At 56.8% G+C, this 57671-nt stretch carries 52 protein-coding genes (2 of these 52 running past the window's edge); 25 read left to right on the forward strand and 27 right to left on the reverse strand.

The window, feature by feature from the left end; translation table 11 throughout:
* On the forward strand, positions 1-546 hold the 3' portion of the coding sequence (locus G438_RS0101325) for a carbohydrate ABC transporter permease (protein WP_026459826.1). It extends 372 nt beyond the left edge of the window; the window shows 546 of its 918 coding nt (coding positions 373-918); its start codon lies off the left edge, out of view; it ends in the stop codon at positions 544-546.
* Complete coding sequence (locus G438_RS0101330) at positions 546-1439, forward strand: carbohydrate ABC transporter permease (protein ID WP_084402919.1); 894 nt, start codon at positions 546-548, stop codon at positions 1437-1439. Before G438_RS0101325 ends, G438_RS0101330 begins: the two co-directional genes overlap by 1 nt.
* Before the next feature lie 55 nt (positions 1440-1494).
* Here the strand turns inward: G438_RS0101330 and G438_RS0101335 are convergent, their stop codons facing one another.
* Positions 1495-2565 carry a LacI family DNA-binding transcriptional regulator gene (locus G438_RS0101335; protein ID WP_026459828.1) on the reverse strand — a complete coding sequence of 357 codons (1071 nt, stop codon included), beginning with the start codon at positions 2563-2565 and terminating at the stop codon, positions 1495-1497.
* 187 nt (positions 2566-2752) lie between these two features.
* Here G438_RS0101335 and G438_RS0101340 point away from each other — a divergent pair, with 187 nt between their 5' ends.
* From G438_RS0101340 to G438_RS11820, 9 genes are all read left to right on the forward strand, one after another.
* On the forward strand, positions 2753-4036 hold the full coding sequence (locus G438_RS0101340; protein WP_205618394.1) for an ABC transporter substrate-binding protein: 1284 nt from the start codon (positions 2753-2755) through the stop codon (positions 4034-4036).
* A 6-nt stretch (positions 4037-4042) separates the two neighbouring features.
* Positions 4043-5053, forward strand: coding sequence for a carbohydrate ABC transporter permease (locus G438_RS0101345; RefSeq protein ID WP_026459830.1), 1011 nt, complete (start codon positions 4043-4045; stop codon positions 5051-5053).
* On the forward strand, positions 5050-5898 hold the full coding sequence (locus G438_RS0101350; protein WP_026459831.1) for a carbohydrate ABC transporter permease: 849 nt from the start codon (positions 5050-5052) through the stop codon (positions 5896-5898). Before G438_RS0101345 ends, G438_RS0101350 begins: the two co-directional genes overlap by 4 nt.
* Positions 5895-7373: a glycoside hydrolase family 43 protein gene (locus tag G438_RS11815; protein ID WP_051259180.1), complete on the forward strand. Its 1479-nt coding sequence runs from the start codon at positions 5895-5897 to the stop codon at positions 7371-7373. The genes G438_RS0101350 and G438_RS11815 overlap by 4 nt, the downstream gene beginning before the upstream one ends.
* Before the next feature lie 15 nt (positions 7374-7388).
* Positions 7389-9806 (forward strand): glycoside hydrolase family 3 N-terminal domain-containing protein, encoded by a 2418-nt coding sequence (locus tag G438_RS0101360; RefSeq protein ID WP_026459832.1) that lies wholly within the window; start codon positions 7389-7391, stop codon positions 9804-9806.
* 75 nt (positions 9807-9881) lie between these two features.
* The gene (locus G438_RS0101365; protein ID WP_026459833.1) at positions 9882-10874 is read left to right on the forward strand and encodes an acetylxylan esterase; all 993 of its coding nucleotides are present in this window, start codon (positions 9882-9884) and stop codon (positions 10872-10874) included.
* A 158-nt stretch (positions 10875-11032) separates the two neighbouring features.
* On the forward strand, positions 11033-11767 hold the full coding sequence (locus tag G438_RS0101370; RefSeq protein WP_026459834.1) for an L-ribulose-5-phosphate 4-epimerase: 735 nt from the start codon (positions 11033-11035) through the stop codon (positions 11765-11767).
* Positions 11767-13275: an L-arabinose isomerase gene (araA, locus tag G438_RS0101375; RefSeq protein ID WP_026459835.1), complete on the forward strand. Its 1509-nt coding sequence runs from the start codon at positions 11767-11769 to the stop codon at positions 13273-13275. Before G438_RS0101370 ends, araA begins: the two co-directional genes overlap by 1 nt.
* Before the next feature lie 172 nt (positions 13276-13447).
* The gene (locus G438_RS11820; RefSeq protein ID WP_051259181.1) at positions 13448-13897 is read left to right on the forward strand and encodes a TM2 domain-containing protein; all 450 of its coding nucleotides are present in this window, start codon (positions 13448-13450) and stop codon (positions 13895-13897) included.
* Positions 13898-13960: 63 nt separating this feature from the next.
* Here the strand turns inward: G438_RS11820 and G438_RS0101385 are convergent, their stop codons facing one another.
* From G438_RS0101385 to G438_RS0101400, 4 genes are all read right to left on the reverse strand, one after another.
* Positions 13961-15406 (reverse strand): ABC transporter substrate-binding protein, encoded by a 1446-nt coding sequence (locus G438_RS0101385; RefSeq protein ID WP_240470947.1) that lies wholly within the window; start codon positions 15404-15406, stop codon positions 13961-13963.
* Positions 15407-15413: 7 nt separating this feature from the next.
* On the reverse strand, positions 15414-16364 hold the full coding sequence (locus tag G438_RS0101390) for a carbohydrate ABC transporter permease (protein ID WP_026459837.1): 951 nt from the start codon (positions 16362-16364) through the stop codon (positions 15414-15416).
* A 10-nt stretch (positions 16365-16374) separates the two neighbouring features.
* Positions 16375-17289 (reverse strand): carbohydrate ABC transporter permease, encoded by a 915-nt coding sequence (locus G438_RS0101395; RefSeq protein WP_026459838.1) that lies wholly within the window; start codon positions 17287-17289, stop codon positions 16375-16377.
* Between the two features lie 89 nt (positions 17290-17378).
* Positions 17379-19535, reverse strand: a complete 2157-nt coding sequence (locus tag G438_RS0101400) for an alpha-galactosidase (protein WP_026459839.1) — start codon at positions 19533-19535, stop codon at positions 17379-17381.
* 190 nt (positions 19536-19725) lie between these two features.
* Here G438_RS0101400 and G438_RS0101405 point away from each other — a divergent pair, with 190 nt between their 5' ends.
* The gene (locus G438_RS0101405; protein ID WP_084402925.1) at positions 19726-20886 is read left to right on the forward strand and encodes an ROK family protein; all 1161 of its coding nucleotides are present in this window, start codon (positions 19726-19728) and stop codon (positions 20884-20886) included.
* Positions 20887-20929: 43 nt separating this feature from the next.
* On the opposite strand, the gene G438_RS10215 is transcribed toward G438_RS0101405, so the two are convergent.
* The 4 genes from G438_RS10215 to G438_RS10220 form a co-directional block, all read right to left on the reverse strand.
* Positions 20930-21583 (reverse strand): AAA family ATPase, encoded by a 654-nt coding sequence (locus tag G438_RS10215; protein WP_051259182.1) that lies wholly within the window; start codon positions 21581-21583, stop codon positions 20930-20932.
* 3 nt (positions 21584-21586) lie between these two features.
* Complete coding sequence (locus G438_RS0101415) at positions 21587-22717, reverse strand: 6-phosphofructokinase (RefSeq protein WP_026459841.1); 1131 nt, start codon at positions 22715-22717, stop codon at positions 21587-21589.
* A 125-nt stretch (positions 22718-22842) separates the two neighbouring features.
* A complete protein-coding gene (locus G438_RS0101420) occupies positions 22843-23274 on the reverse strand; it encodes an organic hydroperoxide resistance protein (RefSeq protein ID WP_026459842.1) in 432 nt (143 codons plus the stop codon).
* Between the two features lie 143 nt (positions 23275-23417).
* The gene (locus G438_RS10220; protein ID WP_051259183.1) at positions 23418-24734 is read right to left on the reverse strand and encodes a M18 family aminopeptidase; all 1317 of its coding nucleotides are present in this window, start codon (positions 24732-24734) and stop codon (positions 23418-23420) included.
* 62 nt (positions 24735-24796) lie between these two features.
* Here G438_RS10220 and G438_RS0101430 point away from each other — a divergent pair, with 62 nt between their 5' ends.
* On the forward strand, positions 24797-25642 hold the full coding sequence (locus G438_RS0101430; protein ID WP_026459843.1) for an aldo/keto reductase: 846 nt from the start codon (positions 24797-24799) through the stop codon (positions 25640-25642).
* Positions 25643-25645: 3 nt separating this feature from the next.
* On the opposite strand, the gene G438_RS0101435 is transcribed toward G438_RS0101430, so the two are convergent.
* The 6 genes from G438_RS0101435 to G438_RS0101460 form a co-directional block, all read right to left on the reverse strand.
* Complete coding sequence (locus G438_RS0101435; protein WP_026459844.1) at positions 25646-26098, reverse strand: GNAT family N-acetyltransferase; 453 nt, start codon at positions 26096-26098, stop codon at positions 25646-25648.
* A 143-nt stretch (positions 26099-26241) separates the two neighbouring features.
* Entirely contained in the window at positions 26242-27480 is a 1239-nt protein-coding gene (locus tag G438_RS10225; RefSeq protein ID WP_051259184.1) for a glycosyltransferase, read from the reverse strand.
* A gap of 2 nt (positions 27481-27482) precedes the next feature.
* Positions 27483-28538 carry a phosphodiester glycosidase family protein gene (locus tag G438_RS0101445; protein WP_084402926.1) on the reverse strand — a complete coding sequence of 352 codons (1056 nt, stop codon included), beginning with the start codon at positions 28536-28538 and terminating at the stop codon, positions 27483-27485.
* 127 nt (positions 28539-28665) lie between these two features.
* Positions 28666-29463 (reverse strand): ABC transporter ATP-binding protein, encoded by a 798-nt coding sequence (locus G438_RS0101450; RefSeq protein WP_026459846.1) that lies wholly within the window; start codon positions 29461-29463, stop codon positions 28666-28668.
* Positions 29463-30410, reverse strand: coding sequence for an ABC transporter permease (locus tag G438_RS0101455; RefSeq protein ID WP_026459847.1), 948 nt, complete (start codon positions 30408-30410; stop codon positions 29463-29465). The genes G438_RS0101450 and G438_RS0101455 overlap by 1 nt, the downstream gene beginning before the upstream one ends.
* 84 nt (positions 30411-30494) lie before the next feature.
* The gene (locus G438_RS0101460; protein ID WP_026459848.1) at positions 30495-31478 is read right to left on the reverse strand and encodes an ABC transporter substrate-binding protein; all 984 of its coding nucleotides are present in this window, start codon (positions 31476-31478) and stop codon (positions 30495-30497) included.
* A 178-nt stretch (positions 31479-31656) separates the two neighbouring features.
* Between G438_RS0101460 and G438_RS0101465 the strand changes: the two genes are divergently transcribed.
* From G438_RS0101465 to G438_RS10230, 3 genes are read left to right on the forward strand one after another with little or no spacing between them, the layout of a single operon-like run.
* Positions 31657-32208, forward strand: coding sequence for an NADPH-dependent FMN reductase (locus tag G438_RS0101465; protein WP_026459849.1), 552 nt, complete (start codon positions 31657-31659; stop codon positions 32206-32208).
* 39 nt (positions 32209-32247) lie between these two features.
* Entirely contained in the window at positions 32248-32829 is a 582-nt protein-coding gene (dcd, locus tag G438_RS0101470) for a dCTP deaminase (RefSeq protein WP_026459850.1), read from the forward strand.
* An 8-nt stretch (positions 32830-32837) separates the two neighbouring features.
* Positions 32838-34310, forward strand: a complete 1473-nt coding sequence (locus G438_RS10230) for a hypothetical protein (protein ID WP_051259185.1) — start codon at positions 32838-32840, stop codon at positions 34308-34310.
* A 94-nt stretch (positions 34311-34404) separates the two neighbouring features.
* On the opposite strand, the gene G438_RS0101480 is transcribed toward G438_RS10230, so the two are convergent.
* The gene (locus G438_RS0101480; protein ID WP_026459851.1) at positions 34405-35277 is read right to left on the reverse strand and encodes a class I SAM-dependent methyltransferase; all 873 of its coding nucleotides are present in this window, start codon (positions 35275-35277) and stop codon (positions 34405-34407) included.
* Position 35278: 1 nt separating this feature from the next.
* On the reverse strand, positions 35279-37882 hold the full coding sequence (locus G438_RS10235) for a lysylphosphatidylglycerol synthase transmembrane domain-containing protein (RefSeq protein ID WP_084402927.1): 2604 nt from the start codon (positions 37880-37882) through the stop codon (positions 35279-35281).
* A gap of 194 nt (positions 37883-38076) precedes the next feature.
* Here G438_RS10235 and G438_RS10240 point away from each other — a divergent pair, with 194 nt between their 5' ends.
* From G438_RS10240 to G438_RS0101510, 5 genes are read left to right on the forward strand one after another with little or no spacing between them, the layout of a single operon-like run.
* Positions 38077-38670 (forward strand): DedA family protein, encoded by a 594-nt coding sequence (locus tag G438_RS10240; RefSeq protein ID WP_084402978.1) that lies wholly within the window; start codon positions 38077-38079, stop codon positions 38668-38670.
* Between the two features lie 15 nt (positions 38671-38685).
* The gene (gene pheA / locus G438_RS0101495; protein ID WP_034284597.1) at positions 38686-39702 is read left to right on the forward strand and encodes a prephenate dehydratase; all 1017 of its coding nucleotides are present in this window, start codon (positions 38686-38688) and stop codon (positions 39700-39702) included.
* Positions 39703-39711: 9 nt separating this feature from the next.
* Positions 39712-40992, forward strand: coding sequence for a diacylglycerol/lipid kinase family protein (locus G438_RS0101500; RefSeq protein WP_084402928.1), 1281 nt, complete (start codon positions 39712-39714; stop codon positions 40990-40992).
* 34 nt (positions 40993-41026) lie between these two features.
* A complete protein-coding gene (gene serS / locus G438_RS0101505) occupies positions 41027-42304 on the forward strand; it encodes a serine--tRNA ligase (RefSeq protein ID WP_026459854.1) in 1278 nt (425 codons plus the stop codon).
* Positions 42273-43247 carry an HAD family hydrolase gene (locus G438_RS0101510; RefSeq protein ID WP_165569215.1) on the forward strand — a complete coding sequence of 325 codons (975 nt, stop codon included), beginning with the start codon at positions 42273-42275 and terminating at the stop codon, positions 43245-43247. The genes serS and G438_RS0101510 overlap by 32 nt, the downstream gene beginning before the upstream one ends.
* A gap of 106 nt (positions 43248-43353) precedes the next feature.
* Here G438_RS0101510 and G438_RS0101515 read toward each other — a convergent pair whose 3' ends face one another.
* The 6 genes from G438_RS0101515 to G438_RS0101540 all read right to left on the reverse strand — a co-directional run bounded on the left by G438_RS0101515 (position 43354) and on the right by G438_RS0101540 (position 48173).
* A complete protein-coding gene (locus tag G438_RS0101515) occupies positions 43354-44148 on the reverse strand; it encodes a fructosamine kinase family protein (RefSeq protein ID WP_026459856.1) in 795 nt (264 codons plus the stop codon).
* An 18-nt stretch (positions 44149-44166) separates the two neighbouring features.
* A complete protein-coding gene (locus G438_RS0101520) occupies positions 44167-44421 on the reverse strand; it encodes a DUF3073 domain-containing protein (RefSeq protein ID WP_026459857.1) in 255 nt (84 codons plus the stop codon).
* A 143-nt stretch (positions 44422-44564) separates the two neighbouring features.
* Positions 44565-44897: a DUF3618 domain-containing protein gene (locus tag G438_RS0101525; protein WP_026459858.1), complete on the reverse strand. Its 333-nt coding sequence runs from the start codon at positions 44895-44897 to the stop codon at positions 44565-44567.
* On the reverse strand, positions 44884-45366 hold the full coding sequence (locus G438_RS10245) for a phage holin family protein (protein WP_051259189.1): 483 nt from the start codon (positions 45364-45366) through the stop codon (positions 44884-44886). Before G438_RS10245 ends, G438_RS0101525 begins: the two co-directional genes overlap by 14 nt.
* Before the next feature lie 81 nt (positions 45367-45447).
* Positions 45448-46668: a hypothetical protein gene (locus G438_RS0101535; protein WP_131245705.1), complete on the reverse strand. Its 1221-nt coding sequence runs from the start codon at positions 46666-46668 to the stop codon at positions 45448-45450.
* 74 nt (positions 46669-46742) lie between these two features.
* Positions 46743-48173: an SPFH domain-containing protein gene (locus tag G438_RS0101540; protein WP_026459860.1), complete on the reverse strand. Its 1431-nt coding sequence runs from the start codon at positions 48171-48173 to the stop codon at positions 46743-46745.
* A 174-nt stretch (positions 48174-48347) separates the two neighbouring features.
* Between G438_RS0101540 and G438_RS0101545 the strand changes: the two genes are divergently transcribed.
* Both G438_RS0101545 and G438_RS0101550 read left to right on the forward strand, forming a co-directional pair.
* The gene (locus G438_RS0101545; protein WP_026459861.1) at positions 48348-49580 is read left to right on the forward strand and encodes a TFIIB-type zinc ribbon-containing protein; all 1233 of its coding nucleotides are present in this window, start codon (positions 48348-48350) and stop codon (positions 49578-49580) included.
* Between the two features lie 15 nt (positions 49581-49595).
* A complete protein-coding gene (locus G438_RS0101550; protein ID WP_026459862.1) occupies positions 49596-50429 on the forward strand; it encodes a TPM domain-containing protein in 834 nt (277 codons plus the stop codon).
* A 133-nt stretch (positions 50430-50562) separates the two neighbouring features.
* Here the strand turns inward: G438_RS0101550 and G438_RS0101555 are convergent, their stop codons facing one another.
* The 4 genes from G438_RS0101555 to tdh all read right to left on the reverse strand — a co-directional run bounded on the left by G438_RS0101555 (position 50563) and on the right by tdh (position 54674).
* Positions 50563-51183, reverse strand: a complete 621-nt coding sequence (locus tag G438_RS0101555) for a superoxide dismutase (RefSeq protein ID WP_026459863.1) — start codon at positions 51181-51183, stop codon at positions 50563-50565.
* Positions 51184-51342: 159 nt separating this feature from the next.
* The gene (locus G438_RS0101560) at positions 51343-52281 is read right to left on the reverse strand and encodes a DUF808 domain-containing protein (protein ID WP_026459864.1); all 939 of its coding nucleotides are present in this window, start codon (positions 52279-52281) and stop codon (positions 51343-51345) included.
* A 2-nt stretch (positions 52282-52283) separates the two neighbouring features.
* On the reverse strand, positions 52284-53495 hold the full coding sequence (locus G438_RS0101565) for a glycine C-acetyltransferase (RefSeq protein ID WP_026459865.1): 1212 nt from the start codon (positions 53493-53495) through the stop codon (positions 52284-52286).
* Between the two features lie 120 nt (positions 53496-53615).
* A complete protein-coding gene (gene tdh, locus G438_RS0101570) occupies positions 53616-54674 on the reverse strand; it encodes an L-threonine 3-dehydrogenase (RefSeq protein WP_026459866.1) in 1059 nt (352 codons plus the stop codon).
* A 225-nt stretch (positions 54675-54899) separates the two neighbouring features.
* On the opposite strand from tdh, the gene G438_RS0101575 reads away from it, so the two are divergent.
* On the forward strand, positions 54900-56519 hold the full coding sequence (locus G438_RS0101575; protein WP_026459867.1) for a DUF7059 domain-containing protein: 1620 nt from the start codon (positions 54900-54902) through the stop codon (positions 56517-56519).
* Between the two features lie 284 nt (positions 56520-56803).
* Positions 56804-57671, forward strand: partial view of a type I DNA topoisomerase gene (gene topA / locus G438_RS0101580; RefSeq protein WP_026459868.1) — the 5' end (the start) only. 1838 nt of this gene lie beyond the right edge of the window; 868 of the gene's 2706 nt are visible here — the first part of the coding sequence; its start codon is at positions 56804-56806; its stop codon lies off the right edge, out of view.

Here is a 57671-nt window from a genome sequence, read left to right on the forward strand (position 1 = left end):
TGGATATTGCCGCCAGTGGTCACCGGCACAATCTTTAAGTGGATATTCGACTCTGACTACGGCGTTCTTAACTACTTTCTGAACCAACTTGGCCTGATTGAGCAACCTATCCAATGGCTGACAGGTCCAAGTACAGCGATGATCGCTATTGTCACGGCGAATCTGTGGGTCGGCATTCCTTTCAATATGTTGCTCCTGCTATCTGGTTTGCACACCATCGACGACAGCCTCTACGAAGCAGCGCAGGTTGATGGAGCCGGGGCATGGCGACAATTCACCTCTATCACATCGCCTTTGATGCGCCCGGTGATTGTCTCGGTATTACTACTGGGGGTCATCAATACCTACAAGGTATTCGATCTGATCTACACCATGACCAAAGGCGGTCCAGTTTCGGCAACGACGACGTTACCGGTCTACACCTACCTCGAAACCTTCAAAGTCTTCGAATTCGGTAATGGTGCCGCTGCCTCGACACTTACCCTTGTGCTGCCTCTGGTCCTGTCATGGTTCTACGTTCGTTCACTCAAAGGGGAGGAACGCTGATGGCCACCGTGAAGGTGAAAACTAAATCCTCGCCTCGTCCATTGCCGCTGTGTGCTGCAGAAAAGAAACGACGCGCAATTGCGTGGAGTAAATCTGCCATCGCATGGGTCGTTGCTCTGATCTACTTATTCCCCATGTATTGGATGGTGTCGACTTCACTGAAGAATAAGGCAGATATCTTTGCCCAGCCGCCTCAGTTATTTCCCGGCACGCTTTACTGGGATTCTTATATTGCGGCATTTTCACCCCAATACGGTGTGTGGCTTGCTTTGGGGAATTCCTTCGTCATTGCCTTAGGTGCGCTGGTTGTTACTCTCGTGGTGGCTGTGCCGACGTCATACGCAGTGGCTCGCTTTCGTGACGGTATATCGACATCAATGATGGTGTTACTGACGGTGGTTCAATTGCTGCCTGCCATCGCGATATCCATTCCCATGTTCGTGATGTTCCGCCAAATGGAACTGATCAATACCTATCCTTCGATTATCTTGGCGGATGTCTCTGTCACACTGCCATTTGCGGTGATCCTGCTGCGCCCGTATTTCAAACAATTTTCCTACGAGGTTGAAGAGGCCGCCAAACTTGATGGTTTGGGCACGATACAAACGATTATCCGCATCATTATTCCAACGATACGACCTGGTGTAGTGATGATCGGATCCTTTGCTTTCCTTATGGCATGGGGGGAGTTTACCTTCGCCCTTACCTTGTCAACCCAGCAAGAAGTACAGCCATTGACGGTGGCGCTGAATCGACTGATTGGCCAATATGGGACAAATTGGAATGATCTGATGGCTGTTGCCACGATAATTGCTCTGCCTGTGCTGCTTATCTTCATTGCACTTCAGCGCTATATTGTTGCCGGTTTAGCTGGAGGCGCAACCAAAGGCTAATAGTGCACGGATTGTGTGGTTCCGCTGCGCCCCGCATATCTGGTGTGCAGATAGCTCAGGCGGGCGCTGCAGCACTGGAGTCGCGCACGACGAGGTGGGTGGAAAGTTGGACCGGATGGCTCGGTGTTGCGGGACTATTTCCGCCGAGGTCAATCAAGGTCGACACGGCGGCGGCACCCATATTGAGTAGCGGTTGGTGGACGGTGGTAAGGCGCGGTGTCGCCCACAGAGCCATATCGGTGTCGTCGAAGCCGACGACGGACAGGTCGTGTGGGATATGTATCCCACGTTCTCGTGCGGCTTCGTAGACACCAAAGGCGGCCATGTCGTTACTGGCGAAAACAGCGGTCGGCCGCACCGCCTCGGGAAGGTCGAGGAGGTCAAGACCAGCCCGGTAACCGCCCTCGTAACTGAAATCGTGACCGACAATCCACGCAGGATCGACGTTGAGGTGGTTGCCGCGCATGGCCGACAGGTAACCTTCATGCCGTTCTCGTGCAGGGACGGAGGTGTGAGGTCCGTGTATAAAGGCAATTTTGCGGTGTCCCAGGTCGATGAGATGCTGGGTTGCTTCTCTGCCGCCGTTCCAATTTGTTGCGCCAATCGAGGCGGTTCCCAATGGTGGTGTGCTCGCAGGATCAATCGCCACATGTGGTAATCCTGCTCGGCGTAAGTGGGAGACGAAGGCGTCCTCTAGGCGCGAAGTGAGTGTGATGAGACCCAAATACCCCTCAGCTTTGATCTGAGTAATCCACTCTTTGCTCAGCGGGTGATGCCCTTCAGGTAGGTCAGATGCGTCGATACTGGTGTGGCTCAGATACAGCGCGATATTACGGCGCATCGCTTCTGTGGTAGCGCCTTTAAGGACCTCAAGGGTGTAACTGGTGGACAGGTTGTCGGCGACCAGAGCAATACGCGGATGGGTGGGGGTGCGCATCGTTGTCGGTTGATAGCCGAGGCGTTGGCAGGCTTCCTGCACACGGCGTCGTGTATCGGCGGATACGTCTTTGCGGTTATTAAGGGCTTTCGAGGCTGACGCTTTTGACACGCCAGCGACTTCAGCAACCAGGGCCAAGGTTATTTTCTGACCTTGTGATGCCGAGTTTTTCGATGACGGGCTTCCCATACCTGCTACTTTATCGAAATTATTTCGGTAATTCAGGCGATTAAATCGAGATAAGATCGTGATCTTTGCTGCTTGACAGAATTATATTTGCATCTAAACTAAATGATGTTCAGGGTGATTCGCGAAAGATTTCGGTCAGTGGTGACCGGAGCGAATCGCCGCGACGGAGGATTCAACGATGAAGCGAATGACTCGCATAACTGGCATAGCTGCCACCGCAGTTGTCGCCACGCTGGCCCTTGCTGCGTGTAGTGGCGCAGGTAACACCGAATCGGCTACCGGTAGCGTCACACTTGAGTTCTGGCACAACTCCACCACCGGAGAAGGCAAAGCCTACTGGGAGCAAACTGCAGCGGACTTTATGGCGGCCAATCCCAATGTCACCATTGAAGTCCAAGCCATCCAAAACGAAGAAATGGACGGCAAACTTCAAACGGCACTCAATTCAGGTGACGCCCCCGATATTTTCTTTGCTCGCGGCGGTGCAAAACTTGGTGACGTCGTTGAAGCAGGCCAGGTAATGGACATTACCAACCTCATCGACGAAAACACCAAGACACTTGTCAATCAAGCAGCCTTCTCGGCTTTCACTATCGACGACAAGATCTACGGCATGCCCGTGTCGGTACTACCCGGCGGTATCTACTACTCCAAAGACCTCTTCGCCCAAGCAGGTATCACCGAAACCCCGACCACTATGGACGAGCTGTCGGCAGCCGTCGACAAACTCAAGGCGGCAGGTATTCAACCTATTGCGCTTGGCGCAAAAGACGCCTGGCCAGCAGCACACTGGTACTACTTCTTTGCACTGCGCGAATGCAGCAAGGACGTCTTCACCGAAGGCTCAGTGGCAGGCGACTTCTCTGACGAATGCTGGCTCAAAGCAGGAGAAGACCTTCAATCCTTCGCTGCAACCGAACCCTTCAACACCGGCTTCCTCACCACCTCGGCACAGCAAGGTGCAGGCTCCTCTGCTGGCCTCATTGCCAACCATCAGGCCGCCATGGAACTCATGGGCGCATGGAACGTCGGCGTGATCGCCGACCTCACACCAGATAAGCAGCCACTGGCTGACCTTGGCTGGTTCCCCTTCCCTGCCGTTGACGGCGGTCAGGGTGACCCCAACGCCATGATGGGCGGCGTAGACGGTTGGTCGTGCCACGTGGACGCTCCCAAGGAATGCGTCGATTTCCTTAATTTCTTTATGCAAACGGAATACCAACGCAAATTTGCTGACGCCTACGAAACACTCCCTGCCAACGTTGAAGCCCAAGACGTCGTGACCCAAGAGGCCTTGAAGGATATTCTCGCTGCCTACAACGAAGCCTCCTATGTGTCGACCTGGCTCGACACGCTGCTGGGCCAAAATGTTGGAAATGCGCTCAACGTCGGCGTCGTCGACATGCTCGCCGGTAAGGGGGATGCCGCAGGCATCCTCGCCGCAGTCGAAGCCGCTGCCGCAAAGGAGTGACCTGAGATGACCTCAACCCCCGTTTCGCGCGCTGCCGCGCACAGCATCAACGGGGGATCCGGGGCCGCGGGAGCCTCAACAGGTTCCCGCGGCCGCGGCCGTCTAAAGTCGCCGATCGGAAGGCGTGAACGCCTGGAGATCACGCTCTTATCTGGCCCAGCGATCCTCCTTTTCGTCACCTTCGTTATCCTGCCCGTTGCAATGGCCGCCTATTACGGCTTTTTCAGCTGGAAAGGCTACGGTGTCCCCACCGACTTTGTCGGCCTAAAAAACTACATGACGATTCTGACCGACCCGGAGTTTCATAACGTCTTAGGGCACAACGCCGTCATTCTGGTCTCGTCATTACTGCTCCAAGGACCGGCAGCTCTGCTGCTTGCTCTTTTGCTGAATAAGCAAATGAAAGGCCAGTCGCTCATACGCGTCCTCATCTTTATTCCCTACGTCATCTCTGAAGTGATCGCAGGTACCGCTTGGTCTCTCCTCCTTCAAAGCAGTGGGGGTGTGAACCGTTTCCTGTCTGACATCGGCCTAGGGTTTATTGCCAGCGACTGGATTGCCGACCCAAAGATCGCGATGATCACCCTTATGGGGATCCTCACCTGGAAATACGTGGGTTTCGCAGTGATTATTTTCCTCGCAGGTATGCAAGGAATCCCCAACGAGCTGATTGAGGCAGCAAAAGTTGATGGCGCATCCTACTGGCAGATACAGCGCCGTATCACTCTGCCGTTACTTGGGCCAACGATCCGCATGTGGGCATTCTTATCCATCATTGGATCACTGCAACTCTTTGACCTGGTCTACATCATCTGGGGGCAATACATTGCCTCAACGGCGGGCACATCAACGATGGCAACATACATGGTGATCAACGGTCGCCTATCAGGAAACTACGGATACGGGAACGCTGTTGCCGTCGTCGTCTTCATTATTTCGCTGATTATTGCCCTGACATACCAACGCTACGTCTTGCGCCGCGACACTGAAGGCGCACTCACTGGAGGTGACCGATGAGCACCACAGCACAGTCACGAAATAAAGGATTGCCTTGGGGTAATCCCGGCATCTACTTCATTGCTGCTGTCACCATCATTGCGATTTTGTCGCCTGTTGCTTATGTGATCATCGGTGGCTTTCGCACAAACTCACAGATCACTGCTAATCCGGCAGGATTACCGTCACCGTGGGTTATCGAGAACTACACCGAAGTGATCGCAAGCCCCATCTTTTGGCGCCAAGTCGGTAACTCCACCATCGCCGCCTCCGCCACCACTGTTGGCGTGGTCATCCTGGGCATCATGGCGTCCTTCGTCATTGCGCGCTATCCCTTTAAAGGGCGCCACGCTATGTATTCCCTTTTCGCTGCAGGTCTCATGTTCCCCATGACTGTGGCTATCACGCCGCTATATATCCTCATTAAAAACCTGGGGCTGACCAATAACCTTCTTGGTGTCATCCTGCCAGGCATCGCCTTTGCCTTGCCGACAACGGTGATTATCCTCGTGCCTTTTTTGCGAACCATACCTAAAGAACTCGAAGAAGCGTGCGCCCTTGATGGATGTGGCCGACTGGGATTCTTCTGGCGGGTCGTCTTGCCACTATCGGCACCGGGTGTCATCACCACAGGTATCCTTGCTTTCATAGGGTCGTGGAACTCCTACATGTTGCCCCTATTTATCCTGGGCGACGAAAACCTCTTCACCCTGCCGCTAGGTGTACAGGCCTTCGCCTCGCAATACTCTGTTGATACTGCGCGAGTCCTCGCTTTTACCTCGCTGTCCATGATCCCTGCATTGGTCTTCTTCTCTCTCTTCGAGAGGCGTATCGTTGGTGGCCTAACTGGAGCAGTGAAAGGATGAGCGCGCGAAACCCGATCCTTCCTGGCGTCTACCCAGACCCATCGGTATGTCAAGTGGGGGAGTACACCTACCTTGTGAACTCGACCTTCACATGGCTGCCCGGACTGCCGATCCATCGAAGCAAAGACCTGGTCACTTGGGAATTATGCGGACATGCCCTGAGCAGTGCCGAGCACCTTGATCTTGACAAAGGTGACGAATCGCAGGGAATCTTCGCCCCAACACTGCGCTATATTGACGGACGTTTCGTCCTGGTGTGTACAACAGTCGTCGCAGACACGCAACGTTCCTTCCTCATGAGCGCCCCCGACGCCTCGGGCCCCTGGAGTCCTCCTCGTTTCCTTGAAGGAGCGGGAGGTATTGACCCCGATATTTTTCAGGACTGCGATGGCACCGTGTGGTGGACTGGTACACGCCTTGCCGTCAACCCCCTGTGGGAGCAGCAAACCGAAATATGGACGCGCCCGGTCGACCTGGATACGGCCACTTTCATTGGTGAGGAAACGGTGATCTGGCATGGCGCAGTCGAAGGTGCAGTGTGGAGCGAAGGGCCCCATATTTATCGGCGCGGCAATTGGTACTACCTCCTGAGTGCCGAAGGTGGTACCGCTGAAGAACATGCGGTGTCCATTGCGCGAGCGCAGCATGTAACAGGCCCATGGGAAGGCTGCAAACGCAACCCCATCTTCAGTCACCGTAACCTGGGGCGCCGCAGCCAAATCCACAATGTCGGACATGCTGACCTTGTGCAGCGCCCAGATGGCACATGGTGGGCCGTCATGCTTGGTGTGCGCCTACGACAAGGTCGCCACCTTCTGGGTCGCGAAACCTTCCTTGCACCTGTGACATGGGAAGAGGACTGGCCTGTTATCGCCCCTGGTGTAGGGCACCTTACCGAGGCAGTGGATACCCGTAGCGGCGTCGATCCTTACCAGCGCAGCCTCACAGTGGCGGCACTGCCTCATACGAGCCTGCACCAGCACGAAGTGATGACGAGCATCACTGCTTTCCGCGAGTGCGCCTTGCGGCCCGTCGGTGTGCAGTGGTGCGGCGAAGAACGCAGTTTCCGAGGCGTGCGCGCAGCATCATGGGACTGCGCGATCAGTGTCCAAGCCGACGATTTCAGTGAAGCGCTCACTGCCATTGGGATCGTACAGGACGCCCACAACTGGGCTCGTATCGAAAAGATTGACGAGGCGGTGCAGGTGAGGATTCGTCGTGGAGGCAACGACGAGGTACTGCATCTACCGACACCTGGACATGACCAGCACCTGTGGGTCGCTCTTGACGACCTCACGCTACGGCTAGGTGTTGGCCCGCATATCGGTCACGGCTTCTGTCACAGCATCGACGCTCAATGGCTCTCAACGGAATCAGCCGGTGGCTTCATAGGGTGCCTACTGGGAATCTGGGGTGAGGGCGCCTCAAAGGACACGGCGTCCGTGTATATGCGCGGCACGCATCCACAACTGTAATAATCGGAGACTCACATGAAACCGTGGCACAATACAGCGCTGAGCAACGAAGAGCGCGTTGATGCACTTATCGCCGTCATGGACCTTCACGCTAAAGTTCATCAGCTTGCCTCCTACTGGGATCGGCCCGCTGACCAGGTGGCGCCTGCACCACAACCGAAGAACGAGACGCCTGGCGACAACGACACACCTGTCGGTTTGCAGGCAACACACCCTCAAACGAAGGAACACGGAGTATCGGAAGCAGACCATGCCGCCGTCGCCCCCGAGGTTGCCCCCATGGAAAACGCCTTCGCAGTTGACCAACTGTCATGGCACGAAAGCGCCAGCGGTGGCCTTGGGCATCTCACCCGCATGTGGGGCACCGAACCCCTTGAAGTGGCAGAAGGTGCGCGGCGCCTCGTCGAGAAGCAGCGTGAAGTGCGCCGTCTTAATGCATTTGGCTTACCTGCCATCGTCCATGAAGAGTGTCTCACCGGTTTTACCGCGTACCGAGCCACCGTCTATCCAGCGGCTATCGCATGGGGTGCCACATGGAATCCTGAACTCGTTGAAGAAATGGCGGCACGTATAGGTAGCGACATCAAGGCGGTTGGTGGACATCAGGGATTGTCGCCACTACTGGATGTGGTGCGTGACTATCGCTGGGGACGTGTCGAAGAAACCTGCGGAGAAGACCCTTACCTTGTTGGTAGCTTGGGCACCGCCTATGTCAAAGGGTTGCAATCAGCTGGAGTGATGGCCACCCTGAAGCATTTCGTGGCCTATCCGGCTTCGCGAGGTGGCCGCAACCATGCCCCAGTGTCGATGGGCAGGCGCGAACTTGAAGACGTCATGCTACCGCCCTTCGAAATGGCGGTTCGCGAAGGCGGTGTCGCCTCGGTCATGAATTCCTACTCGGATATCGACGGCGTGCCCGCTGGAATCTCCCGCTACCTTCTGACCGAGGTACTGCGTGAGCGATGGGGCTTTAGTGGCACCGTTGTCTCGGACTACTGGTCGGTTCGCTTCCTAGAAAAGATGCATCGCGTGGCTAAAGACGGTGCTGAAGCGGCAGCAAAGGCCTTGCGTGCTGGTCTCGATGTTGAGCTGCCTGAAACAACCTGCTATGCGCACCTGCCCGAAGCTGTTGCACGTGGCCTGGTCACAGAAGAGGAGATCACCACTGCCGTGCGTCGCCTGCTTCTGCAAAAGGCCGCGCTTGGTCTGCTCGACGAGGATTGGGAACCGACGGCAGATGCACACCGTGACTTGGATTCGCCAGAAAACCGTGATGTAGCTGCACGTATGGCACGCGAAAGTATTGTGCTGGTGAAAAATGACGGTATTCTCCCGTTGTGCCGCACCCAAAAGGTTGCGGTTATTGGCCCGGTTTGGCAGGAGCCTCGCGCCTTTATGGGCTGCTATGCCTTCCCCAACCACGTGCTGACCCGTTACCCCGAGAAGGGTCTCGGACTCGACATTGCGACGTTGCCACAGATGTTACCCGCTATCAGTGATGCTGAGATGACCTTTACGCGCGGCACGGGTTTCATGGCGGGTAGCGATAGCGAAATTGCCGAGGCGGTCGAGGCTGCCCGAAATGCTGACATTGCGCTGCTTGTTTTGGGGGATATTGCTGGGATGTTCGGCGGCGGTACGTCTGGGGAGGGCTGCGACGTCGCTGACCTCGATCTGCCTGGTCGGCAGGGAGAACTGCTGGAAGCGGTACTTGATACGGGTCGGCCAACGATCCTTCTCCTTGTGACGGGACGCCCCTACGCACTTGGTCGTTATGCGGATCGTTGCGCAGCGATTGTGCAGTCCTTTATGCCTGGTGTGGAAGGGGCCTCGGCTATTGCCGACGTGCTGTCGGGTGCAATGAACCCCAGTGGCCGTCTGCCCATTGCGTTGCCCAATACGCCCGGTGGGCAGCCAGGTACCTATTTGGCGCCGCCGTTGGGGTGGGAGTCGGAGGGTATTTCTAATATTGACCCGCGTCCGCTCTACCCATTCGGGCATGGCCTGTCCTACACCACGTTCGAGTATTGTGACGCGGCGATCTCCGCGGAGACCATGCCACTTGACGGCACGGTGGAATATGCAGTGACGGTGCGCAATACAGGCACTAGGGCCGGTGTTGAAGTGGTCCAACTCTATGCAAGTGACCCGTGGGCCGAGGTGGTGCGACCATTGAAGGAACTTATTGGCTTTACGCGCGTGCCACTTGAAGCGGGGCAGAGCGCACGTGTCACCTTTACTGTCCACGCCGATCGTTTCTCTTTCACTGGCGTCAATATGCAGCGCATCGTTGAAGGCGGTGAAATACGCCTGTCGGTTGGTCATTCCAGTGAAGATCGGATGGGCGAATTGATGGTGCGCCTTGAGGAAGGCACTAGGATTGTCGACGAAGGCCGGGTCCTGACCACACCTGTACGCATCGAAGCGATGTGATCAGATTCCGGCAATAAAGCCATGGTGTGCTGTGACTTGGTGCGCCAGTATGCAACGACGTTAAGGTGAGGACCGATGCCTCGTTTTGATATGGAGCTCAGTGAGCTTGAAAACTATCGACCAGTGGTGACTGAGCCACATGATCTTGATGAATTTTGGGCCGCAACCCTCGCCGAAAATCCGTTTGATGCCAACGCAATAAGCGTCGTTGAAGCAGAGCATCCACTGGTGACCGTCAAGGTCTGGGATGTTACCTTCCCTGGCTATGCGGGTGACGCGGTACGGGCATGGTTAACGGTTCCTGCTAACGCGACAGAGCCGCTACCTGCCGTTGTTCAGTACAACGGTTATGGTGGCGGGAGGGGGTTGTCCCATGAACACCTTGAGTGGGCCAGCGCCGGATTTGCTCATCTGTTTATGGATACACGCGGACAGGGTGGAACCTGGGGGAGTGGTGGCGATACGGCGGATCCGCACGGTGGAGGCAGCGCCGACCAAGGGTATATGACTCGCGGCATTGAAGACCCACATACCCATTACTATCGTCGCTTATACGTCGATGCGCATCACTGCGTAGAGGCAGCGGCGAACCTGCCGCAGGTTGATGCATCGCGTATCGCCGTTCAGGGAATCAGCCAAGGTGGTGCGCTCACCATAGCAGCCGCTGCACTTAATCACCGTGTGATCGCCGCCATGCCTGATGTACCGTTTATGTGCCACTTTGAACGCGCGGTCGGTATGACTGATGCTTTCCCCTATCAGGAAATTGTTCGTTACCTATCGGTTTTCCGTGGCCGTGAGCAGCAGGTGTTGTCAACCCTGTCGTACTTCGATGGAGTATTGCTTGGTGCGCGGGCCGCTGCTCCGGCACTGTTTTCCACCGCACTACTGGATACTGTGTGCCCACCGTCAACGGTCTTTGCTGCCCGTAACTGGTGGGCGTCGCGCAGTGGCGTGCAGATGGAACGTCCTCAAATTCGCGTGTACCCCCATAACGGACATGAAGGTGGGCAGGGATACCAGTGGCGCGAACAGGTGGCGTGGCTCAAGGACTTGCTTGCCCAGTGATGGTGGCAGGTGGTGAGGATTTCGTTGGCATTTAGTGGCGTTAAAGGCTAGACATCACCCGAATGTTACCGTTAACATAACTGTGTTGCCTGTGAAGACGCGGCACACCCTCTGTCCATATATTCCCGCAGGTACTGATGCCTGGGAAGGAACCGTTCATGGATCACCGTGACCCCTCCACTTGGGATGACGCATTCGCCGCCCAAGTACACCGCACCCGCGAAATTGTTGCCGCCCTCCATGCAGAACTACCACGTTGGGGCCTAGTTGTATGGACGGCAGGCAACGTCTCTCAACGTGTACGAGGCCACGCTGCCGACGGCAGCCAAGACCTCCTCGTCATCAAACCCTCAGGCGTGTCCTACGACGACCTGACCCCCGAAGCGATGGTGGTCTGCGACCTTGAGGGGCGCCTCGTCCTTGGCGACGGAAGCCCTTCCTCCGACACCGCCGCCCACGCCTACGTCTACACACATATGCCGCATATTGGCGGCGTTGTCCACACGCATTCCACCTACGCCACCGCATGGGCGGCACGAGGCGAAGCCATCCCATGCGCACTGACCATGATGGGCGACGAATTCGGCGGTGACGTACCCGTGGGTCCTTTTGCCCTCATCGGTGATGACTCCATTGGTCGTGGCATTGTCGACACGCTCAAAGACTCCCGCAGCCCCGCTGTTCTCATGCAAAATCACGGCCCATTCACCATTGGCAAAGACGCGCGTGCCGCTGTGAAAGCAGCAGCAATGGTTGAAGAGGTGGCACGCACCGTCCACATCGCCCGCCAAGGCGGCGACATCATTCCCATCCCTCAAGACAAGATCGACAGCCTCTACGCCCGCTACCAAAACGTCTACGGACAAAACACCACCAGCGAGGAGACCAACTAATGTCCAGCTTCTACCAGGGCCGCGAAATCTGGTTCTACACCGGCAGCCAAGACCTTTACGGCGAAGAAACCCTAGCAATGGTTGCCTCTCAATCCCAAGAGGTTGTTCGACTTCTCAACGACTCAGGTGTGATCCCGGCACCTATCGTCTGGAAACCTGTTCTTAAAGACTCCGACTCCATTCGACGCGCCATGTTGGATGCTTCAGCCAACGACAACGTGCTTGGCGTGATTTCCTGGATGCATACCTTCAGCCCCGCAAAAATGTGGATTCGTGGGCTGGAAGTTCTGTCCAAGCCGCTACTTCACTTGGCCACCCAAGCCAATGTTGAAATCCCTTGGGACAGCATTGACATGGACTTCATGAATCTTAATCAGGCTGCTCACGGTGACCGAGAGTATGCCTATATCCTCACTCGTCTTGGCGTGGCGCGCACTACCGTTGTCGGGCATGCCTCGCACTCGGCAACGGTTGCCCGCATCGCCTCGTGGGTACGAGCCGCCGCAGGGTGGGCAGCCACACATGAGATGCGTGTCGTCCGTTTCGGTGACAATATGCGCTACGTGGCGGTCACCGAAGGGGACAAGACCGAAGCTGAACGCAAACTGGGTGTCTCCGTCAACACCTGGGGCGTCAATGATCTTGTTGCCGTCGTTGATGCGGTTGACGAGGCCGACATCGATGCGCTCGTGGCCACCTACGAGGCCGACTACGATGTTGCCGAAGAATTGCGAGCAGGTGGGCAGCGCCATGATTCCCTGCGGTATGCGGCACGCCAAGAAATTGCAATCCGTCGCTTCCTTGAAGAGCGAGGCGCAACTGCTTTCACCACGAATTTCGAGGACCTGGGGGCACTTCGTCAATTACCTGGCCTCGCCGTTCAACGCCTCATGGAGGACGGTTACGGATTTGGTGCCGAGGGCGACTGGAAGACCGCAGTCCTGGTGCGTGCAGCGAAAGTGATGGGCGAAGGCCTGCCAGGCGGCGCCTCGTTAATGGAGGATTACACCTACAACCTTGTTCCTGGACAAGAACTCATCCTGGGGGCGCACATGCTGGAAGTGTGCCCATCGTTGACACCCGAGCGGGTACGTATCGAAATCCATCCACTGGGTATTGGAGGAAAAGAGGACCCGGTTCGCATGGTCTTCAACGCTGCGCCAAGTGACGGCATCGTCATCGCACTGTCAGATATGCGGGATCGTTTCCGGCTGACCGCCAATATTGTCGAGGTGGTCACGCCGCCGCACGATATGCCGAAGCTTCCTGTTGCGCGCGCCATGTGGAAGCCTGCCCCCGATATGTACACCTCCATCGAGGCGTGGCTGACGGCAGGTGGCGCTCACCATACAGCAATGACCACACAGATCGGTATCGAGGTGTGGGAAATGTTTGCGCGCATCGCTGACATGGAATTATTGGTCATTGACCAGGCGACGACTGCACGTGATTTCCACCACCGTGTGCGGTGGAACCAGTCGTACCATCGTCTTGCGGAAGGCCTGTGAACGGGTTGTATCGCCTTAGGTGTCCGCTCTACGCAAGAGCCTGCGTGAGCAGTGGGGTCAGTGTCATCGACACCTACCCCACTGTCTGCATTTACGGACCCATGTCACTATCAGGCGGCATCTTATGCAAGGATGACCTTGTATCTTGTCAGCATCAAGAAGGAGGCTCACGATGAGTTACACCGATCCCTACCAGCAGGGCGCACCACAACAGGGCGCCGGTCAGCAACCTTTTGGCGCGCCGAACGCAGGACCGCAAAAAGTTACCCCTGCTTTCTTGGCGCCCCTGTATGTCGGCAAGGCATCACCAGGACAAAAGCAGTTCATCGTTGCGCTTTTGTTGTCGATCTTCCTTGGCGGCATCGGCGCAGCTGATTTCTACCTGGGCTACACCAAGGCAGCTATCGCTAAAATCTGCATTACCTTTGGTGGCGGCATCCTCAACCTCATTAATACCGCAGTCTTCGCTGAGAACGCTCCAATGTTGGCACTGCCCTTGAGCCTCATCCTGTCGGCTGCACTTCTCGCCAACGGCGTGTGGATCTTGGCTACCATCTTCCTCATTGCGCTGAAGAAGGGCCAGTACGCTACCGACGCGAATGGTGTGCCTTTGGCTGCCTGATCGCCAGTAGAAGTGTGGGGGAGGCCGTCAGCCTCCCCCACACTTGCGCGTGCCCCTGTGCTCTTACTGTCGCCCGCGCGACATCATGGCGTTGACCTCGGCGGTGGCTTGATCCAATGAATCCACGTCTTTTTCAAACATGAAAATCGCTGACATAGCAGGATTCATAATGGAATCAAGGGCAGCCCATCGGTCGACAACCGGCGACGGTACGCCAGTGCCGTCCTCAATGTGAACGGAAAAGGCAGTAGCATCAAAGCCGATCTTTTCGAAGGCGTCAACGGCTTTGTCAGATGAGGAAGAAATTGCAGGGAATACGACGGCCTGTTCGGCAATAATGTCTTGGCATTTCGTGGATCCAAGGAATTTAACCCACTCCCATGCTTCCTCAGGATGTTTCGTCCCCACGAATACCGAATCGGCTAAACCATTCATCACCGATGCTCGGTTGCCATCGGGACCGATTGGTGTGGGTGCCACTTGGACAGGGACCGCACTTGACTTGGCGATACCAGCGACATTCCACGATCCTTCGACAATCATGGCGTATGCACCTGTTCCCAAAGATTCAAGGGTACCGATACCAGAACTTGCTACGGATAGTGGCGGCATATACCCCTTTTCAATAAGGCCGATATACCAACTGATGGTCTCTTTAAAATCAGGGTCATCGTATTGGAAGGTTCGGCCCCAGGGGTTTTTATCGGACCAGGTCCATTGGCCATTTGATAAGGCAAAGGCAGACCACTGTACCTGTCCGTAACCAGCGCCGGCCTCGTTGTATCCCATACCGTAGACAGCAACATTATTCTTATCGAAACCAGGTTCGTCGCCGCGTACACCGTTCTTATCCACTGTCAGGTGTGCAATCAACGCTTCGAAGGAGCCACCATCTTGTGGATTCCACGTGAGATTCCACAGGTCCTCTGATGTATACCCTGCCTCGGCAATCATCTCTTCGTTATAGAACAGTGCTTCGGTATCCCAGTCTTTAGGTATGCCGTAGCGTCCCGTTCCTGCTTCGTTGAGCCATTGGTCAGCGAGGCCGTCGTTGTAAATCGACAGGTCAAAATTATCCCGTTCGATATAGGGCTCTAGGTCAAGTAGCTGTCCCAATTCGGCATATTTTCCAAATTGGCCCGTATGGTTGGTGAAGACGTCAGGCGCTGCTTCTGCCACCATTGTTGCTGTGATCTGCATCCAGTAGTCGCCCCAACCGAATTGCGTAATCTGCACTTCAATATCAGGGTTTTCCTCCTGGAAAGCTGCGGCACATTGCCGATACCCTGGCAGCTGGGCGGAATCCCACAACCAATAGTTAAGAACGACAGTGTTGTCGCCAGCAAGCGGCAGTGTTGAGCACGCCGCCAAAGTAAGGCTAGCAGCGGCAGTGCCTGCGAGCACCGACCATCGACGAGGCGAACGGCCTTTACGGGTCATGCCGACAGTGCGGGTGAAAGTGCTGCGAGCGGTGCCTGTTGTAGGGGTGCGGTGGTATCGAGTACTCATCGTTGCCTCACTTAATCCCGGAGAATCCGATGGAATTGACAATCCTCTTTCCGAGGATGGAGAACAGAATCACGATTGGTAGGGCTGCGATCAAAGCTGCTGCCATTAAACCTGCCCAGTCTGGGGATCCTTGAGGCGTTTGCGAACGGAAGATGCCCAGCGCGACAGTGAGAACACGAACATTTTCCGCTTGCCCCACCAATAAGGGCCACATGTAGTCATTCCATGCTGCGATAAAAGTCAATACTGCCAAGGTCGTGATTGGTGCTGCTGACATGGGCACGATCACGCGGAAAAACACTTTGATGGGGCCAGCACCATCGATCATCGCCGCTTCGTCAATTTCCCGTGGGATGCCGAGGAAAAATTGTCTGAGGAAGAAGATTGCAAAGGGCGTCATAAAGAACGTTGGAAGAACAATGCCTGCAAAGGTATTGAGCAGTCCCAGCTCTTTGATGAGGATGAAGTTAGGAATTGCTGTAAATATCGAGGGGACCATCAGTGCTGACAGGAAAATAGCGAAGACCAACTCGCGGCCGCGCCACTGTAGGCGCGAAAACGCGTAAGCTGCCATTGCTGAAAAGGTGGTCTGTCCCAGGGTGACTAAGGCCGCCACGATGGTTGAATTGCGCAAATATAACCAGAAATCAATCGAGGCACCTGCACCACCTTGGGCGATTGCCTCCTCAGGTGTGGTCAAACCAAAGACCCGCCGGTAAGCATCAAAAGTCGGGTTGCGTGGCCACAGCGCACCGGGGTCGGCGATCAAGTCAGCATTAGGAGTAAAAGACGAACGAAGCATCCAGTAGAAGGGGATCACTGTAATTGCCAGTAACGCAATCAGGCATGCCCAAGCAACGTAGTAGCCGAAACCGCGACGAATACGGTGCGTGTTCTTAGGACGTGACTGCGATGTGGCGCGTGAAACGGTGCGCGAAGGAAGTGAAGCTGTTGTCATGGGAGTGCCCTCACGATTCATCTGACTCGCCGGCTCTCATCAGCTTGAGCTGAATAAATGAGATGCCAACGAGGAGAACGAATAGAACCATTGCCATTGCTGAGGCATAGCCGAAGTCGAGTTGCCCAAACGCCACGTCGTAGATGTAGTAGTAGACGACGCGAGTAGCGTTAATTGGTCCACCTTGGGTGGTGATGGCAACGGTGTCGAAGATCTGGAATGAACCGGTGACGGTGACAACCAGCACCATCGCAAGGACGGGACGCAGAAGCGGCAAGGTAATGGAGAAGAATTTCCGTCCTTCACCTGCCCCATCAATATCTGCCGCCTCGTACACAGAACGGTTAATGGTCTGCAAACCCGCGAATACGAGCAGCGCCGTGTACCCCATGTGTCGCCACACGTTAATGAAGGCGATCGTAGGGATGGCCCAGGCAGACTCGCCAAAAAACGCCACGCGGTTCAACCCAATAGCGTCCAGGCCAACATTCACAATGCCCATCTGGTAGTCCATCATGAAGTACCACAGCAGGGCGATGACGACATTGGCAACGAAGTATGGAAGGAGGGCCATGCCGCGGATAAGCGTTGACTGTGTGAGACGTTGCAGGAGCACCGCAAGCACGATGGCAATAATCGTTTGAAAACCGATATTCAGGATTACGTAGTAGGCGGTTACCCACATAGCATTCCAAAACAGCGGGTCAGAGGCTAAGCGCGTGTAGTTGTCTGCTCCCACCCACTGCGCCGGCTGTAATACCGGGTAGTCAGTGAATGAGTAGTAAAAGCCTCGCATCGCTGGGAGGATATAAAAGGTGATCAGGCCGATGGCAGCAGGTAGGAGAAAGAAAGTCGCATAACGACGATCCTTGTGTTGTGATTTTTTGGGGCGAGGCATAGTTCCCGCGCGTGTGAGTGTGGACATTGGTGGATTCCCTTCCGCAGGGCTAGAGGTGGGACCGACAGTGTCGGTTATGGGGCAGGCTGTCTCCCTTCGCCGGTGATGGTGGAGGGTTAGTCGATGGAGTGAAGATGGAGGACAAGTGACTGTTGGGGAAGAAGATCAGGTAAACGCACCCCGGCCTCGCTCCATACGCGTCCAGGGAGAGTCAAGGCATCAGGCCACCAGGGCAATGGTGGATGGTACCCGTCGTGGGGGAAGTGAGGATTATTCGGGTGCAGATGCGTGAGGTGGTAGCGTTTTGCATCGTCAAGTCCCGGGAGGCGCACTGGAGGTGTTGGACGTTGAGCGGAGCTGGCAGTGTGGACAACGAAGAAGATCGCATCATTACCGTCAAGGGAGACCACACCGCGGATATTCCACGTGTCATCGGTATGGTCGGCATGCAGTAGGCGTCCACTATGCAATATGGGACGCAGATGTTTATGCAGCTTAATCCAGTAAGCAAGTTCGCTGATGTCCTGATCGCTTGCTTCGGTCAGGTCCCATTCGATCCCCATATGTGACAACAGGGCTGTTGAGGCGCGTAGGTTCAACGTCAGTGTGCGGCCCGTCGTATGTGAGGTAGTGGAGGCAATATGGGAGCCGACTAACTCGGGTGGCAAAAGGAGGAATGTGCCTGCTTCAATGAGTTGGCGTTCAATGGGGTCAATACAATCTGAAGCCCATACGCGTACTGCACGTTCCATAATCCCTAGGTCGATGCGGCCGCCTCCACCTGCGCAGGATTCAATTTCGAGGTCAGGGTGCGCGTGGAGGATGGCGTCCATCAGCGCGTAGGTTGCCTTCGTTTGCGCGTGATATGACGGTTTTCCTGTCCGTGGCGACACAGCTTCGAATAGGTCACGATTGAAATCCCACTTAATGTAGTCGACGTGCACACTGTCGAGGACTGCGAGGATCTGGGTGAGGACATGGTCGAAGACGTCGGGATTGGCCAGATCGAATACCTGCTGGTGGCGGCAGGCGATCGGTCGACGTTGTGCTGGTGACAATATCCACTCGGGGTGGGCGCGTGCCACATCAGAGTTGGGGTTGACCATTTCAGGCTCAAACCACAAGCCGAATTGCATGCCATGGGCATGGACGGCATCGGCAAGTGGATTAAGACCGTCGGGCCATACGTCCGGTGAAATCACCCAGTCGCCAAGTCCTGACGTATCGTCACGTCGAGAGGAAAACCAGCCGTCGTCGAGGACGAAACGTTCGACTCCAAGTGCGGCGGCGGTGTCGACCAGCGAGAGTAGACGTGGGAGGGAATGGTCAAAATACACTGCCTCCCACGCATTCAAAGTGACGGGTCGAGGGCCTTGAGGGTGCGTGGGTCGGGCGCGCAGGTAGCCGTGGATGCGTTGAGCGGCTTCATTCAGACCATTACCCCATGTGGCAATAATCCATGGTGTCTCGTAGGAGTGCCCGCCTTCAAGGCGAATTTCCCCAGGCATTAGTAGTTCCCCAGCCAAAAGGCATTGCTGTCCCACCGGCGTTTTTTCGACCACAGTGCGGGTATTGCCTGACCAAGCCACATGTACGTAGTGCACAGGGGCCGTTGTCCACATGGGGCCGTCGCCGCAGGTGCCGTGGATCATTGATGTGGCGTGTGCGCGGGCGACGCGGCTGGTTCGTTCGTGGCTTCCGATTGTTAATGAGTGTGTAACGATCTCGCGTTCGCGGAGGTGGCGACCTGTTTGGTCAATGACGTTTTTTTCGGTCGCTGGGGTGGGAAACGCGAGGAGGAGTGAATCAAGATCATATTCCACAGCGCCAAGGTTGGTCAGTATCGCCCTGCTTCGGACAAGGCCCGACGGTTCAACATGGATTTCTACGTCGATGGCAAGATCTGCTTCAGCGTCGCGAGCGCTCAGCTCGAAGGAGGTAGGGGCACTATCAGTCCCAGATCCGAAGGTTGTGACGGCGGTGGGGATAAAAAGTGAAAACTGGGAGGCTCCGTGATGGGAGCCTTGGAGGCCGGGTGTGCCGATCCACCCCTCTGATTGTTGTGGTATCAAACTAAGTCGTGGAGGCAGATCTGCTGTTCCTGAGGTGACAGCGATCGTTTGCGACTGAGCAAACGCAGCCATTGATGCTGTGTCTAACAGGCCAAGATCTGCACCCCAGTAGAGTATTTCAGGAAGAGAATCCGCATGAACACTGATAAAAAGTGAGGTTCCACCATTTCTAAGATGGATGCAGCTCGGGGTGACTGTCATGATTGGTATCGTCCTGTCTGAATATGAGAGAGGTGGAGAGGGGGAGGGGTTCTAATACCAGTTAACGCCATAGTTAATTCCGATATGAAAAATAGTAAGGGATTGCTACCGTACTGACAAGACCCACGCAAAAAATGCTGACAAAGGGATTACGCTGGTGTCAGACCCCAATATCAAAGAAGGAGGCAGTATGCCGAGGCTCTACGAAGACTCTGCGTTAGCAACTGCTGCACACCTTCTTACTCATGGGCCTGTCTCCCGAGCTGAAACCGCGCGCACGCTCAACCTTTCAGCCGGAACTCTCACCCGCCTCGTAAAGCCACTTCTCACATCAGGATTAGTCGTTGAGGAAGGATTAGGTGCACCGAAAACTGGGATGGGACGACCAACCCAACTCCTCGATATCCCTGCCCACGCGCACCGTTTTCTCGGTATAAATATCACTGCCCGGGCTGTTCACGCGGTCTGCGTCGACGCTCGCGCTTGCGTGCATGCCTCAAAATACGTTGCCGTGGACGACACCAATGTGGCGACGGTGGTGCGCCTCGTCAATGACCTGATCGCACAGATAATGCCGTGCACCCAGGACAGCCTGCGCGGCGTCGGCATTTCACTCGGCGGTGCCGTACGAGGAGGCATCGTCAAAGAGAACCGATTCCTTGGATGGCGTGACATCGACTTTCCGTCCATGCTTCACCTGCCAGCGGCCACCCCGGTGACTGTGACGAACGATCTTGAAGCCCTCACGGCATTGGAGCAGTGGTTTGGATTGGGACGCCATATACCCTCATTTGCGCTGGTCACAGTTGGAGCAGGAGTGGGGCACGGTTTAGTCCATGAACGACACCGTCTACGTGCGCCCACCTCTGGGTATGGAATGACAGGTCACTTCCCAGTGGCAGGCGCGGCAGGCATATGCCAGTACGGACATATCTCATGTGCCAACGGGGCCTTGACGGTACCAGCGCTCCTCGGCCGCGCCCGCAGTGGACGCGGCATTGCAATGCGTGATCATCGCCCTGTCGATCAAGAAGACCTGGTTGCCTTGGCTCATCAAGGCGACGCGACATGCCGTTCGGTCCTTGAAGAATTCGCGCGCAATTTTGCTACATACATTCAAGCCGTTGCTTGCGCAGCCATGGTCACCGATGTGGTGATTGATGGCGAAGGCGTGACGCTCCTCGATACCGTGTGGGCGTCATCGTTTATTAAACTACTCAACACATATCGGAGCCCGAATATTCCGCCGCTGACTGTACATCGTCGCTCAGGGTCTTTTGACCGATGGGCACAAGGCGCAGCGACGAATGCCATCACTGCTTGGCTTGAAGACAGCGTGACCCGCGCTTAGAACAAGATGATTACAGAGTTGGGAGAGCGCTGAGGCACGACACCTAATGTGCACTGATGACGACGTCGGCACGGTCTCGACAAGCATCAACCAACGCAATATTGGGTCCATCAACGGTGCGAACCCAATGGGAGGCAGCTAAACGATCCTTCCCGAAAGCCATGTGGCGAGCCACTAAACGTTGCCCCACCTCGGAAAGCGGCGTGTCAATATGGACCAAAAGGTCGATGTGTGAACGCACCTGATGCCACCCAGGCGCATCCAAGGCAAGATAATTGCCTTCCGTCACCACAAGGCCTTCGCGTGCCACACGTAGACCTGCGGCAACCGGTTCGTGCAGGTCGCGGCGATAATCTGGTGCCAATACTTCATGTTCTGCGCGCCGTATTCGCTTAAGTAACGCCGCGAAACCCCATACGTCAAAGGTATCTGGCGCCCCTTTGCGCCAATGGCGATCAAGGTCATCAAGGACCGCATTCGACATGTGGAAACCGTCCATCGGCGCCAAGCCCGCAACAGTGATTCCACGTGTGGCAACCATCGCCGCTACCATAGTGGCCACCGTGGTCTTACCTGTTCCCGGTGGACCGGTGATGCCAAGTATGCGTAACTGGTGGCCCGCGTTAAAGCGATCAAGGACGAGGCGGGTAATGCGTTCGGCCACCAGGCGCGAGTCAGTCAGTGGGGCGGTAGGCACGTGTCAGTCACCCAAACCAGTGCCGACGTGGCGTGCCGCTTCGATCCACGGATGGTCAAGAGGCACAGTTTTGAGGTGTCCTGCGACTTTGCTCAGTGGAACCGGCACGGCTGCCTGCCCTTGCGACGCCACAGTGACACCGTAGTGACCTTCAGCCACAAGATCCGCCCCAGCCCCACCTAATAGTGTGCCAAGGAGCCGGTCATTCGCATCGGGGGTGCCACCTCGTTGCACGTATCCCAAAACGGTGACGCGTGCTTCAAGTCCAGTGGCTTTTTCAAGGATTTCAGCGAGTTTAAAAGCGTTACCTCGGTGGGAAGCAATGACAGCTGCGCGATGCTTTTTCGCTGCGGCCTTCGCTGCCGGATCATTAGCAGCGCTCACGAGTGCTTCGGCAGCAGCCAGTTCCTCGGAGTCATGCCGATCCAATGCTCCTTCTGCAATCGCAACAACGGAGAACATATGTCCACGGCGTGCACGTTCTTCGATGGACGTCACCACGGAGTCAATGGAATAGGGTATTTCAGGCAGTAAAATAATGTCGGCGCCACCAGCAATACCCGCACCGAGTGCCAACCATCCCGCGCGATGCCCCATAATTTCGACAACGATAATGCGATGGTGACTGTGTGCTGTGGAATGGAGCCGGTCAATGGCTTCAGTGGCGATGCCCAAGGCAGTTGAAAACCCAAAGCTAGTATCCGTGTGGGCAATATCGTTATCAATCGTCTTGGGAAGATGGATGACATTGAGACCTGCCTTGGCCAGGCGGTTCGCATTCTTTGCTGTACCACCTCCCCCGATGCAGACCAGGGCATCAATGCCCTGTTTTTCGCAGTTTTCGACAACTGTGGGGATCATGTCACGTATTTCACCATCAACGAGCATCCGATGGACCTTATCCCGAGAGGTGCCAAGCACTGTGCCGCCAACAGTGAGGATCCCTGACAGTGCGGCACTATCAAGAGCAATGGTGCGGTTTTCGGCAAGGCCACGGATACCGTCACGAAAGCCAATCAATTCCATCCCGTGATGGCCGATGGCTGCTTTACCAAAGCCGCGGATCGCGGCATTTAAACCAGGGCTGTCGCCGCCAGCAGTAAGGATTCCGACCCGTTTTGTCGCCTGTGACATCTCAACCTCCAGTGGCGTGTGCGGCAAAAACCGTTGCCTTAAGCCTAGCTACTGGTATAGGTGTGAGGAAGCAGATGGACCGCAAAGGCGGCGGCAATATTCTCATGCCGCCGCCTCAACGCACCTCAGTCCTGGGCGGCGCGTACCTCAACGGGAATATTGCCACGTGTGGCCTTGGAGTAGGGGCACAATTCGTGAGTGCGATCTGCCAGTGCTTGAACCTGGTCGAGTTCCAAACCGGGCACTACGACCTCGATACGCACCGTGAGACCAAAAGACTCACCTTCGGGGCCAATACCAACGCTGGTGCGCACCACCGAAGCCGACACATCCACACCGGCTTCTTTTGCGGCTAACCCAAGGGCACCCTGGAAGCAGGCACCGTAACCCATCGCAAAAAGTTGCTCAGGGTTGGCGCCACCACCTGGCCCACCCAATTCAATAGGCATACGCATATCAAGGGTGAGGTCCGGATTCGTTGAAATGGCCTGGCCTGCTCGGCCACCAGTGGTTGAGGCATTCGCTGTGTAGGCGATAGATGAAGGTACGTGTGTCATAGGACCATCGAAACATCTTCACATCGAGACAGCAAGCGCTATCTCACAGGACCACCAGGTCATGACAAAACCACTCACCTGAGGCAGCGCACCAAAGGCAGCCTCAATGCAACGGACCAGAAGGCCATGGCGCCGCCACCTCGTCACAAGGAGCGCCAGAAACCTTCCAGAGCCGTGCTTAAAGCCACCACGTCGTCAACATGAGTCATTTCCCTTGCCGAATGCATCGACAGCATTCCCGCGCCCACATCAATAGTGCGAATTCCCAAGCGTGTCGCAGTGATCGGACCAATGGTTGAACCGCACGGCATCGCGTTATTTGACACGAAGACTTGGGTTGGCACTTCAGCTGCCCCACAGGTTGCACGCCACATGGCTTGACCAACGGCGTCGGTGGCGTAGCGCTGATTTGCATTCACCTTCACTACGACACCGCCGCCAAGTACAGGAAAATGGTCAGGGTCGTGATGCTCTACGTAATTCGGATGCACACTGTGTGCAGCGTCAGCACTGACGCACCATGAGGCAGCAAGCATCTGCCCCAGACCGTCAGCATTGCGCCCAAGTGCGGTAGCCGTCCTCGTCAATACATCGGACAGTAATGGGCCAGCAGCGCCGCTTCGTGAATCTGAACCAATTTCTTCGTGATCAAAGCAAGCGAAAACGACAATATCGCCACTATCAGGTACACCCAGGTCGTATAGTCGCTCCAACGCACGCAGTCCTGCGTGCACCGACGACAAGTTGTCTTGGCGGCCCGAGGCGATGAACTGGTTGTCGGCACCAAAGACCGCAGCGCCCTGGGTGGGGATGAGATTCAGATCCGAGGCCACGATCTGCTCAGCGCTGTGCAGGCCGGCGTCGCGTGCGACACGGGCCATGAGGTCTGCAGGTGTCCCCACGTTCCACACCGGATGCAGATGCCGTTGAGGATCCAATTTGAGGCCGTCAGCATTGACGGTGCGGTCTAAATGGATAGCAAGCTGGGGGATACGTGCCAGCGCGCCTGTACGTACCAGCACCTCGGTGCCGTCATCAGTGATAAGTCGCCCCGCAATGGCCAACTCGCGATCCAGCCACGAGTTCCACAGCATCCCGCCGTAGACCTCAACATTGATCTGTTCCCACCCGTGCGTGGTGCGCGTCGTGGGGTGAGGTTTGACTACGAAGGTTGGTGAATCCGTGTGAGCGCCCACAATGCGGAATCCTGCCGTGGGCGCCAGATACTCGGGCACCACCCACGCGATGGTCGCACCGTCACGGACCATGACATGCCCGCCAGGAGTTGCGCTCCACGGTTCGCTTTCCACTTGGCGTTCAAAACCAGCATCCACCAGGCGTTGTGCCACCAGGTGGGCCGCATGGTAGGAACTGGGGCAGTCATTGAGAAACTGCAGGTAATCCAGAATATGGTGCTCGTGGTGGCCATGCTGTTGGTGTGTGCGGCATCTGGAACTCATAATCTAATGGTAAGCCTGTCGCGCGCGGCTCAAAATCTGGCGATACGCGATAGGCTCACCCTATGAACGCGCATCACCATCCCACTCGGCAACTGAATGACGGTGTGGATATTCCACTGATCGGTCTGGGAACCTACATGTTGAAAGGCCCAGGTGGCATTGAGGCGATGCTCAGCGGCATTAACGTTGGCTACAGACTCCTTGACTCGGCATTCAACTACGAAAATGAGGGCGCCCTCGGTCAGGTGGTACGCCGCAGTCCGGTATCGCGGGATGAACTGATCCTGGTTTCGAAGCTTCCTGGGCGCCGTCAACGCTATGACGAAGCGATCGCAACCGTGTACGAAAGCCTGTATCGTGCCGGTCTTGACTACTGGGACCTTTACCTGATCCACTGGCCGAATCCGCGGCAGGGCCTCTACGTCGAAGCATTCCAAGCCCTTGTTGATCTGCAACAAAAAGGCCTGATACGTTCAGTGGGTGTCTGTAATTTCCTGCCTGAGCACCTGATGACCCTTCACCAGGAAACCGGGGTGATGCCCAGCGTTAACCAAATTGAATTACACCCGCATTTCAATCAGGCCAAGATGCGCGCATTTCACGCTGAACATGGGATTGCCACACAGTCGTGGTCACCGCTCGGTCGTAAACTCGGGTTAGTCAATGATCTGACAATCCAGGCGTTGGCGGCCGAGGTGGGTGTCTCGCCTGCGCGTCTGATTTTGCGGTGGCATGTGCAACACGGCGCAATTCCTGTGCCGAAATCAGCTCACGAGGCGCGGCAAAGGGAAAACGCTGACGTCTTTAGCTTCGCTCTTACTCAGCAGCAAATGGACGCTATCGACGCATTGACCAGGCAAGACGGGCGTTCGGCAGGGCAAGACCCTGCCGTATATGAAGAGTTCTAAAGCTTATTTGCCCAATGACATCCGGTAGACATTGGTTTCGCGTAACTCGAAGCCGCAGCGCCTGTACAGGCGGTTAGCTGCTTCACGTGACGGGCGCGATGTCAGATCCACTGTGAGTGCGCCAATCGTGCGTGCGTGGTCAAGGGCGGCCTCGACCAGCGCCTGGCCTGCGCCCTGGCCTCGTGCCTGGGAATCGACGACGACATCTTCGACCCATGCGCGCACACCGGTGGGGATTTCAAAGGTGGCGAGTGACAACATGCCAAGGATGGGTGATACTTCGTCAGATTGATGCTCATCGGAGCGGAAGACGAAAAGGTATACCCCTGGCTGCGACACGAAACGTTGGGTTGCCTCGGCGTCCATTGGTTGTGCGCTGCGCGACAGCTGTGGAACGAGGCGCTCCATTGCTTCGACCAGTTCGGGGTGGTACTGGGTGACGAGTTCAACGGCCATGAGGTGTCCTCAATAGGTGGGGGTGGACATGCCAAAGCCCTCCCAAGGAGGGCCAGGCAGGTGCCTACGGTCTGTGGGCAATGTACCGCGTGAGGCGACGGTGGTGCAGGTTTTCTTGCGGTGAGTCGGTTCCTTCATTCCTTTTATGCGAGCATCTTTTCTCCGCGTGTCAGGACGTGTGCCGTGCGTGGGAGCGGCATTGCGGTGACATTGCTTGTTGCGGGTGAGGCGATTGCCGAGGCCGTGGTAGTGACGGGGATCTGGCTGGCAGCAGCGTGGCTGGCCGCGCTGACACTGGTGGCGACCGCCTCGACACTACTCGTGGCAGTGCTGACGCTGTGCTGGCTTGGTTGTGTCTGCGTGAGGTGCTCTTCTTCGCTGCGAAAGACGTAGCGTTGTTGGGCGACAAAGGACGATGCCCACATGGTCACGTCCGCGATTGGTTTGGCAATCCACAATGGCATGCCGACGCTCATTAAACCCGTGACGATTGCGTAGGCACCCGCAAGGACAACCATGGCTAGACCGACATAGCGGGCCGCGCTTTTCGCGATCGTGCCCGGCGCCGCGTGGAAGACGCGGCGATTCACCATGAAGTTCACCGCACCCGAGGTGATCCGAGCGATCACCATTGGGATGAATACGGCGCCCGTGATGGTACTAAGGCCAACCGTGAGCACGTAGTCAATGATGGCGGCCAGACCCGACGATGCGGCGAAGCCAACAAGGGGTGCCCAGATGCGGATGGAGTCACGGATCGGATGAAAATGCGAGGTGGGGTTACCAGGCTCGTAAACGGCTGTTACCGGTACTTCGCGTCGTTCCACCTTACGGCGGGTAGCCTCTAGGAGCACCTGGAACTCGTATTCGTAACGATCCCCTTTGACACCTTGCAGCCAAGTGAGGTGTTCGGCGGCGAAGCCACGCAGCCCAGTCTGTGTGTCGGACAGGTTCCATCCGGTGGCTGCGCTGAAGAAGAGTGCAGTCGCGCGGTTGCCTATTTTGGAACGTAGAGGCTGGGTAGGATCAAAGGCGCGTACGCCCAAGACCATTGCACCGCTTGCCTCGACTTCAGCCGCGACACGCACGATGTCAGCGACAAGGTGTTGGCCGTCGGCATCTGCGGTGACTACTGCTTCGCCGGGTGCAGTGTGGCTGATATGGGCGAAACCTTGACGGAGAGCATGTCCTTTCCCACGGTTCTTCGGGTAGCTCAGGACGGTGGCTCCTGCCGCTAGGGCAGCTTCGAAGATGATACGGAAGTCGAGGCCTGAACCGTCGTCAACAACGACAACCTTGAGGTCATTGCGTGCTGCACGAAGTTCTGAGATAAGACGTGGCAGACGAAGATCAGGGCGATACGCGGGGATAAGGACGTACATGATTATGCTCCTTGGGCGATGTAGAGAATGTCTGAGGTGGCGCGTTCGCCGCCGTTGGAGGGTTGGTTCACGACTTCGCCGTTGAACCACATTTCGGCTGAGCCGCCGCCGTCCAGGTTGTAGGCGGTGGTTGCCCCCAGGCTCACCATGATTTCGGCCAATTCAGTCATGGTGGCTCCGCGCGAGTAGCCATCTTCACGTCCATCGACAACGACGAATACGAAGTGGTTTTCGTCGATGATGCCAATTGCAGTGCGCGGATGTGAACCTTGTACCGAGTGGTTGCCGAAGTTTGTGTCAATTTCGACGTTGTCAATACCAGAGATGACGGAGCCGTTTTCCACCAGCGCGGGTCCAAAGGACAGTGTTTGCCACACGCCCTCGTCGACCAGGGTTTGGGCGTCCGTGGTGGTTTCGTCATAGACCTTCATCGTGCCGTCACGGTAGATGGCAAGGCCTTGGCGGGCACCTTCGTCACGGTAGATGACTCCGTTACGGATCACGATGCCCGTGTCGCGGAAGCCGTAGTAGTCACCGTTGATGGCGAGTACAGCACCGTTTTCTGTCGCAATATTCGAGACAAGGTCGGTGATATTTTCGCCAAAAGCATTGTCGGCGAAGGCTGACTGAAGGGCGGTGGCGTCGCTGAGCTGAACGTCGGCGACGTAGTAGGTGACGGTGTCATCACCGCTGCCGGTGGTCACCTGGGTAATGGTGATCTGCGTGTTATCGGAGGTGTAGGTGGTATCAGTTGTTGTGGTCGTGGTGTCGGTTGTGGTGGTGCTTGTTGTTGTGTCGCTTGTTGTCGCACTTGCCGAGGCGGCGCTCTGTGCTGCTTCATAGGCGGCAACATCGGAAATTTGGACGTGTTCGATGACGAAGCGGTCAAGTGCCCATGCGGCGGTGCCAGCAAGGGCAAGGACCATGGTGGTGCCACCTGCGATTAGCGCGGTGATCCATGGCCGACCCTTCCTTTTCACACGGCGCTTGGGCAGTGCTTGAGAGGTGGTGTCGGCGGCGGTGTCATTTGCTGTTTGGGGGAAGGTCTCATTTGTCATGGCCCTAGCATGGCCAGACAACTTCAGATCAGCTTATGACTATGCTGTGGGCTTCCTGTGGAGGTAACTTTGTGCAGTATCACCTATGTCAGCCTTGCAATCGTCAGGTTTATACGCCCTTGGTACCTTACGCAAGTAGGCTGCGGTCGGACATTCCTTGCCCACCTGAACGCAGACGATCGAACTCTGACAGTAGTGTGTCCACGCTGGCATTGGACTTGTCTTGCCCTGCTAATTCAAAGATGATGCGACCTTCGTGCATCATGATGAGCCGGTTGCCCATTGACAGGGCTTGTTCCATATTGTGGGTCACCATCAGTGCCGTCAGATGATGGCGCGCAATTGCTTCCCGTGTCAGGTGTGTAATGAGGGCAGCGCGTTTGGGATCTAATGCCGCGGTATGTTCATCCAGAAGGAGCACATCGGGCTGAGAAAAGGTCGCCATAGTCAACGACAGTGCTTGTCGTTGTCCACCGGAAAGTAAACCAACTTTGGTGCTCAAGCGATTTTCGAGGCCTTGTTCCAAGGGGGCTAATGCCTCGCGAAACAGGGCACGCCGTTTGGCACCGATGGCGAAGGCAAGGCTGCGGCGGCGTCCTCGTTTGTAGGCCAGGGAGAGGTTTTCCTCGATGGTGAGGTGTGGTGCGGTACCCGCCATGGGATCTTGGAAGACGCGTCCGACTTGGCGCGCCACCTTATGGTCAGGTAGTCGTGTGGTATTGCGACCATCGATGTGGACGGTCCCCACATCGCACTGATAGTGGCCAGCGACAACATTGAGCAGCGTGGATTTGCCAGCACCATTAGAACCAATGACTGTCACAAAATCGCCTGGTTCAAGGTGGAGCGAGATGTCACGCAGTGCAACACGTTCGTTAATGGTGTGGCGGAAGAATGATTTGGTGACATTGGTCAGTGTCAGCATCACAGCACCACCTTCGCGGAGTCTTTTTCTTCGGTGGGCGGAATGATGTCGGGTTCAGCAATCAGGTTCTTTGAATTACGTCGTGCACGGATCTTCCTAAATAGGCCCCATTGAGGCAGCAGTAGTGCCGCAAGCACTATGACGGCACTGACGAGCTTCATGTCATTGGCTTTGACGTAGGGCATCATCAGGGCCAATTGGACGAAGAGACGGTACAGGACCGATCCGATTAGGACTGCGGCGCTCATTACCCATACGCGTGGTGAGCCGATGATGGCGGTGCCAATAATGACCGAGGCAAGTCCAGCCACGATCAGCCCTACACCCATCTCGATTTCTGCATAGCCCTGATATTGGGCGATGAGTGAACCAGAGAGTCCAACGAGTCCGTTGGATAGTGCCAAGCCGAGTACTTTCATTGCGCCGGTATTGACACCTTGGGCGCGCGCCATACTTTCGTTGTCACCGGTGGCACGCATCCCTAGCCCAATTTCGGTTGAGAGGAACCAGTTAAAGAGCAACATGATCACAACGACGACGACCGTGAAGACGCAGACAGAGGTCCATGTGCCGTTCAGTCGATTGTTCCGCAGAGGGGACATGAGTGTGGTCATGCCCTTCATCAATGGCAGATTGGCGTCGACCATAATGCGCAGATTGATGGAGTACACCGCGATCTGTGTGAGGATGCCAGCAAGTAGTGGGTGAATCTGGCCTTTAGTGTTGAGAAGGCCGGTGATGCCGCCGGCGATAAAGCCGGCGGTAAAACCACATGCGGTGGCAAGCCATGGATTGTGGCCGTTGATCACCATGACAGTGGAGACGGCAGCTCCGCTGGTAAAGGAACCATCGACGGTCAGGTCAGCAAAATCGAGAACCCGAAAGGTCAGGTAGACCCCTAATGCCATCAGGCCGTACAGTAAGCCGAGGTCAAGTGCGGTGAGCACGGAGGTGTTCCTTTCGTGCGTCGGCTAAGGACAATGTCTGCCGCGTGTGATGTCGTTAGGTATCTTTTGGCCGAGTTGTCGGCATTATTCGATGATTGTGGCCTCTTGGGCGAGGTCGTCGGGGATTGTGATGCCAATGGCTTCGGCCGCTGTTTTGTTGATGATGAGTTCAAAAACGTCTTGTTCTTCAACGGGCATGGTGGCCGGGTCTGCGCCTTCGGTGAGGATCCGGATTGCCATCTGTGCGGTCTGCTTGCCCAGTGCAGCGTAATCGACACCGTAGGTTGCCAGTGCGCCTGAGGTGACGGTATTGCCTTCGCCTGCAATGATCGGAATCCCTTCGGTTTCTGCCACTTGGACCACTGCAGCTATGGCTGAGACGACAGTGTTGTCAGTGGGAACGTAGAAGGCGTCGACGTCAGACAGTGATTGTGCTGCCTGTTGGACCTCCCCAGAGTTGGTCACGGTTGCTTCTTTGACGGTCAGGCCCTCTGCTTCGGCAGCTGCCTTTGCAAGGTTGACTTGGACTTTAGAGTTGATTTCGCCGGAGGAATACAAGATGCCGACCGTTGTAGCGTCGGGCGCGAATTTTTTGATCAGTCCGATCTGTTCTGCTACGGGGTTCATGTCGGTGGTGCCAGTGACATTGCCACCAGGTGCCTCAAGAGAGTCAACGAGTTGTGCACTGACCGGATCAGTGACGGCGGTGAAGAGGACGGGAATATCGGCAATGGTGTTGGCAGCTGCTTGTGCAGTGGGCGTGGCTATTGCCAGCACGAGGTCGAGGTCGCTGGCGGCGAAGGTTGCGGCGATTGCGGTGGCTGTTCCCTGATCGCCCTGAGCGTTTTCTTCGACCCATTCGACGGCGAGTCCTGCCTCGTCAAATGCGGATTTGAAGCCTTCGCGTGCACTGTCAAGCGCAGTGTGGGAGACGATCTGGGAGATCCCAATGCGGTAGGTGGTCTGGCTGCTCGCATCGTCCGTAGTGTTTTGCGAGGCGGTGGACGAACATGCGGCAAGGCTCAGTGCCGTTGTTGTGACGGCGAGGGCGACAAGGGGGCGTTTCATGGGAGTCTCCAGGCGTTGAGGGCTTTAGCTGGAACGGTAGTGGGCAAGGCCACAGGGCCGTGTTGGTGACCAAATAGCGGGACGCTTGTCCAATGTTTGACACGGTGTCAACCTCTTGACAGAGGAGGGGATTCGTGTTAACTTTACTTTTCAAGTAAATCGTGATGAGGAGACTGCCATGACCTATACCGTTGCTTATTTTGTTGGCTCTATTTCGGCCAATTCCCTCAACCGTAAGCTGGCACAGGCACTGATCGCCGAAGCCCCCGAAGACCTGGAATTTGTCGAAATTACCATCGCTGACCTCCCGCTATACAACCCTGACAACGACGCAAACTTCCTCCCCCTTGCCGCAGAAAAGAAGGCAGTCGTTGATGCCGCTGATGCCCTCTTCTTTGTTACCCCCGAATACAACCGCTCAGTTCCGGGCGCGTTGAAAAATGCCATCGACTGGCTGTCGCGCCCCTGGGGGCAAGGTGTCCTCGGTGGTAAACCCACCTTTGTCGCCGGCGCCTCGGTCGGCGCGGTTGGCGCCGCTGTGTCTCAGGGCGAATTGAAGCGTATCCTCGCATTCTTCAACGCCTACCTTCTGGGACAGCCTGAACTGTACCTGCAGCTTTCCCACGATCAATTCGGCCCAGACGGCCGTGTGCTCGACGAAGGCACGCGCGCGCACTTCAAAGGCGCGATGGAAGCCTTCGCCGCACATATTCGCAAGATTCGCGGCTAAGTGATTTCACGCATGGGGCGGTTGTGAGACAATCGCCCCATGCTGCTTAGTGACCGAGATATCCTGGCCAGCCTCCGCTCGGGCCGTATTGAACTCGACCCGCTCGACGAAACACTGGTGCAACCCGCCAGCGTCGACGTTCGCCTCGACCGATATTTCAGGCTTTTTGATAATCACCGCTATGCCGTGATTGACCCTGCTGAAGACCAAAGCGAACTCACACACCTTGTTGAGGTTGCCGCCGACGATCCTTTCGTCCTTCACCCTGGCGAATTCGTCCTTGGCGCCACCTACGAATACGTCACCCTGGGCGACGATATCGCTGCACGTCTCGAAGGAAAATCCTCCCTTGGGCGCCTTGGTCTGCTCACACACTCCACAGCGGGCTTTGTGGACCCAGGCTTTTCTGGGCATGTCACCCTTGAGCTGTCCAATACTGCAACGATGCCCATACTGCTTTACCCCGGCATGAAGATCGGACAGCTGTGCTTCTTTGACCTGTCGTCACCAGCACAGCATCCCTATGGTTCTGCGGAACGTGGTTCTCACTACCAGGGACAACGCGGCCCTACCGCTTCACGTTCTCACCAGCGTTTCACCCGTACTCGCATCGAACGCTAGGTGACTCTATGGTGAAGTCGACGGCTGACCGAAGCAGTGATAAGCCTTCTCATCAGGAACACCACGCCCAGAGCGTCCCAGTGCGACGCTCGGTGCGTGAACGCTTCGCCGCAATACCGCTCACTGCTCACAATGGCATCTCGCCACATGGAACCCCACACAATGACAACCCTCAGGATCGCGTTCCAACAAATGGCACCCCTGGAGATAGTGCGCCACACAATGGTGCCCCACAGGATAATGCGTCCCGTGATCCTGCCGTCATGTCGTCTACCCCAGCCCAAGCCAATGATGAGGTCCTCAAAGAATCTCAGCACGTTACTTCACCACTTGCACGCCAGTCGCTGTCAGCCTTGACTGACACCACGCACGCCCTCACAGATACCTCCTTCGCATTGACCGGCACCGCCATCCATCATGACCTGGCATTTCGTATAGAAGCGGATGGCACCGTTGCTGAGGCAACGGTCACCTCGGTCGCACACCACATCAGGCGCGATGGGGACGCGGATCTACTGTCGGCCCACGACGCGCAACGACACCACATGCTGCTTATCGCCGATGATGTTGACGACGACGAAGTGGAAGCACTTGCGGTATCTCTGTGGGAGGAAGCAGGCTGGATGGGTCCCGGACAGATTCGTCTGACTCCTCAGGCGCGCCTTGAAGGTCCACTTGCACTCACCGATGAGTTGCGCGCAGAACTTGGCGTGGATCAGACGTTGGCATACGCATGGCTTTTGCTGTGCCCACCGAGTCGTGGACCAGCACCTAAAGATACTGACGACCGCTTGGACCTGTGGGCGAAGGCATTCCCTCAAGGTGCGCCGCGCGGCTCTGAAGCCGACGCCTTGGCTGGCCTGAGACGTATGGCCCGCAGACTTGTCGGAGCACTGCGCATTGCAGGATCGGGAGAAATAATCCGCCCCGAGGCAGATACGGCGGTGTCGCTTGCCCTATATGCGCCGCGTTGGCTTGAACCACAACAGGCCTTAGCAGTACTTGCCCCACACTTCCCTGAAATCATCGACAGTCGCGAACTTGCTCCACCTGTTGGCCAGGACAGCGGCGGATATGTCGATAACACCCTCACCGCCCAGGCGCAGCACCTCAGCGCCGCAATTAGAACCGCGATCGAAGAGGATTTGCGGCGCGCAGTCAACGAGCCGCAGGTCCTTGACGGCTATGCACTGATCTTTCCGGTAGGGAATCGCTCCGAGGCGATGCTTGAAGTATGTACGGGCGAGGCCGTGCCGCTTGCCCTTCGATGGGAACCATGGGCACGCGGTGCTGTCGTCACCTATCGACTGCGCTGGCTCCCGCACGACGAAGCCGTTGCGTTCGACAATGCACGAGCAAGCCGGATGGAACGTCAACGCTCAGCCCGCGATATTGAGCAGGCGGCCTCCCTCCTGGTGACAGCCGTAGGGGGAGCAGCAGTAGACGAAGACGGCTTCCTTATTGCATTCGACCAAGCGTAGGCAGGCAGCGAAAGATAATGAAGGGGCACAGGCATGTGCCGCAGTAACGTTGTGCTGCCCGTTGACAACAACACTCGTGCATCGAGGCACGTATTTACGCCTTGAGGTGCGCGGTCCATATCAGTGTGTGATAAGGGATTTTCACTGCCTCACCACTGTCATAGCCAAGGTGCTCGTGGAGATACCATCGAAGATTATCTTGCATGCGCACCCGGCCCGCCTTGTCTTGACGCAACCAGGACGAGCGTGTGCGCCCAAGGGCCATGACGTCGTCAGTACTTAAGGTGTCACTCCACGCGACCACATCGAGTGTGAGTGACGAAAACTGTGGGCCAATAAGAGGTGGTCGATCCGCACGATGCACGTCACCTGAACGCATAATTCGCGTCAAACGATGTACCCACGGCAGCGAGACATCCATCTGATTAAAAACTATCGCCAGGACGCTGCCACCACAGTTGCTCCGACCACGCTGCGTGGGTGCAATGAGCGGTGAGTCGAGGTGTGGTGTGCGTGGCTGCGAAGGGCGCGGATATGTGTGGTGTGAAGTACCAACAGGTGGCGACACCTGTGGCGATGTCTGAGCGTACGGTCCTGATCCGCATAAAAGTCGCGCCGCCTCGTCAGACGCCCGAAGCGCATCGAACCAATGCCATGCCTGCGCAGCCACCACCATATCGGCACACCCCGAGGGTAACCCCGTATCCTCCGCCGTGCCCCCATATATACGCACACGCGGGTGGATTCGGATCTGGTGACGCATCGCAGCGGCAGGTTCCACCGCCATCGTGTGCCAACCGCGTTGCGCCAGCAACTGCGTCATTTTTCCTGTCCCTGCCCCAAGGTCAACGACATGTGGCTCATCAATGCCGTCAACTTTGGATGCCAAAACATCCAGCGCACCGACCGGGTAGGCGGGACGTACCTGCGCATAGGCAGAGGTGGCGGCCTCAAAAGGATTTGTCACCTCAGATCAGGTCTTTCCGCTCCATTATTTTCATGGCAATCCAACCCAACGGCGCACGCCCATAGAAGGTGACCAAGCGATATAGCAGGGCGATCGACAAGGCTACCGATAAGGAAATCCCAGCCACCTGTAAACCACCGGTAAGTGCCGCTTCAACAGGGCCGATACCACCGGGAGAGGGGATGAGGGAGCCCAGTGAATTCGACGTCAAATATGTGACTGTCAACGTCGTAAGGTTTAGTGTGGCTCCCATTGCTTTAACACAAGCCCAGAAACACCCAACAAAACCGACGATGGTGATGATATTGCCGACAATCACTGCGGCGATACGGCGCGGGTGACCTACGAACCACAGTAGGCGCGGGTAGACCTGCAACCAAGTTGGTTGAATCTTCACCCACACCCAGCGACGTAGTTTTGGCACGATTGCAACAACGGCAATGCCGGCAAGGGCAACACCAAGTGTTGCCACGATCGTGCCATACGGCAGGGACACTGAAAGGCGCTGCCCGGAAAACAGCAGCAGAACCACCAATAGACCCACCGTGACCGCCAGCTGAGCCAACTGCTGCAGCGTCACCGTGGTCATGGCAACGGCAGGGGCAACCTTCTGCTTCGTTAAATACCGTAAATTGAGGGCGGCAGGACCAATGCCGGCAGGGGTAACCAGGGTAACCAAGGAGGCGGCAACCTGTGCAAGGAAGGCGTCACGCAGACGCAGGCGCTCAGATGAGAAGGCAAGTAAGGCAATAGATGCGCCAAGCCACGTCAGAGTGGAGGCAGCAAATGCTACACCGATCCACATGAGATTCGCGGAACTGATGGTTGTCCGCAGTTGTGAAATATTCAAAGAACCAGCGATGGCAACCAGCGCAACAAATAGGACCGTTGACATAATGACGGTACGCGGCGCAAAACGTTGAATATTAGCTAACTGGAAGGAGGACGCTTCCGTTGGATCGGCCACGAGGCTGCCACGTAGCTGCTCCAACAAATCTGAACCACGCAGGCGAGCGCCAATTGACGACGGTAACACTGCCCGCTGAAGGAATGGCGCACACAGTCGGAGGTTTTCCTCACCAATGACGCGGCTTGCCGAGGCCAAAGCTCGGTCCATTCCTGCCACAAGCGTAAGGTGGACCAACATTTGAGCGGTATCAATACGTAGCGTTACCTCTGAAGCGCCTGCTTCACCCTGCTCCCAGTGGATCAGCCAAATGTGCCCGCCGTCGTCAACGTAGATGCTGTCAAAATCCAAGGCCCGGTGCGCGACTGACCGACGGTGCGCCAACGACAACTGACGCCACGCCTCGTCAAGAAAATGATCACTGACCATCTCGCTGGGAAGCTCATGTAGCGGCACCGCAGCGGGCACAGGCTCGTTCACCAAAAGCAACGATTCTCCAGCAACAGCCATTCCAACAGGCTCTGGAAGACGCACCCCAGCGCGCGAAGCAGATAGGGCAGTAAGGGTAGAACGCTCAGCAGCAGCCTTCGCCGATGGTGCCACCCAACGACTCAAACCACGCAGCCGAATATTTTCCCACACCTGCATCAGCGTGCCTGTCACGTCGCGGCCTGGATCCAGGGCCGTGACGTCAAAAATCTGATCGTCACAGTTCCACACGCGGTAGTGGCGATGCCCATCGTTGGGTCGGCGCGGCACCTCGTAGGCGCCAGTGGAAGACTCGTGCGGCACCTGCTTGAGATAGCGTTGTGCGGCTGCGGACACACGTTCCTCCACCAGCCACGTCGTCAGCGGCTGAAGCTGAGTGTCCAAGTCACATCGCACGATACGGGTCGGCACCACCCCTAGGGTAAGCAAGGCATTCACCAATTCGGGGCCCTGGGCACTACGGTTTTCAAAGCCACTTATCCACCGCATCGCACATCCCACAGCGCGTCCAATAAGCAGCGAAATAAAGGCGGAAGGCAATGTCATTGACAGGCGAATGACCCACAAAATCGTGATGGCCCACAGGCCGACCCACGACCACCGTAAGGTACGCGACGAAGGGGCTTCACCCGCACCAGTAAAGAGGGCCGACAAAATAATGACCACAAGGTTGAGTGCGATGGTGGTATCGGCAATACCTTCAACCGAAACAGTGCCGGTCGACACACGTAACGGCGCGGTCATCCACGGCGGAAGATACGCCAAGGCTTGCAACGTTCCCCATCCAATGGCAGCGGCGACACCAGCTGCCAAGATCGCTTCAATGGTGCTGCGTAGACGTTGTTTGATAAGTAAATTAGCGATGACTGCTACAGGTGCCACCAGGATGACAATACCTTCGAGGAAGGTAATGGGAAGCAGCAAAATATCGCGGATAATTTCAAATTTGAGGACGTCTTCGGCAACACCGCGTGTCGTAGAGTTGGCGTAGACACCAAAAAGCCATAAGCCAACAATACCGGCAAGCGCTGTGACACAATCAACAAGGTCAGAGCGTCGCCGCTGACGCGCCTGTGGGCGATCCGCGATCAGCACTGGGGCTGACAAACGAGGGGTGCGTGGGGTGGGATACAACGGTTGTAGGTTCAATTCACCCCCACGGGTGGACTCATCTGTTACAGACGTGACCGGTTCCTCGCCCATTTTCATGCTCTTGATCTTAGTGTCGACGCGCTTGACCGGTAGTGTGGTAGCCACGGGAAGCCCGATTTGAGTTAATAGTGGCCCTTGCCACTGGAAGGACCCGCGTGTTCACTACCGTTGTTACTACTGCCGTTGCCGAACCCTCCTGGTGGGAAACCGTAATTGGATGGTTCCACGACCCCACTGGACTACTTGAAGCAATGGGACCGTGGGTGCTGTGGGGTACGCTCCTCATCGTCCTGGTTGAATCAGGCATCCTTTTCCCGGTCCTTCCAGGCGACTCACTGCTATTTACCGCCGGTCTGATGCATGACCGCCTCAACCTCAACCTTTTCGTCCTCATGGGCCTGACCTTTGTTGCCGCATTCATTGGTGCACAGATCGGCTACTGGATTGGCGCAAAATGGGGACGCAAACTCTTTTCTGACAATGCGCGCTTCCTCAAAACAGAGTATCTGACCAAATCAGAACACTACTTCGACCGTTACGGTGGGCGGTCCCTGGTGATTGGGCGCTTCATCCCCTTCGTCCGCACCTTTATCCCCCTGGCAGCAGGTATCGCACGCTACCCGTACCACAAATTCTTGATCTTCAACTCCCTGGGCGCACTGCTGTGGGGTGTTGGCATCACCTACGCTGGCTCCCTGCTAGGGGATGTTCCTTTTGTCCATGACAATCTGTCGGTCATTATCCTGTCGATTATCGCGGTATCGGTTCTACCGATGATTGTCGAGGTGGTACTGCACCGTGCGCGTGCACGCAAAGTACCGGTTGACGCTGATACGCCTCGTTAATGGAAGGTAATAACGATGAGCCACACTGCCACCAACCTGCCCGGCCCACCGCCACAGGGGGACCATGTGCGCATCGCCTTCCTTGGCCCCTTTGGAACCTTCACCGAGCAAGCCGCATGGCAGATCGCTCCCAGCAGCGCAGAATTACTGCCGATGACTTCAGCACCAGCAGCAATGGACGCGGTACGTCAAGGTAACGCTGATCGTGCTGTAGTTCCCATTGAAAACTCCATCGAAGGTGGTGTCAACGCCACCCTGGATTCACTGTCACGTGGCGTGCCGCTAGTCATCGTCGCGGAAATGCTGGTGTCAGTGGTCTTCCAACTTGCAGTCAAGCCAGGTACACGACCAGAAGATATTCGTCGCATCGGCACACACCCGCATGCGTGGGCACAGTGCAGGACGTGGCTTGAGGCCACCTTCCCTGGTGTTATCCATGTCCCGACGACGTCGACGGCTGCAGGTGCCGAATTACTTGCCACCGAGGACGCAACCTTCGACGCCGCCCTATGTAACGCCACATCCGTTGAACGCTACCAACTGGTTGCACTTCACAAAGATGTGGCGGACAATCCGGGCGCTGTGACGCGATTCGTACTGGTGTCACGCCCTGGTGCCATTCCCCCCGCCACAGGCGCGGATAAGACCACGATTCAGGTGGCACTACCCTTCAATGAGTCGGGTGCACTGCTCACCCTCCTAGAACAATTCAGTGTGCGAGGCGTGGACCTGTCCCGTATCGAATCTCGTCCCAGCGGTGATGGGTTAGGTAACTACACCTTCAGTATCGACATCGTTGGTCACATATCGGAAGAACGCGTACAAGCGGCCCTTGTGGGTCTGCATCGTTTCTCCCCCGATGTGCGCTTCATGGGGTCCTACCCGCGCGTTGATGGTGTGCGTGCCAATATTTTGCGGGGCACATCCGACGAAGACTTCCGTTGTGGTCGCGCATGGGTCAAAGATATCCTCCACGGTGGCGACGGGTTGCATGTTGACCCGCGTTCTGCTCCAGATTGGCCGCTGGCCTAACATTGTTCTATGCCAGTCAATGTTGGACTCAGCCTGGGTGCTGTCGCGCTCGTGTCTGCCACTGGTTTTGTTGCTTCACAGTGGTATAAACGGCGCAAGGCGCAGCGCACGGCCCGTAAGGAGGCGCTGCTCCATCCGCAGCAGCCCGTGGATCCAGAACGAGGTCGTCCACGGCCGTGGATTATCCTCAATCCATCCAAAATTGACGACGTTGCGGCGTTGCGTGAGCGCGTAAATACCTGCGCTGCCAAAATGGGGGTCCCTCACGTACATTGGCGCTACACGACGGTGGAAGACCCTGGTACAGGCCAGGCGATACAGGCGATTGCTGATGGAGCGTCGGTGGTGATTGCTGCAGGTGGCGATGGGACGGTGCGGGCCGTTGCCGCTGCAATGGCTGGTAGCGGTGTACGCATGGGCATTATGCCAGTGGGCACCGGTAACCTCATGGCGCGTAACCTCGGCATCCCACTGGGTGATGTGGAACGCGCATTAAGTATTGCCCTGGGTGAAGGGCATCGCGCCGTTGACCTTGGATGGTTGCGTGTGGACGAAGTCAACGGCGAATGTGAAATACCCGCCGAAGGCACCCTTATTGCTCGCGCGCTGTCCACTTTAGATACCCACAGGCAGCCTCGTCGTGCTGGCGAATATCCCACGGGTGATGAATACTCGTTCCTGGTTGTGGCAGGTATTGGTTTTGATGGACAAACGATGGCCGATACGGATCCTGAATTAAAGAAGATGATTGGGTGGCCTGCCTATGTGATCGCTGGCCTTGGTGCGACGACGGTGGCGCGTATGCATAGCTACCTGACGTTGCTGAAGCCGCGTCCCACCCAGGAGCACGAGGCAGTGGTGGGGCTTATTGAAGGCCACACGATTGAAGGTAATGGCGATGCGGCTGGAGGCAACGATGACGCCGAATCGACAAGTATTACGGCGCGCTCGGTACTATTTGCCAATTGTGGGGAGCTGCCACTGGTCACCCTTGCGCCTGAGGCGACGGTAGATGACGGACTGATGGATGTAGTGGCGGTCGACACCCAGGCTGGCATGGTGGGCTGGGCCGATCTTGCTGGAAAGATCTTCGCGCAGGGCTTGGGGATTCGCCCGCTTCTTGATGTGCCGTCAGTAGGGCAGATTGCCTTCCGGCAGGCACGCGGCGCATCACTGCGGGTTGACGAGGCGCAGGTCGTTCAGGTTGACGGTGACGCTATCGCTTCGGCGCGTGTCGTCGAGGCCCGCATTGAGTCTGCTGCTTTAGATATCGCCGTTCCCACCCTATGACGTGGGTATTGCAGAAAAGGAATACACTACAGCCATGATTGATGTGCGCGCACTGCGAGAGAATCCTGAACCGGCCCGAGCATCGCAACGAGCCAGAGGTGGCGATGTTGGCCTCGTCGACCAGATCCTTGATGCTGACGCGCAACGCCGTGCCTCATTGCAGGAATTTGAACGTTTACGTTCCACTCAAAAGGACGTGTCTCGTTCGGTTGGCAAAGCCAGCCCTCAGGAGCGGCCTGCCGTGCTGGCGCAAGCAAAAGAACTTGCCGAACAGGTCAAAGCCGCTGAAGCGAAAGCCAATGAGTGCGCTGCTGAAGCAGACCGTCTTGCACGTATGCTGCCCAACCTTATCCTTGACGGTGTCCCCACCGGCGGGGAAGAAGACTATGTTGTCCTGCGCCATGAAGGCCCTGCAGTCAGGGATTTCGTTGATGAAGGTTTCGAACCTGCGGACCATTTAGCGTTGGGCGAGTCCCTGGGTGCTATTGATGTCAAACGTGGCGCCAAAGTGTCGGGCTCACGTTTCTACTACCTGACTGGCGTGGGGGCACGCCTGGAATTAGCCCTGATGACCATGGCGATGGATCAGGCCGTGGCAGCAGGCTTTACCCCGATGATGACACCAACGCTAGTCACCCCCGCAGTGATGGGTGGCACGGGTTTCCTCAATGAACATTCCGACGAAATCTACTATTTGCCTGCTGATGACCTGTACCTCACCGGTACCTCTGAGGTGGCGCTCGCGGGATACCATGCCGATGAAATCCTTGACCTTACTGCGGGTGCAAAACGCTACCTGGGGTGGTCTACCTGTTACCGCCGTGAAGCCGGTTCTGCAGGCAAAGACACACGCGGCATTATTCGCGTCCACCAATTCAATAAGGTGGAAATGTTTAGCTTCTGCCGCCCCGAATCCTCCGAGATGGAGCATCAGCGTTTCTTGGCCTGGGAAGAAGAGATGCTGGCCAAGGTCGAATTGCCGTACCGCGTTATTGACACAGCTGCTGGCGACCTGGGGACCTCTGCCGCACGCAAATTCGACTGCGAAGCATGGCTGCCGACCCAGCAACGGTGGATGGAAGTAACCTCAACGTCGAATTGCACGACCTTCCAGGCGCGACGGCTTGGTATCCGTGAGCGCCGCGAAGATGGGCAGATCTATCCTGTTGCCACTCTTAACGGCACCTTGGCAACGACCCGCTGGATTGTTGCGATCCTCGAGAACCATCAGATGCCTGATGGAAGCGTGCGTATTCCTGCAGCTCTGCAGCCTTACCTGGGTGGACTTGACGTCTTATCCCCGCTTGCCTGAGGCTGCAGTGGACACAATCAGTCACGCCATCGTTACCCCTCCGCCCTCGGGGGAGGCGCCTCGTGAATATCGTGAGGTCGTCGAAGCGGCGCTCGCCGCTTTACCGCCGGATTTACCGACCGATCCGTCGCAGCTCCTCATCGGGCTGGATATTGACGGCACACTCATTACACGCAACGGTGCCTCGACGCGGGTGCGTGAGGCCTTCCATGCTCTTACCGATGCTGGGGCACATCCTGTGGTCACCACCGGTCGCTCGCCAGGGGCGACAGTGCCGGTGATGCAGATGTTAGATGCGGATACCGCGCTGGTGGTGTGTTCCAATGGCGCTGTTTTCACGGAATTTCATCCGCGTCACACCGGTGGTGCTTATGTGCGATCAGCCCGCTATTTTGAGGTGAGGGAGGTACTTGACCGTGCTCTCGACGCGGTGCCAGGCGCGCTGATAGGGGTCGAGGCAGATTTCGGCTACCTCCTGTCGCAATCCTTCCCGGCAGGTGAATTTATTGAACATATTCGTATTGCCACTTTCGACGAGTTGCGTAGCAAGACGACGGCGAAAATGGTGATACGGGCACCGTGGATGGATGTGCCAGAGTTTTCTCAGATGATTGCCGAATCTGACCTTCGGGATACGCATGAGGTTTTCGTCGGGTGGACATCCTGGGCTGATGTGGGTCCGCTGGGGGTAACTAAAGCCTCAGCATTGGCGCAGTTGGCACAGGACTTTGATATTCCACCAGAGGGCACCATTGCCGTTGGCGATGGGACGAATGACGTGCCGATGTTTGATTGGGCACATTTTGCCGTGTCGATGGGTGGTGCTCACGACAGTGTGAAGGCCTCAGCTGACTACGTGACTGCCTCTGTGGAAAATGACGGTTCGGCCGCCCTGATGGACGCCCTTCTTATCCACTGCGGTGTGGAGAACGTGCCCAATTAACAGACCTTTTGGGGTGTTGGACTGGGCAGGTGTTCGTCCCTGCGCGAGTCGGCGCATCGGCGCCTGCAGCGGCCTTTTGCCACGGAGCCCCCGCAACATTTGGCTATCACAGGTAACGGCGTGCCAGGGACACTGTTTCGGTGATGTAGGCGCCCCCAAATAGGTGACAGTGGACCATTAACATATGCATCTGGTGCAACGTTACCCGTTCACGCCACCCATCACATAGCGGTGACGCCTCATGGTAGGCCGCGATAATTCGGTCAGCGTAGGGCGTGCCGAAGACACGCAATTGTGCAAGGTCTTCTTCAGCATGTCCGCCCTGAGCGGCCGGATCAATAAGGACCGCTCCACGGTCCGTCCACATAATATTGCCACCCCACAGGTCGCCGTGGAGGCGTGCCTGCTGTCCAGTGCCGTGCAGAAGGGCAGGCTGGTCGTGCTCAAAATCGCCATTGTCGAGGCGTTCGCACAGCCGCTCGATGACGCGCATCTGCTCGGGGGTGAAGGGAGAGGTCGCCAGATAGGGGAGGATACGGTAGGACGCGTAGTAGGTGCCCCACGAGGCGGGAGCGTGTGCCGCCTCGTCAATCAGAGGGAGGTGAGCCGCACCCATCCACCCGTCACCCGACCACCTCGGTGGTGGCGCACCCCAATGGGAGGCACCTGCAGCATGGGTGTAGGCAAGGGCATGGCCGAAAGCGTCGGCATGAGCAGGCGTGGCGCCTATATCGTGCAGGCGCGGCTCCTCCAGGTAGGTGCGACCACTACCCACGATGGGGACAACAAAGGCACCGCTGTGATCCACACTGCCTACGTCTTGGGCATCAGCAAGCCACTGTAGGCCCGCAATTTCCCAATTGATCTGCGCGGCTGACCCCGCTTTACGGAAGAAGGTCACGGTCTTGCCGCACAGAATCTAGGACGATTTCGAACCAGTCCAGAACGCCTCGTCCATTGGGTCAAGGTCGTCCTTGTCGTCTTCCTGGGGAGCATACGGGTCAACATATTCGTCGTCCTCGTCCTCATCCGCATACCGGGCATAGGGGTCCTCGTATGAGTCCCTACCGGAAGCCAGCTCCCGCTGGAGGGCATCCAGGTCCGTATCAGGACTGAAATACTTGAGTTTGCGTGCGACTTTCGTCTGCTTAGCCTTTTGACGGCCGCGCCCCATGGGGTCGACCCCCTCCACGTCGTGCGGGTCCGCATACGCGGTCCCCGAGTTTCATCATTCTGTCGTGCTCCCCATCATAGCGGTCGAATGGAAAAAGCCCCATTCTTAGAGTGCCGGATGGGAGAAGTATTGGTTGATGTCGTCTAGCGGCGACGGAAGATTCGCAGGCACACAAGGCCAACAACCGCAACGGTTGCCACTGCTGCAATTCCCACTTTGCGCAGCGCATCCTCGTCACCACTACGTGCTGCGTCAACAGTTGTGCGGGCCTTCTCACAGGTTCGTTCAGCCCAGGCGCGTGCCTGCTCAGGGAAATTTTGTGCTGTCTGGGTCAGTTTCAGTTTCACCTGGTCAATTTGATGGCTAGGGCTGAGTTGAAAGACGAGGTCGTCAAGTGTACGTGCCATCTGCTGCCGTGTTGCAGCCAAATCGGCTTCGATCTGTGCGGCGGTACGGGTGTCCTCAGTCGCGCTCACTGCTCAGTCCCTTCTTGAGAATATCAACATTGCCAGCCATATTGTCTTTGAACTCCTGTTGCACTTTCGCGGTATTTTCGCTACCTTCTTTGAGCTTCTTCAGGCCAATAGGTGTCAGGAGCGCAACGACTAGGAGGAGCACAACACAGACAATAAGCGCCGCAGCCCACTGCGGCAGGACAAGACGCAGCGCAAGCTCACCGGTATGCAAACCCCAACCCAAAGCATAAAGAGCTAGTACGCCCGCAATAGCAAGGATCACGGCGCCTGAGGAAAGGGATCGTGCTGCGTCGCGGAATTTCGTTTTCGCCAGGCGAATCTCATCTTCGATGAGGCTACGTACCTGAGTAGTGAATGCGGCAAATAGGGTGCCGACCGATACCTGCGCCTTTGGGGTTGCCTCGGGAATGGTGGGGCCAGGGGAGGCTGCATGGGGGGCAGACTGGTCGGCGTAGTTCTCAAAAGACATTATCTGCACTCGCTTCCTGTTTGACGCAGATGCGCACGCTTTAAGTGTCTCACGTTCACTCCCGCGGTGCGAGGACCTGGCCTATTCTTCGGTAAAAACAGGTCCTGGAAGGTCACTGAGGATCCGTTGGGCACGTGTGACAACATCCTCGGTGTGAGGTGATGGTGTTGTCGAAATCGCAGTTTTGCTTTGGATCGGGGTACGCACAATACTCACACGCTGGGGAAGCGCTGCCCGTGGGATGGGTCCCGTCTGAGTGCTCACTGCGTCGTGGCTTGGGTGTACGGCATCTGCTTCATGGTCCCCGGTAGGGTCTTCCGCTTCGCGTGGATCGGCTTGTCCATCAGGTTCGGTGCCCTCGTGGGTCTGTGCAGGTGCATGAGGGTCGTCGTCTTCCTCATCAAGGACATGCGGCTCGTCGTTGCTGCGTACAGCGGTTACCTCCAGTGGGAACCACGTTGTGGGCGCGGCCTCGTCATCGCTTGGTTCAGCGGTAGGAAGAGGACCTAAGAGCGGCACAGGATTCGAATCCTGTACCCAGTGAGTTGCCACCGAATCTGCACTGGGGTGAGGAAGATCTGCGCATACGGATCCGTCTGTAATGAGGATGGCTCGATCCGCATGAAGTACGACACGCGGATCCTGCGAGGTGACGATCACGGAAACGCCACTGTGAGCCACCTCGGAAAGAAAACGCATGACCTCGTCGGCTGGGCCAGACAGCATGTCGCGGGTCGGATTCTCGACCAGGATAATGGCAGCGCCGACCAGTAATGCTTGTGCGACCTTTATCCGCCACGGCCCTTGAGGGCCAAGCGTCGCCGCTGATTTATGCAGGTAACGGGTAAGTCCGCATAGATTGGCAACCTCAGAAAAGGTAGAGGTTTCGACTACGGTGCCGCACTGAGCAAGTGGTTGTACCAGGCACTGCTCAACGGTTAACGACATATCAGGGGTGCTCAAAGGTGTCAGGAGCGCGACCGCAGGAGGCTTTCCGAGGCCTCGGCGCGTCCGTTTGGCAGTGCGGATGCTGCGAGCCTTGGTGGGAAGATACCCACCTAAGGTGAGCAGCAGAGTGCGGGCACGTTCAGGGGAACGGTCAAGGACGACGGTGAGCGCACCTGCGCGGAACGACAAGTTAAGGTCGGCGAATGCAGCACCATCACCGTGGGCAGAGGCAATGGTGAGGCGCCGAGTCCACATTAACGGACGCCGACCGGGACCGGAAGCGTAGAACGTCTTGTGGCGTCGCCACCAGGGTTTTACGGTCGGGGTGGAACTCGTCGGCGCAAGGGAAGACATATTCCATATTCTTGCAGCATCTCGATATTTTTCCGAGGGGCCACCCCCACCGCAGTCTATTTTGTTGCACCCGCTCAGGACCGAGGCGCCCCACACATGGCGCAGAAACGCTGCTCAGGCATGGAGAAGGCGGTGCCGCATTTACTACAGGCAACCGCAGCTTCAGCCTGCGGCGTTGGCGCTGCACCATGCACTGGAGTCGGAGGCTGAGAGGGGAGTTGCTGCTGAGGTACCTGCTGGGACGCTCCCGCAGTTGGCGCATTCCCGCCTGGGTAGGTAGTGGGTGGAGCTGGTGGCATTGGTTGCTGGGTATGCCCAGGTGCCTGCTGAGGATAATGCTGCGGATAAGGGGGTTGCTGGGGGTAGGGCGCTTGCCCAGGTGCCTGCTGGGGATGCGCCTGCCCTTGTGGTGGGTAGCCCTGAGGGTAGCCTCGCGGGTACCCGGCGGGCGCCTGACCTGGCATCGGTGGGTACTGCGGTGGATACGGCTGTTGGTACTGCTGCTGGGCCATTTGTGCCTGGTTGGATTGTGAGGCGGCTTGCATAAAGCCACCACCTGCTTGCATACCCATTCCCATGCCCATAAATGCAAGACCTGCGCCAGCCTCATTTGAGCCTGCAGCCTCCATCCCGCGAGCGACTGCTCCTTGGACATACCCTTCACGTACCGACGGGTCAGACAACATAGCGCCCTGGTTGCGCATGTCGATGAGCTTGCGGGATTCTTCGTCGTAACTGATCGAAGCGATACCCACTGCTTGGATTTCCATGCCGCGGTGACGCAACCAATCTTCATCCAGTGTGTCACGCATGTACTGCGAGAGTTCCCGCATCTTTGAAGCAACCTGCGAAATGCGGATCCCGTCAACGCTCATCTGGTTGATAGAGGTCTGTAGTGCCTCGAGGAACTCAGACATGTACTGTTCTTTTACGTCGTCAATGTGAAGACGTAGCGCATCGCGTGGGATGACTTCCTGGTAGAACAAGATGGGGTCAACGATCTTGATAGAGAAGGTCCCGTGGCACCGCAAAAATAACTCGGCGTTGTAGAAGGTGTCGAAGTAATTTAACGCGTTGGGTGTGCCAAATTTTATCCCCTTGATTTCTTGTAGGTTGATGTAGAACGCCTGCTGCTTCTGTGGAGTGACACCGCCGAAGGTGAAACGCTTCCACGTGTCGACGACCGACTCGCGAAGTTCACCAGAAAAGATGGACGGGGCAGTGGAATGATCGACAGTGAAAATACCTGGCTCGGCAGCGAAATCAGCGATACGACCACCATCAATCAGCATCATTGCCTGGCGGTCATACACGTGAATAGCTGATCCGTTGGTGATGATGTCGTCGGTGCCCTTTCGGTTGGCGCCCCGACTGTCGTCAGGGCGCAGGCGGCTTCCTTTGCAAAAAACAACGCCTTCTCCCATGTCTGTCGGTTCAATCGCTTCACGCCACTGGTCTGCTAGTACGCCGCCGATGGCACCTGCTGCTGCCTTAAATAAACCCACGGTGTGTCCTTCCTCTAAGTGGAGACGCGTCGTCGTGTCACGGGTCAAATAGCGATACTCAGACGGGGTCTACTACATCATCGCGTATTTTGTGTCCCATTTCATCATTTCGATGAATTTCTCCGTAAATGAGAATAGGCTACATCGTAATAGCATGCCGCAAAGGAGGCGCTGGTGGCGAATACTCAGTACAAATGCCCTGCATGTTCTGCGCCCATCGAGTTTAACGCCGCTATTGGGCTTATGACATGCGACTATTGCGGGTCTCGATTCGACGTTGCACAGGTGGAACGCTTTAATGCGCACCGGGATGACACTGCCCAGGCGCAGTCTCATACAGAAACACTCAGCCATGCTCAAGCTACAGTAACGCCGGGAGTGGAGCCTCGCCCGCAAGCGTCACCAGGAGGTAATGCTCGCACGCACATGGCACCAGACGCCCCCGTGTTGCAGGAAGGGCAGGCCCGCGCCCAAGCCCCGACCGCCTCGTCAATCCCAGAACGCACCTTCGACGCGGCAGACGGGATGGAAGAGCTGATCTGCAACTCCTGCGGCGCAGAAATTGTCGCAGATCCAACCACGATCTCAACGCGCTGCGGATTTTGTAACAACACCTTCGTAGCCAACCAGCGCATCACAAGAAAACGTGTGCCCGATTTCCTTATCCCATTTAGCGTCGACAAAGCCGGTATGCTGCGCGCATTTCTCGACAGTACGCGAGGAAAATTTCTACTGCCCAAAGATTTTCGCGACCAGCACACACTGTCAGAAGCTACCGGCACATACCTGCCCTACTGGTTCCACGACGGCACAGTTTTTGGGGACGTGCATATGGAAGCCAACGAGACACGAAGTTGGACCGAAGGCAACAACGACTGTACCGAAACAACGACGTACGCGATTCATCGCAGGATTCGCAGCGTCTACCGCGGCGTGCCTGCGTGTGGAACAACGAAATTAGATCGACCTCGCGCCCAGGGTGTTGAACCATTCGACCTAGCAGGGTCAAAAGAGTTCGGTACCGCCTACCTATCAGGTTACGCTGCCTCCTCCTACGACATCGCCGGGGAGGACACACGTAACGAGGCGCATCAGCGGGTCAGGGAGGCCGCATGTCACCTGGCCGCACGGTCGGTGACCAACCACAGTGCGCCTCGGACCGTGTCAGCGAACCTTGCTGTTGAACCGTCGGGCATGTGGTACGCCCTGTTGCCCGTGTGGCTCATCGTCATTTCCTATGCTGGCAAGCACTATCCCTTTGCTATCAACGGGCAAACGGGGGAGGTTGTTGGCGAATTCCCTATCAGCGTCAAACGTAAACGCGCAGTGGAATTAGGGTTCTTTGCCGTATTCGCCATCCTGAGCGGCATCGTGTCATGGCTGCTGTCTGTCGCGTATTTTTCCTAAAAGGAGGGCGTAACGATGAGCGTATTTCGCACCTGCGGTGTTGTCACTCAGTACGTCCTGTCCCTATTTGTCGCACTGCTTTTCGTGATGCCGTTGGGGTTACCCGATGTCGCTTGGGCCAATAGTGACCGGGTAATTGACGAAGTTAATGTACTGACCGACAGCGAAGAACAAAGCCTAGAGGCTGAGATAGCGAACCTGGTGAGTCGCCACCGCCAAGACATCGTCATCCTTTTTGCTGACCTTAACGGCAAGACCCCAATGGCGCGTGCCGACGATTACTTTGACGAGAACGGGTATGGCATTGGTGAGCAGCGTAGCGGGGTACTACTGCTCGTATCCCCATCGAGCCGCGACTGGTGGATCTCCACGTCAGGTGAATCGATCCCCACATTCACTGACCGCAGTATCGAAGCCATTGGCAATGACATCTCGTCCTCTCTTGGGGACGAGAAATGGGCTGACGCCTGCCACGAATTCCTTGAACACATGGACGCCTATATGCAGGCCTATCGTGGTGGCACGCCCTTAAATGGCGGGCGACTGTCGCACAAGGATATGCCATCCGTGGTGGTGAGTACGATTATCGGTGCACTAGCAGGGGGTGTGCTTTTTGCCAAAATTGTGGTCCGCGTATTTTTCGTGTCGAAGATGAAAAACATTGGGCGCGCATCACGCAGCGAAGACATTATGGCGCCAGGAACATTCCAGGTGCTAGCAGGCAGCGAACAGATTATCAGCCGTTCGGTGTCAAGAACGCCCCGGGCGATATCCTCGGACAGTTCGGGATCAAGTACCCATAGGAGTTCTTCGGGGGCAACGCACGGCGGTGGCGGCGGTAAGTTCTGAGCCGCACACCATTCCCCGCGATGTGCGCGTGATACGAATGTGGCTCACGAAAGGCATGAGCGTCGTGGTGAACAACGTTTTACGCCCCTCGTGAGCCACATTCGCTGTGTGGACCGTGGGTCGCAGTATCTGATCAGATAGTGACAAGCCCCGAGAAGGTGCGTGCCCGATCAAAACGCGCCGCAACGTCTGCCCAGTTCACGACATTCCACCAGGCTTTGACGTAGTCGCCCTTGACATTGACGTAGTCAAGGTAGAACGCGTGCTCCCACATGTCGAGCATGAGCAGTGGCACAGTAGCCACCGGAATATTGCCCTGCTGGTCGGTGAGTTGGAAGGTCACCAGACGGTTGCCCAGGCTATCCCAGGCCAGGACGCCCCAGCCGCTGCCCTGGAGGCCAAGGGCTGCGGCGGCAAACTGGGCTTGGAATTTCTCGAAAGAACCGAAGTACTCATCAATGGCAGCGGCGAGTTCGCCGTCGGGACGTCCCTGTCCACCGGGGGTCATATTCTGCCAGAAGATCGTGTGGTTGGTGTGTCCGCCCAGGTGGAAAGCCAGATTCTTTTCGTGCAGATTGATGGCAGCGTGGTCGCCTGCATCACGAGCAGCTTCAAGAGCAGCCAGGGCACCATTGGCGCCTGCCACGTACGCGGCGTGGTGCTTGTCGTGGTGCAATTCCATGATGCGACCAGAAATATGGGGTTCCAGCGCGGCGTAATCGTAGGGAAGTTCGGGCAGTGTGTAGACGCTCATAGCAGTCCTCCGTCTTACGTGGGCCAATCTAGGACGAAAGGCCGTGTCGCACTTTAATCTATCGCCCTTTACGGCTGAGCGCATCAGAACGGTCGGTGGCGTGGCCCCCATTTCAGCGGAAGGCGGTCCGCCTCGTCAATTACCCGAGGTCGCCCACCGTCAGTGCGTCGCTCCGCGTATGAGGCGCATTAGCAGCAGCCAAATACCAGCCAGGACGCTCCCCCACACGAGGCCGAAAACACCCGATAGGGCAGTTTCCACAAGCCACATCACGACACTGCCCCCTGCCTGAGCGAGATGGACGACGTATTCGACACCATGATGGAGCGCATCAAAACCGACGTCAGCCAGGGACGCAATGATGATGTGCCCACCCACCCACAGCATTGCAACAGTGCCGACAATACCAATGGCTGAAAAAACGCCGGGCATCATTTTGACGATGGAGCGACCCAGCCCAGCGCGAGCACCACCACCGCGTGCCAAATGCGCACCAAAATCGTCCATCTTCACTAGCAACGCCACTGCGCCATACACCACGAAGGTCATCGCAAACGCCACCGTCACCAGCACGGCAATACGCATCGTTGACGACTGGGTGGACAGATCTGCCAATGCGATCAACATGATTTCAGCCGATAAAATAAGGTCGGTACGTACCGCTGAGACAACAATCTTATTCTCAAATTCGTCGGCACTTGTTGCCTGCCCACCCGCGTTGTCCTCATGGTGGTGAGAAATCAGGCCAAGTTTAGACAAGACTTTCTCGGCGCCTTCAAAACACAGGTACGAGCCGCCAATAATGAGCAATATTGGTAGCGCCCACGGTGCCAACCAACTGAGCAGCAACGCCGCCGGCAAAATAATGGCGAGCTTGTTAATCAGTGAGCCTTTAGCGATACGTGCAATCACGGGCACTTCGCGAGCAGGTGAGAGGCCCTGAACGTATTGAGGTGTTACTGCCGCGTCGTCAATCACCACGCCGGCAGCCTTCGCTGACGCCTTCGCGGCGCCGGCAGCCACGTCGTCAAGGGACGAGGCAGCTACCTTCGCGAGCGTTGCAATATCGTCAAGGAGCGCAACTAAACCACCGGGCATTATCAGTGAGTCCCTTCTGCTGGCGCCACCACTTCGGCGCGCGCACGAATAAACGCATCAACACAGGCCACTACGTCTTCGCGACTGTGAGCCGCTGAAAGCTGCACACGAATCCGCGCCTTCTGGCGTGGCACAACCGGGAAGGAAAAAGCGACAACGTAGACGCCGTAGTCCAACATGCGTTCGGCAATTTCAGCGGCAACGCGAGCGCCGTCATCACCGGGGAACATCACTGCGTGGATCGGATGCGAACCGGGGAGGACAGTGAAACCTGCCTGCGCCATGAGCTGACGAAATAGCGCCGACACCTCCCGTAAATGGGCGCGCTCCGCATCTGCTGCTGCCGCAATACGCAACGCCTCCCGAGAACCAGCAACAACCGCTGGGGCGAGCGTATTGGAGAACAGATAAGGGCGTGCTTTTTGGCGCAACATGTCGATGACGGCCTGCGGGCCTGCGACGTAGCCGCCGGAAGCACCGCCCAAGGCCTTACCCAAGGTGCCGGTCAAAATGTCGACACGGTCAGCAACGCCAAAGAACTCGGGCGTACCTTTTCCGCCGTCGCCAACAAAACCGGTGGCGTGGGAGTCGTCAACGAGGACGAGGGCATGAAATTCTTCAGCAAGGTCGCATATCTCGGGTAGCGGTGCATAGGATCCGTCCATTGAAAATACGCCGTCGGTGACGATAACGATCTGATCGGCGCCATCATTGCGTGCGCCAAGAAGTTGGGCGCGTAGATCGTCCATATCGGCATTGCGGTAGCGGTAGCGTGTCGCTTTACACAGGCGAATGCCGTCGATTAACGAGGCGTGGTTCAGTTCGTCGGAAATAATGGCGTCCCCGGGGCCAAATAGTGCGTCGAAGACGCCGCCGTTGGCGTCAAAACAACTGGAGAATAATATGGCGTCCTCAGTGCCAAGAAATGCTGCGATTTCATTTTCGAATGCGCGATGCTGGTCCTGCGTGCCGCAGATAAAGCGCACGGAACTCAACCCGAAACCCCACCGGTCAAGGGCTTCTTTTGCGGCTTGTGCGGGCCGAGGGTCACCTGCTAGGCCCAGGTAGTTATTGGCACAGAAATTCAATGCGTCGCCGCGACGGGTCTGCACTTGGGGTCCTTGGCGGCCAAGGATTTCACGTTCCGATTTATACAGGCCCGCAGCGCGTATCTCGTCTAATGCTGACCGAAGGCGCGGTGACAGCGTGTCCATGGTATTCCCTTCTGATATAGGAAAAATTGGCGGAATAGGTATATATGGAGGTGCCGACAGGGCGTGCCGCCACGTACCAGCAGTGGCGGAGCAGGTCGTTGCGGGGCCACGTGCGTGCTATCAGTGTTCCCAGTCAAGGATGACTTTACCTGCCGTGCCTGAGGCTGCCGCCTCGAATGCCTGTTCCCACTCCTCGGGGCTGAAGCGATGTGTGATGATGGAGCGCACCGAATCGCGAAGGCGCTGGGAGGTTTCCATCATGTAGGTCGCCAAATACCAGGTGTCGAACATTTCGCGACCGTAGACACCTTTTATTGTGAACATGCGGGTAATGACCTTACCCCAGTCGACTGGGAAGGCGCCCTTAGGAAGACCAAGAAGTGCCAGTGTCGCCCCGTGTGTGCAGTAGTCAATGAGGGTATTGAGTCCGCCGGGTGCCCCGGACATTTCCAGACCCACATCGAATCCTTCGCGGATATCGAGGGCAGCCATCACGTCAGGCAGTGTTTCTTTGGTGACATTCACGGCACGGTCAGCGCCTGCCTGAGATGCCAGTGCCAAACGGTCGTCTTGTATATCCGTGACTACCACATGGCGGGCACCCGCATGTTGAGCCAGCGCAGCGCACATGACGCCGATAGGTCCAGCACCTGTAATAAGGACGTCCTGTCCGGTGAGTTCTGCCTGTTGGCAGCTGTGGACGGCATTACCCAGTGGATCAAAGAGCGCACCGAGTTCGGCGTCAATCATGTCGGGTTGGACCCACACATTGCCAGCGGGAACGACAACATAGTCAGCGAAACCCCCATCACGGTTTACGCCAATACCAATGGTGCGGATACACATGTGACGCCGACCTGCCCTGCAGTTACGACAGCGACCACAAACGACGTGCCCTTCAACCGATACGCGCTGGCCAACGTGAAGCTCATCGCGACCTTTGCCTTCAACTACTCCGGGGCCAACGGCAACTATTTCCCCACAAAATTCGTGACCGAGGGTTTGAGGTGGGGTGAGTGAACCAGGTGCTCCGCCGTCCCAGTTGTAAAGGTGCACGTCGGTGCCGCACAGACCCGCACGTAGGACCCGAATTTTTACTTCACCAAAACCAGGCGTTGGTTCGGGAATCTCGCACAATTCCAAACCGGGGGCCGCAGCCGTCTTCCGTAATGCTCGCACGAAAGCTCCTCACTTACTGTGCCACCGCCACCGTCGGGGTGACACTCAATTGTGCACCCTCATACCAAAAACGCGGTACTTCGTGTGTCCACCACGGCATTTCTGCCTGCAAACGCGATAGTGTGCGCGGTGATGCCCATCGGTGATGCTGTGGCCGCTGACGGTGGTGCGCGAGCTCGCGCCGGGAGGGCTACGCATCACGGCGACAGCACCTACGCTTAAGACATGACTGAGCACGAAACCCATGTCCCTGTTGCTGACTCGCCGCGCATACCTGACCTTGCCGCTGACCTGCAGGCTGCTGCTTGGAATGCCGATAGGGTAGAACAGCTGCTGGGACCGGTGGCGATGAGCGCGCTCAGCCGCGAAGAGTACGTTCCTGCTGCTCGCATACTTGAGGGCACTGTTGAGGCGGCGGGGATACTGACCCGCTTCTTTATGTTGGGCGTGCCTGAAACCACGTGGCGCCTCGACCAAGCGATGCCCACCTTGGGGTGCCAGGGTCTGCGGGCGCTGGGTCTTATTGCCGAGGCCGGACCTGACCTGTGGCGGGCAGCTTTCGATCTTCGGCCACACCAAGGCAGCTACGGTCCTCGCGGCGCGGCCAGCACCCAACGCGCCGAAGCTCATCATGAAATAGCCACACACCAAAGTGTGGTCAGCACCCACGGTACAGCTACGCACCATTGGTGGATATTGTCTGACCTGCCCCAGGCCGTCACCAGGAATGCCTTGCCGCCGCACCACGTCATGGGGATCGGTGGTGCCACAACATCACTTCTCGCCATGACGCCGCGCCACACCGTCCAGCGTGCGCTGGATGTGGGATGTGGCTGCGGTATCCAAGCCCTCTACCTTGCCACGCACGCCGATCACGTGGTGGCCACTGATATTTCCGCGAGGGCCTGCCAAATAACACGATTTAATGCCGCTCTTAACGGCGTCAGTATTGATGTACGCCAAGGATCACTCTACGAGCCAGTCGCGGGCGAAATCTTCGACCTCATCGTGTCCAATCCACCATTTGTTATTACCCCGCCAGCCTTGCGTGAAACGGGACTATTGGAATACCGTGACGCCGGTATGGAGCGTGACAGTCTTGTCGGCGCCGTCATCGTTGGCGCTCAGCATCATCTGCGTGAAGGTGGAACAGTGCATGTGCTGGCTAATTGGGAGATAGATGCGGACGCTGACCCTGAGTGTGACGATTCGACAACAGGGTGGCCACGTCGCCTCCACCAGTGGTGTCACCAAATGTCTCTGGACGTGTGGGCGGTGCAGCGTGATGTCCTTGACCCTACCCAGTATGCCGAATTGTGGTTGCGTGACGGCGGTAGTAGCCACGACGAATACGACAGAGCCTACCGTGCCTGGATGGATGACTTTGCTGGCGCAGGCATCCAAGGGGTTGGCATGGGATTCATTGCTGCGCGCCGCGTGGCGGATCCCGTTACTCCTATTCGTGTCTACGACTTCGTTCAGGCAGGGCGTATCCCCAGTGGGGTGGATGTGCTTCAGGCATTGGATTCGCTGCGTCTGCCTGCCCACCTCGAACAGCTGCACCTAGTCACATGTGATGATGTCACTGAGGAACGCCATTACATACCAGGTAACGCCAACCCGTCGGTTGTGATCCTGCACCAAGGTGGTGGCATGGGTCGGGCTATTCAGGTGTCCAGCGCGGTGTCTGCGCTTGTGGGTGCCTGCGACGGTGAGTTAAGTGTCGGGCAAATCCTTGTGGCGCTCGCGGCGTTGATGGACGAGGAGGTTGAGCAGTTGCGCTACGAGGTGCTGCCAGTCCTTGAGCGTTTATTGCGGGCAGGAATGCTAAAGGTCGCGCGTTAAATCACTGTGCGGCGCAGCTACCACGTGCTGCCATCACGCGTCGCCATGACCGAGTGTGGCATCAGGCGTCATGGCCAGATGTGGCTCAGAGCCATTTTCGTGGTATTTTCCCATTTCAGAACGTGAAGAAAGGCTGCTTGTCACAGTGCGCTGGCGTGTGGATAGTACACATAAGTTGACATCACGGTATAAGGTCAGCACAGTTGGTGTAATTTGACGACCTGTTGATGATTGCAGCAGTTTTCATCGGCATATGCGACTGGAAGAAATGAGTAGGGCAAATAATGGGCGCCTCGAAACTCGTCATCGTGGAGTCTCCCGCTAAGGCCTCCACCATCGAAGGCTATCTTGGGCCAGACTTCCACGTAACCGCCTCAATTGGGCATATCCGTGACCTGCCGCAACCTAAAGATCTGCCTGCCGAGATGAAGAAAGGTCCGTTTGGACGTTTCGCGGTCAGCGTTGAAGACGGATTTGAACCGTATTACACGGTCAATCCTGACAAGAAGAAAAAAGTGACCGAACTGAAACGGCTCCTCAAAGAGGCTGATGAACTCTATCTTGCAACTGACGAAGACCGTGAAGGTGAAGCCATCGCGTGGCACCTGCTTGAAGTACTCAAACCAAAGGTGCCGGTCAAACGCATGGTATTCCACGAAATCACTCGTGAAGCTATTGAGCGGGCACTGGCTAATACACGTGAGGTCGATACCTCCCTGGTTGATGCCCAAGAAACGCGGCGTATCCTGGACCGCCTCTACGGCTACGAGGTGTCGCCTCTGTTGTGGCGCAAAATCCGTCCGTCGCTATCAGCTGGGCGCGTCCAGTCAGTAGCTACGCGCCTTGTTGTTGATCGTGAACGAGAGCGTATGGCTCACGTGGATGCCGAGTACTGGGGTATTGACACCGATATTGTGGCCCACGGTGAGTCTTTCGCTGCGCGCGTCACCCACGTCGATGGTCGACCAATTGCCACTGGCTCTGACTTCACCGAAAAGGGTGTGCTCGGCGAAAAAGCAACAAAGGCCTCGGCACTTCACCTTAAAGAAGCTGAAGCGACACGGTTGGCTGACCTGCTGGCTGCCTCGGCCTCGTCAATTATTGACGATGTCAGCCAAAAGCCGTACCGGCGCCGACCTGCTGCCCCCTTCA

The sequence above is a fragment of the Schaalia suimastitidis DSM 15538 genome (assembly GCF_000429105.1).
Classification (GTDB): domain Bacteria; phylum Actinomycetota; class Actinomycetes; order Actinomycetales; family Actinomycetaceae; genus Pauljensenia; species Pauljensenia suimastitidis.

Bases quoted from the DNA above. Each gene is read 5' to 3' on its own strand.
- G438_RS10235 (WP_084402927.1), bottom strand. From the start codon at position 37,882: ATGAAAATGGGCGAGGAACCGGTCACGTCTGTAACAGATGAGTCCACC.
- G438_RS10240 (WP_084402978.1), top strand. From the start codon at position 38,077: ATGGGACCGTGGGTGCTGTGGGGTACGCTCCTCATCGTCCTGGTTGAA.
- G438_RS0101550 (WP_026459862.1), top strand. From the start codon at position 49,596: ATGAGCGTATTTCGCACCTGCGGTGTTGTCACTCAGTACGTCCTGTCC.
- G438_RS0101560 (WP_026459864.1), bottom strand. From the start codon at position 52,281: ATGCCCGGTGGTTTAGTTGCGCTCCTTGACGATATTGCAACGCTCGCG.
- G438_RS0101500 (WP_084402928.1), top strand. From the start codon at position 39,712: ATGCCAGTCAATGTTGGACTCAGCCTGGGTGCTGTCGCGCTCGTGTCT.
- G438_RS0101565 (WP_026459865.1), bottom strand. From the start codon at position 53,495: ATGGACACGCTGTCACCGCGCCTTCGGTCAGCATTAGACGAGATACGC.
- G438_RS10225 (WP_051259184.1), bottom strand. From the start codon at position 27,480: ATGTACGTCCTTATCCCCGCGTATCGCCCTGATCTTCGTCTGCCACGT.
- G438_RS11815 (WP_051259180.1), top strand. From the start codon at position 5,895: ATGAGCGCGCGAAACCCGATCCTTCCTGGCGTCTACCCAGACCCATCG.
- G438_RS0101350 (WP_026459831.1), top strand. From the start codon at position 5,050: ATGAGCACCACAGCACAGTCACGAAATAAAGGATTGCCTTGGGGTAAT.
- G438_RS0101330 (WP_084402919.1), top strand. From the start codon at position 546: ATGGCCACCGTGAAGGTGAAAACTAAATCCTCGCCTCGTCCATTGCCG.
- G438_RS0101360 (WP_026459832.1), top strand. From the start codon at position 7,389: ATGAAACCGTGGCACAATACAGCGCTGAGCAACGAAGAGCGCGTTGAT.
- G438_RS0101420 (WP_026459842.1), bottom strand. From the start codon at position 23,274: ATGACACACGTACCTTCATCTATCGCCTACACAGCGAATGCCTCAACC.
- G438_RS10245 (WP_051259189.1), bottom strand. From the start codon at position 45,366: ATGTCTTTTGAGAACTACGCCGACCAGTCTGCCCCCCATGCAGCCTCC.
- G438_RS11820 (WP_051259181.1), top strand. From the start codon at position 13,448: ATGAGTTACACCGATCCCTACCAGCAGGGCGCACCACAACAGGGCGCC.
- G438_RS0101435 (WP_026459844.1), bottom strand. From the start codon at position 26,098: ATGGCCGTTGAACTCGTCACCCAGTACCACCCCGAACTGGTCGAAGCA.
- G438_RS0101335 (WP_026459828.1), bottom strand. From the start codon at position 2,565: ATGGGAAGCCCGTCATCGAAAAACTCGGCATCACAAGGTCAGAAAATA.
- pheA (WP_034284597.1), top strand. From the start codon at position 38,686: ATGAGCCACACTGCCACCAACCTGCCCGGCCCACCGCCACAGGGGGAC.
- G438_RS0101390 (WP_026459837.1), bottom strand. From the start codon at position 16,364: ATGACAACAGCTTCACTTCCTTCGCGCACCGTTTCACGCGCCACATCG.
- G438_RS0101365 (WP_026459833.1), top strand. From the start codon at position 9,882: ATGCCTCGTTTTGATATGGAGCTCAGTGAGCTTGAAAACTATCGACCA.
- G438_RS0101465 (WP_026459849.1), top strand. From the start codon at position 31,657: ATGACCTATACCGTTGCTTATTTTGTTGGCTCTATTTCGGCCAATTCC.
- G438_RS0101520 (WP_026459857.1), bottom strand. From the start codon at position 44,421: ATGGGGCGCGGCCGTCAAAAGGCTAAGCAGACGAAAGTCGCACGCAAA.
- G438_RS0101415 (WP_026459841.1), bottom strand. From the start codon at position 22,717: ATGTCACAGGCGACAAAACGGGTCGGAATCCTTACTGCTGGCGGCGAC.
- G438_RS0101450 (WP_026459846.1), bottom strand. From the start codon at position 29,463: ATGCTGACACTGACCAATGTCACCAAATCATTCTTCCGCCACACCATT.
- G438_RS0101460 (WP_026459848.1), bottom strand. From the start codon at position 31,478: ATGAAACGCCCCCTTGTCGCCCTCGCCGTCACAACAACGGCACTGAGC.
- G438_RS10220 (WP_051259183.1), bottom strand. From the start codon at position 24,734: ATGAGTTCCAGATGCCGCACACACCAACAGCATGGCCACCACGAGCAC.
- G438_RS0101535 (WP_131245705.1), bottom strand. From the start codon at position 46,668: ATGTCTTCCCTTGCGCCGACGAGTTCCACCCCGACCGTAAAACCCTGG.
- dcd (WP_026459850.1), top strand. From the start codon at position 32,248: ATGCTGCTTAGTGACCGAGATATCCTGGCCAGCCTCCGCTCGGGCCGT.
- G438_RS0101385 (WP_240470947.1), bottom strand. From the start codon at position 15,406: ATGAGTACTCGATACCACCGCACCCCTACAACAGGCACCGCTCGCAGC.
- G438_RS0101370 (WP_026459834.1), top strand. From the start codon at position 11,033: ATGGATCACCGTGACCCCTCCACTTGGGATGACGCATTCGCCGCCCAA.
- serS (WP_026459854.1), top strand. From the start codon at position 41,027: ATGATTGATGTGCGCGCACTGCGAGAGAATCCTGAACCGGCCCGAGCA.
- G438_RS0101340 (WP_205618394.1), top strand. From the start codon at position 2,753: ATGACTCGCATAACTGGCATAGCTGCCACCGCAGTTGTCGCCACGCTG.
- G438_RS0101395 (WP_026459838.1), bottom strand. From the start codon at position 17,289: ATGTCCACACTCACACGCGCGGGAACTATGCCTCGCCCCAAAAAATCA.
- G438_RS0101575 (WP_026459867.1), top strand. From the start codon at position 54,900: ATGACTGAGCACGAAACCCATGTCCCTGTTGCTGACTCGCCGCGCATA.
- G438_RS0101555 (WP_026459863.1), bottom strand. From the start codon at position 51,183: ATGAGCGTCTACACACTGCCCGAACTTCCCTACGATTACGCCGCGCTG.
- G438_RS0101400 (WP_026459839.1), bottom strand. From the start codon at position 19,535: ATGACAGTCACCCCGAGCTGCATCCATCTTAGAAATGGTGGAACCTCA.
- G438_RS0101430 (WP_026459843.1), top strand. From the start codon at position 24,797: ATGAACGCGCATCACCATCCCACTCGGCAACTGAATGACGGTGTGGAT.
- G438_RS0101345 (WP_026459830.1), top strand. From the start codon at position 4,043: ATGACCTCAACCCCCGTTTCGCGCGCTGCCGCGCACAGCATCAACGGG.
- G438_RS0101405 (WP_084402925.1), top strand. From the start codon at position 19,726: ATGCCGAGGCTCTACGAAGACTCTGCGTTAGCAACTGCTGCACACCTT.
- araA (WP_026459835.1), top strand. From the start codon at position 11,767: ATGTCCAGCTTCTACCAGGGCCGCGAAATCTGGTTCTACACCGGCAGC.
- G438_RS0101445 (WP_084402926.1), bottom strand. From the start codon at position 28,538: ATGACAAATGAGACCTTCCCCCAAACAGCAAATGACACCGCCGCCGAC.
- G438_RS10230 (WP_051259185.1), top strand. From the start codon at position 32,838: ATGGTGAAGTCGACGGCTGACCGAAGCAGTGATAAGCCTTCTCATCAG.